This is a genomic window from Tardiphaga sp. 42S5, assembly GCF_034044155.1.
Classification (GTDB): Bacteria; Pseudomonadota; Alphaproteobacteria; order Rhizobiales; family Xanthobacteraceae; genus Tardiphaga; species Tardiphaga robiniae.
Genome location: NZ_CP139027.1, coordinates 573,937 through 630,833, shown reverse-complemented (window position 1 = coordinate 630,833; position 56,897 = coordinate 573,937). Strand labels below are relative to the sequence as shown.

The window sequence follows — 56,897 nt, the reverse complement described above, 5'->3', positions numbered from 1 at the left end:
TGCATCGCTGCAGCTGCCGTGATCGCCTTGGTCATGGAGGCGATCCAGAACACGCTGTCCGGTGTGATGGTGGTATCCTTGGATGCGTCGCGCTTGCCGAACGCCCCTTGGTAAATGATCTCGTTCCGCGTCGCAGCCATCGCCACGGCACCGGGAATCGCACCTGTTTCGCTGGCTTGCTGCAGAATCCGGTCAATCTCGACTTGAACTGACATCCGTTTCCTCTCTGGTTTTCTTTGATCTTACCGATTTCCGGCGTGGACATTCAACTTGGGCGCGAGGTCGTCGGTCTCGCGGATGTGATTACATTTGCGCTGGTTTTAGCATCTGAGGGGAACCATATCGGGCATGGGAGCGAGTTCGATCGCGCCTTGGAACGAAATTGGCGCAGCTGTGTTCAAAAAATGACGTGAACGTCAAAGCGCTTTCCGACACTAACCCGTAAGACCATGAGTAACACGTGCAGCGTGTCAGCTGCGGAGACCGACGATGATCGCGAACTGGACCGACTGGAAACATTATCCCCGCGCTTCCCGTGGCGAGAGCATCGAGGCCCCGATCGGTCCAGGAATTTTCGAAGTTCGCGTGGCGCAGACCGGCGCCCTGTTCGCTTTCGATGCGGCTGAAAATCTGGCGCAGGCGTTGGCGAAGATTTCGGCCCCGCCCAAATCGTTTATTTCCTGGTTCGGTCGCAGCGACGCCGCGATGCTGCCGGAGCTGGAATACCGCACCTTTTCCACGACCACCCGTGCCAACGCCCGCATCGCTTTGGAGCGAATGATCGATAGGCGCGAGACCTATATGCGCGGCGCGGCCTGATCGGGCTTGCGGCGTTCTGCGAATATTGAATTCGGGCGTTAAATACCCCTGCGGGCGATAGCTGCCATTCGCTGCCAAGGGGCGCTTTCGGGCCTATACTCCTCTACAAGTCCGCGGCTATACGTTCGCGACACTTCCGCAGGAGAGCCGCCCATGTCACCGACCGCCGCCGCACGTCAATCTTCCGCCCCTTCGCTGCGCGACCGCCTCAAGGACCCCTCGCTGCTGCGCGACAAGTGCTACATCGACGGCGCCTGGGTCGGCACCGGCGAGACGGTGGTCACCAACCCGGTCAATGACGTCGAACTTGCCAAGGTGCCGAATATGAGCACCAAGGAAGCGACGCAGGCTGTCGAGGCCGCCGAAAAGGCGTTTCCGGCCTGGGCCAAGTTCACCGCCAAGCAGCGCTCCAACATCCTGCGCAAGTGGTTCGAGCTGATCATCGCCAATCGCGAGGATCTCGCGCTGATCCTGACCACCGAGCAGGGCAAGCCACTGGCCGAAGCGCTGGGCGAGGTCGATATCGGCGCCGCCTATATCGAATTCTTCGCCGAGGAAGCCCGCCGCGTCTATGGCGAGACCATCCCGACCCAGCGTGCCGATGCCCGGCTCCTCGCCATCAAGCAGCCGATCGGTGTGTGCGGCGCCATCACCCCCTGGAATTTCCCGAACTCGATGATCACCCGCAAGGTGTCCCCGGCGCTGGCCGCCGGCTGCACCGTGGTGCTGAAACCCGCCAACGAGACGCCGCTGTCGGCGCTCGCACTGGCTGAACTCGCCGAGCGTGCCGGCGTGCCGAAGGGCGTGCTCAACATCATCACCGGCGACGCATCGGCGATCGGCCTCGTGTTGTGCGAGCATCCTGCCGTGCGCTTCGTCGGCTTCACCGGCTCCACCAATGTCGGCAAGATTCTCTACAAGCAGGCTTCGGTCGGTGTGAAGAAGCTCGGCCTCGAACTCGGTGGCAACGCACCCTTCGTTGTGTTCGACGATGCCGACATCGATGCCGCCGTGGAAGGCGCGATTGTCTCGAAGTATCGCAACATGGGCCAGACCTGTGTCTGCGCCAATCGCCTCTACGCTCAGGATGCCATCTACGATCAGTTTGTCGAGAAGCTGGCGAAGAAGGTTGCGGCCATGAAGGTCGGCGACGGCACCGAACAGGGCATCACCCAGGGCCCGCTGATCAACGAGAAGGCCGTCGAGAAAGTCGAGCGCCACATCGCGGACGCGGTGAAGGGCGGCGCCAAGATCGTCACCGGCGGCAAGCGCCATGCGCTCGGCGGCACGTTCTTCGAGCCGACGGTGCTCGCCAATGTGAAACCGGATGCACTGGTCTCGCAGGAAGAAACCTTCGGCCCGCTGGCGCCGGTGTTCCGCTTCAAGGACGAAGCCGATGTCATCGCCATGTGCAACGCCTCGCCGTTCGGTCTGGCATCGTACTTCTATTCGCGCGATCTCGGCCGCGTCTGGCGTGTTGCGGAAGCGCTGGAGTCCGGCATGGTCGGCGTCAATACCGGCCTGATCACCACCGAAGTCGCTCCGTTCGGCGGCGTGAAGGAATCGGGCCTCGGCCGCGAAGGCTCGCATCACGGCATGGAAGAATATGTCGAGATCAAATACATCATGATGTCGGGGATCTGAGACGTCACCTCCGACCCAATTAAAATTCATTATGCGTCATGCCCGGCCAGCGCGAAGCTAGCTTCGCTAGATGTGCCGGGCATTTGCATTTGGGCTGGCAGTGCCAATGGCTGAGCCAGCGTCGCTCAGTAGCAGCGACGGACGCGCACGCCATTGACCCAGACGGTGCGGCACGCGACCGCCACCGGGCGGCGCACCACGGCGGCGCCACGATAGCCAGCGCAGCCGGCGCGGTAGACACCGCGTGCGCAGACGACGGCGTTGGCATCCGTAGCTTCAAACGTCATTGTCGTACCGAATGTGAGAACGGCTGCAATCATCATCAAGAAAGTACGCATGGTAATCTCCCGGCTGTGTGTCGGCTTTCAAAGGACTTGATCAGAAAGGTTCGTTGGCTTCAGTGGTGACGTAAGCGGAAGACGAACAAAAGTTTCGGAAGCGGCGTCAACTACAAAGAGTAGTTCGCAAGAACACGCAAAAATATCGCGAGCGATCAGAAATCCTGCAGCAGCGTCTTGCGTCTTGATCCGGCAGTACATCTACTAAATCCTGCAAATACTTGCCGACTTGAAGCATGTAATGGGGTCATTTCGCCCGATGTTGAATCAGCAGGAGAAAGCATGTCGGATTTCAGGACCAGTTGGCTTGCTTTTCATAATCGTCATATCGAACCCGTCTCAAAGGAAGTATTCGGTCACGTCGAAAAGATGGTGATCGGCACTTTGATCATATCGGCCGGGGCACATGTATCGAGCAACGAGCCCTCTATCGTTCTGTTCGGGTACCTGCGCCACGGCCTCGTCGGTCGTGGTGTCGAACTGTTCGGGATCGTTCTGTTGCTACTGAATTTCATCGATGGCCTCTACAAGCTCGCAAAGCTGGAGTGGCATGTCGCGTTTCAGGTCGTCATGTCGTTCTGTTACATCATTCTATCTGCTCGGTTGGTACAGCTGATCCTTGCCTTTCGTGGAGAGTAACGGACGCGGTCGGCGAATCACTATCGCGCAGCCTCAGTTATCGTCGAGCGAACGGCGCCAGGACGCTGGTGCAAGCCGGTGAGAGCGAAGCGCTGTTGCTGGCCAGGCACTGCACGATGCGGCCGCCACCCGGCGCAATACCGCCGCAGAGCGATCTGATATCGCCGCCGCATGCCGATCTCATCACGAGCAATTCTTCGCGTGGCCGCATCGGCCGCAGCACGATGGCTGCAGGAGCCGCGGCGGCAGCGGGCGCAGCGGTTGTGGCTGCCGCCGCAGGCGGTGGGGCTGTGCTTTTCGCTGCCGCCTTTGGTGCGGCAGTGGCGGGCGCGGGCTTGGTAGCCGGTGGTGTTGCTTCTGTCTTGGGCGCTGCAGCAGGCGTTGGCGCGGTGGCCTTCGGTGCCGCAGTTGGCGCCTGAACTGCGCGCACCGCGCCCGCACATCCCGCAGAAAGACTAGCCATGTTCTTTTGCAGGCATTGCAGCGAGGCTTCTCCACCGGGAGGAACGCTCGAGCAATGCGCGATGTAATCCGAGCGACACCGCGTCTTGATCGCGTCACGCTGCGCCTGGCTCGGCGCTTGCGCAAAGGTGGGGCTCGCGATTGCGATTAGAATGATAGTAGCCATCGATACGCGATATCGCGCGGCCAAGCCGAACATGAAATTCATCGCTGAAATCCTCGTTGCTACCGCCCGGTTAGTCAGGGCAACTGCGTAAAATCTTCAAGAAGCGTGAGTTCTGAAAGGCATTCGCAAAACAACTTCGGTCCGACATCATTTTACGGTTTCGGTTTCACTACAACTGGATTGTTGCTATTGATGCGGGCGGCTGTCGTTTTTGGCCAAGGCTTTTTTTGAGAGTCTTTTGATTGAGGCAGGACAATGCGATTTGTGCGCACCTGTTCATCTGGACCGAAAGATCGCATTGAGCAGCTGCAGCATGTCACGGTCATGCGTGTTTCAAGCATCGCGCTGGCGAGTCTCTTTTTAAGTGCCTGCGAGCAAAACACTTTCGTGCAGCCACCGCCGCCGAAAGTTGAGGTGGCGGTCCCTGTGCAGCGCGGAATCACGCGCTTCCTCGAAGCGACAGGCAATACAGCACCGATCAAGAATGTCGATCTCGTGGCGCGCGTTCAGGGCGTTCTGCAGTCGATCAACTACCAGGACGGCTCCTTCGTCAAGCAGGGCACGACGCTGTTCACGATCGAGCCTGAGACATACCAGTTGAAGCTTGAACAGGCGCAGGCTGCGGAAGCCGGTGCGCAGGCGTCTGCAAAGCAGGCGGAATCGGATTTCAAGCGCCAGTCGGACCTCGTATCCCGGCAGGTTGTTGCGCAGTCAACGCTCGAGCAGTCGACGGCGACACGAGAAAATTCACAAGCCAATCTGCAGCAGGCGCAAGTCAACACTAAAATCGCGGCCGTCAATTACGGTTATACGAATGTCATTGCGCCATTTGACGGCATCGTCAGCGCACATCTGGTGTCGGTTGGCGAACTGGTTGGTGTCGCGTCGCCGACCCAGCTTGCGACGATCGTGCAGCTCGATCCGATTTATGTGAATTTCAACGTCAACGAACAGGACGTGCTGCGTATCCGGGATGAAGCCCGGCGGCGCGGGCTGACGGTCAGCGATCTCAGGCAGCTGCCGATCGAGATCGGATTGCAGACCGAGACTGGTTTTCCGCACAAAGGCCAGATCGATTACATCTCACCGACCATCAACCAGTCGACGGGTACGCTGCCGGTGCGAGGTGTTCTGCCAAATCCGGATCGCATCCTGTTGCCGGGTTTTTATGTTCGTGTTCGCGTTCCTATCGACAGGCAGGACAACGCCCTGCTGGTGCCGGATGTATCGCTCGGCAGCGATCAGGCCGGGCGTTATGTGCTGGTCGTGAATGGCGACAATGTCATCGAGCAGCGCAAGGTCGTCACCGGTCCGCTGGAAGCTGAGCTTCGCGTGATCGAAAGCGGTCTGAAGCCGGATGATCGCGTCGTCATTGCAGGCCTGCTGCGTGCCATTCCGGGGCAGAAAGTCGATCCGCAACTGAGAAAGATCGAAGCGCCGGCCCCGACCAAATAGGACAGGCCATGATTTCGAAGTTCTTCATCGAGCGGCCGGTCCTGTCCAACGTCATCGCACTGCTGATGATCCTGATCGGCGGCGTTTCGCTCTATGGCCTCGCTGTCGCACAATATCCCGATGTGGTGCCGCCGACCGTGCAGGTGACGACGCGCTATCCCGGCGCCAGCGCCAGGACCATCGTCGACACGGTGGCACTGCCGATCGAGCAGCAGGTCAATGGCGTCGAGGACATGCTCTATATGCAGTCCTACAGTGCTGCCGATGGCACCTATTCACTCACGGTCACGTTCAAGATCGGCACCGATCTGAATTTTGCGCAGGTGCTGGTGCAGAACCGCGTATCGAGCGCGCTGTCGTCGCTGCCGGCCGCCGTACAGAATCAGGGCGTTACCGTTCAGAAGAAATCGACGGCGATCCTGTTGTTCGTGACACTGACGTCGCCGAAGGCGACCTATGACAGCCTGTTTCTGAGCAATTACGCCACGATCAACATCCGGGACGAGCTGTCGCGTCTGTCGGGGGTCGGCAATGTGACGGTGTTCGGCGCCGGCCAGTATTCGATGCGGATATGGCTGGATCCGAGCAAGCTGCAAGTGCGCGGGCTGATGCCGCAGGATATCATCCAGTCCATCCAGCAGCAGAGCCAGCAGGTTTCTGCGGGGCAGATCGGCATGCCGCCGACGCCCGCGGGGCAGGCCTTCCAGTACACACTGAATATCAACGGGCGGCTGGATGATCCCAGCGAATTCGAGGATATCATCGTCAAGACCGGCGACAATGGCGATGTCACGCGGGTCCGTGACGTCGGACGCGTCGAATTGGGTGCGCAGACCTACAGCCAGATCTTTTCGCTCAACCAGAAGCCAGCCGTCGGCATCGGCGTATTCCAGTCGCCGGGCGCCAATGCGCTCGAGGTGGAGAAGGCTGTCGAGAAGAAGATGGCGGCGCTGGCCACGCAATTTCCCGACGACATCAAATACGACACGCCGTTCGACACCACGAAATTCGTCCAGGCATCGATCAACGAGGTCTACAAGACGCTCCTCGAAGCAGGTTTGCTAGTGCTGGTGGTCATCCTGATCTTCCTGCAGGACTGGCGCGCGATGCTGGTGCCGGCGACCACTGTGCCGGTGACGATCATCGGCGCCTTCGCGGCGATGGCGGCGCTCGGTTTCACCATCAATCTGTCGACCCTGTTTGCCATTGTGCTGGCGATCGGCATTGTCGTCGACGATGCCATCGTGGTTGTCGAAGGCGCGGCGTACAATATCGAGCAGGGCATGTCCGGTCACGACGCGGCGATCAGCGCGATGGACAAGCTGTTCGCCCCGATCATCGGCATCACGCTGGTGCTGATCTCTGTGTTCCTGCCGGCGGCATTCCTGCCCGGGCTGACGGGGCGCATGTATGCGCAATTTGCACTGGTTATCGCGGCCACGGCGCTGCTCAGCGCCGTCAATGCGGCCACGCTGAAGCCGACACAATGCGCATTGTGGCTGCGCCGCCCGGTGCCGCCGGAGAAGCGCAACTTCTTTTATCGTGGGTTCAACAGGGTCTACGACCGGCTCGAACGGGGCTATGCCGCCCTGATCGGCCGCATGGTCGCGCACAGCAATCTCTCGGTTGTCCTGGCATTGATCCTGATCGGCATCGGCGGTTACGGCCTGTCCCGGATTCCCACCGGCTTCATCCCGATCGAGGATCAAGGCTATCTGCTGGTCGCAGTGCAGTTGCCCGATGGCGCCGCGCTGGACCGGACGCAGCGTGTGCTCGATCGAGTCAGCGAATTGGCCGCGAAGACGCCAGCGGTGGAACAGGTGGTTACCATTGCCGGCATCTCCGCACTCGACAGCAGCTCCAGCCTCGCCAATGCCGGTGTTGCCTATCTGATATTGAAAGAATGGAGCGAGCGCGGACCGGGGCAGGATCTTCGTTCGTTGTTCGTTGGATTGAACGAGAGCCTGTCGGTGATTCCAGAGGCGCGCATTCTGGTGATCCCGCCGCCGCCCATTCAGGGCATCGGCAACGCGGCGGGCTTCGCCATGCAGATGGAACTGCGCGATGGCAATGCCGATTACAGCAAGCTGCAGGCGATCACCGGGGCGATTGTAGCTAATGCAGAGACGCAGAGTGCTTTGCAGCGCGTCAGTTCGCCGTTCCGCTCAATGGTGCCGCAATTCGATATCGAGATCGACCGTATCAAGACCCAGACCCTGCATGTCACGACGGATCAGGTGTTCTCAACCCTGTCGTCCTATCTGGGCTCGTCCTTCGTCAACCAGTTCAACAAGTTCGGCCGCACCTTTCAGGTCTACACACAAGCAGATGCCAAATTCCGGCTGACTGCCCGGGACATCGAGAACCTGATGGTGCGCAACCAGCAGGGCAACATGGTTCCGCTTGGCACCGTGGCGAAGATTACGCCTGCCGTGGGGCCGTCGCTGATCAGTCTCTACAATCTCTATCCGACGGCGACGGTGATCGGCCTGCCAGCACAGGGCTACAGCTCCGGGCAGTCCATGGCGTTGATGGAGCAGATTGCGGCGAAGACGCTGCCTCCGGGAACGGGCTTCGAGTGGACGGCGATGTCGTATCAGGAAAAGATCGTCGGCAACCAGCTCTATTATGTGTTCGGTCTTGCGTTGCTGCTCGTCTATCTGGTGCTCGCGGGGCAGTATGAAAGCTGGTACGCGCCGATTTCGGTGATCCTGGCCGTGCCGCTGTCACTGCTCGGCCCGATGGCGGTACTCACCGCGCTGCGAATCGAGAATAATCTCTACACCCAGATCGGCATTATTCTTTTGATCGCGCTGTCGGCGAAGAACGCGATCCTGATCGTTGAGGTGGCGATCGAACTGCACGTGCATGATCGCAAGCCACTACTGGAGTCGGCGGTCGCAGCCGCACGTGCGCGATTCAGGCCGATCCTGATGACGTCCTTCGCCTTCATTCTCGGCGTGCTGCCGCTGGTGCTCGCGACCGGCGCCGGCGCCAACGCCCGCAAGTCGATCGGCATCACCGTATTCTCGGGCATGCTCGCCTCGACCTGCCTTGCGGTCCTGTTCGTTCCGACCTTTTTTGTTGTCGTCCAAAGGTGGGAGAACTGGCGTGCTGGCCGCAAGACAACGAAGCCTGCCAATTCGACCGTCGGTGCCGGCGGTCCCAACTCGTAGACGATCGTGACATCCGTTTCAAATGCGCCGCGTGGACTATTCTTACCTTCGCAACACCGCAATCATCCGGCTCGCAAAAGCTAGCCGTTCCGCCATGACCGACACGAAATAAGTCAGCAGTTTCTGGCTCAATGCTGGATGGTTCTGCTTGATGTCCTCGAAGGCGTCGGCGCGCAGCAGATACAGCACGCTCGCGATCTCTGCCTGGATGGTGGCGCTGCGGGGAGCATAGGCGACGAGGCCCATTTCGCCCACCGTCGTGTAACGCCCGAGGCTGCGCACCCGCGTCAGCTTGCCATCGCCCGCCGGCACCATGATGCCGAGTCGGCCGTCCAGAATGAAGTGCATGGAATCGGCAGCGTCGCCGGCCTGAACGACGATCTCGCCGGCGCCGACCTCGACGCGCTGGCAGCGTCGCATCAGTTCTTCGGAATCGTCGGCGGTGCGCAGGATCTTGGTGAACCAGTCGCGCAAGTTGGCTTCTTCTTCGGCGAGTCCACGATGCCTGACGATCACCTCGTTCTCGCACCATTCCAGCGCGTGATCGAGTTCGCCCATGACCTTGACGGCGTCATCGATGAACAGGCTGGCGCGCAAATTGCGATTGGCTGAGGGATGAAGATTGGCGAGCACCAGCGTGGTGCCGTGGCCTTCGGCGATGCGCTTGATCTGGGCGAAGCTGTGGGCGGCCGACGAATCGATGCCCGTCACCAGCTTGAAGTCGAAGACGAGATAGCGGCACTCGGGATGACGGCGCAGCAGCGCCTTGACATGCAGATAGAGCCGGTTGGCCGAGCCGAAGAACAAATAGCTCTGCAGGTTAAGGCCCTGGATTTCGCAGCCATGCGCCGCCAGCGTGCGCTGATCCTCAAGCGACCGATCGAGCGAACTGCGATATTCCGAGCCATCGAAACCGTATTTGATTGAGGATACCCGCGATACGCTGAGCGCAAAGGTGGCGCAGCCGATCACGATGCCGATCAGCACGCCGGCCACGAAACCCCATGTGAGGATGATGACGATGATTGCCAGCAGGGACAGGTAGTCGAGCAGCGAGAGCCGCTTGCGGGAGTCGATGATCCAGCGATGGAGCTGCTCGAGGCCGAGATACAGCAGCAGGCCACCGAGCACGAAGCGCGGCATATAGGCAAGTAGCGCGGGGTCGACGACGAGCATCAGCGCGGCCACCGCGGCGACGGTGAGTCCCGAAAGCCGTCCTGTGCCACCGCTGTTGCGATTCAGGAGCGAGCGGCTGATCGAGATGCAGCCGGCATAGCCTCCGAGTGCTCCGGCCAGGATATTGGCCGCCCCGGTCGCATTGAGCTCGCGTTCGATATCGGCTTCCCGATGTGCGGCGACTTCGAGGCCCGTCGTATTGAACAGGGTGCTCACGGCCGTCACGAAGATCACGGCGATGAAATTGCCGATCAGTCCGGGCAGCGCCTGCCACGGGTAGCCGTCGCTGAAGAATGCCCAAGGCAAGGTCAGGCTGGCTTTCGGTGGCGATGCGAAAGTCCAGCCCATTGCTTGGGCCTCGATCACGGACACGCCTGCGATCCGGAAGACGAGATGCGCCGCTATGACGCTCCCGAGGAGAATCATCGGCAGGCCTAGTGGGTTACGGGACCGATGCCAGGTCGTATAGATGGTCAGTGCCACGGCTGCCGCGGCCAGCAACTCGTAGAGCGTCATCGGATTGGCGAGTTTTGTCAGGTTCGCCCATTGCAGCTTGTAGCCGGTGATCACCTGAATGGCGCCGGCGACGATCAGGCAGGCGGTGGCGCCCAAAAATCCGCCGATGACCGGATAGGGCACATAGCGGATGGCGCGTCCCATGCGGGTAACACCGAAGCCGCACAGCACGATGCCGGTGATGATCGTGGCCGAGGACAGGGTGATAAGTACCGGGCCGAGCAAGGCAGACGGCGCATCGGCTGTAACGATGTGTTCGACCAAGGCTGCAGCCAGGATGGCGGTGACGGCTGCAGTAGAGCTCTCGGGGCCGGCGACCGCGAAGGGGAACGAACTGCCAAGGGCGATCACGGCGGCTATGACGCTTGCAGAGATGAAGGTCGCGGCGATGCCGTAGGGCAGCAGCGAGGCCAGCGGCCCGGTGAAGATCAGCACCGAATAGGACAGACCGAAGCTGATGGTGAGGACGCTGGCGATCAGGCCGCCGAACACGTCGTTGCGCCAGGCGCGCAACGCGTCCGGGCTGACAAGGGTGTCAGTCATGGGCGGCTACCTTCGCAATGACGGCGATGAGGGGGGCGGGCCGGAAGTATGTCACGCGCGAACCTGTAGGAGCGCTGCGCGACAGGCGCAACCGCCGCCGTCTCTGGTAGACGACGGTGAGATGTACGGACAAGACTATTTTTATGACAGTCCGCGGGAAAGACGGTCAGTTTGTTAGTTGATGACCAGCTCCGTGCCGGTCAGGCGGCGATAGGCCTCCAAATAGCGCTTGCTGGTGGCGTCGATCACCTCAGGGGGCAGCGGCGGCGGCGGGGCTTCACCGTTCCAGCGGCCGGCGCGGCGCTCGATGTCGAGATAGTCGCGCAGCGGCTGCTTGTCGAAGCTCGGCTGCGGCTGGCCCGGTCTATAGACGTCGGCGGCCCAGAAGCGGGAGCTGTCGGGGGTCATCACCTCGTCGATCAGGATGATGCGGCCATTGCCTTCCCTGCCGAATTCGAACTTGGTGTCGCCGATGATGATGCCTGCCTCGCGGGCGATCTCTTCACCCTGGGTGTAGACGGCGCGGGTCATGCTCTCGAGCGTGAAGGCATCCTCCTTGCCAATGATCTCGCGCATCCGGGCGATGGTGATGTTCTCGTCATGGCCGGTCTCGGCCTTGGTGGCCGGGCTGAACACCGGCTCGGCGAATTTCTGGCTTTCGAGCAGTCCAGCGTCGAGCTTCTCGCCGGCCAGCGTGCCTGACGCGGCATATTCCTTCCAGGCCGAACCCGAAATGTAACCGCGAATCACGCACTCGATCGGAAACACGGTGGTGCGGCGGCACAGCATGGCGCGACCGGCCAGCGCGGCGCGGTGGCCTGCGAGCGCCGGCACCTGCCCGATGATCTCGTCGGCATCGGCCGAGATCATGTGATGCGGGACCACGCCGCCAAGCTGGTTGAACCACCAGGCGCTGATCTGGGTCAGCACCGCGCCCTTCATCGGGATGGTCTCGTTCATGACTACGTCGAAGGCACTGATGCGGTCGGTGGTCAGCAGCAGCACACGGTCGTCGCCGACGGAATAGATATCGCGCACCTTGCCGCGACCGATCTTGGGGAGGGGCAGGTCGCTGGTGGCCATCGTGGTCATGTCAGGGTCTTTCGAAAGTAGAGTCGTCCGGCGTCTGGCCGGCGGCGGCGTGATGAAGAAGTGAGCCTATTCCGGCAGCGGGATGAATTCGTGTTCGTTGGGCACATGGGCGAAGCGGCCGGTCTTCCAGTCCTCTTTCGCCTGCTCGATGCGCTCTTTGCTGGAGGACACGAAATTCCACCACAGATGCCTCGGCCCCTCCAGCGCATCGCCGCCGAGGAACATCATGCGGGTATTGCGCGTCGCCTTGATGGTGATGGCATCGCCGGGCCGGAAGATCAGCAATTGCGGTCCCTCATGGCGGTCGCCGGCGATCTCGACCTCGCCATCGACCACATAGACTGCACGTTCCTCATGGTCGGGATCGAGCGGTACGCTGGTGCCGGCCTCGACGGCCACTTCGGCATAGAACCATGGCGACACCATCGACACCGGCGAAGCTTTGCCAAACGCCTTGCCGGCGATCACCCGCGCGGTGAAGCCGGTGTCGGTGATGGTCGGCAGGCTGTCTGCGGCATAATGCTGGAACGACGGCGCGATTTCCTCGGAGCCCTTGGGCAGCGCGATCCAGCTCTGCAGGCCCAGCATCTTCTGGCCGTCGCGGCGCTGCACGTCCGGAGTGCGCTCGGAATGGGCGATGCCCTTTCCGGCAGTCATCAGATTCATGGCGCCCGGCTGGATCTCGCGGACATTGCCTTCGCTGTCGCGATGCATGATCGCGCCATCGAACAGATACGTGACGGTGGCCAGGCCGATATGCGGATGCGGCCGCACGTCCATGCCCTTGCCGGAGATGAACTGCATCGGGCCGAAATGGTCGAAGAAAATGAACGGGCCGACCATCTGGCGCTTGCCATGGGGGAGGGCGCGGCGGACGAGGAAGCCGTCGCCGAGATCGCGGGTGCGCGGCACGATCACGAGCTCCAGCGCGTCGCAGGTCTGTGCGTCGCCGAGGATCGGATCTTCTGATGGTTGCCAGCTCATGAGGGCTCCGTGGGGTTGGGGCCATCATAGCAGTATTTGGCAGGGCGGGTAAAAGGGGCTCAATCCGGTTGGATCGCTCCCTCCGGACTGAGGAATGGCTGTGCTTACAGCGGCTTGATCTGGACCTTGCGGAATTTCACCACGCCGGAGCCGTATTGCAGGGCGATCGGGCCAGCGGCGTGCTTGGTGTCCTCGACGTCGACGGTCTTTTCGCCGTTCAGGATCACCGTGAGCTTCGGGCCCTTCGCCGTGATCTCATAGGTGTTCCACTTGTCCGCCGCCTTGGGCATCGGATTGACCTTGGCCACATCGACGATGGCGCCGGTGCCGTAGGACGGGTCGGGCCGCTTGTCGAAGATGTTGACCTCGTAGCAGGTCTTGCCGTCGATCACCTTCGGGTTATCGCAGCGGATGAAGATGCCGCTATTGGCTTCGGCATCGGTCCAGAACTCGGCCTTGATCTGGAAATCCTTGTAGGGCGTCTTGCTGACGAGATAAGCGAGATCCTTGCCGGAGAGCAGCTTGTCGGCGGCGAGTGCCCCGTCCTTCATCTCCCAGTTGGCGTCGCCAACCTTGTCCCAGTCGCCCATCTTGGTGCTGTCGACCAGCGTGACCCAGCCGTCAGACTGGCTCATGGCAGGCTGGATTGTCGTAAGAGCCGCAACGCCGATAACGAATCCGGCTGCAATCGCTGTAACGCGCAACATAAAGGTCTCCTCCTGTTTGCTTTTTATTGGCGTGACGTTAGCCACGGGAGAATGCGGTTGTAAATCTACTTCACATTGTGCGGTGCGTTAACGCTTGATGCCTTGCGCTTAGCTGCAGGGCCGCGGGTCGTTCGTTCGTTCAGCAGCACCTGTTGCATTGCCTGGACGTTCGGCGAAGCCGCGCCCTTGCGCCAGATCAGCACCGTCTCGGCGTGATTCTCGCCGCGCGGCAGGCGATGCACGGTGAGCCGCTTGCCCTCCGGGAATGTCGACAGCACGCTTTCCGGCAGCAGCGCGATGCCCATACCCGCGACTACGCAACCGAGCATGGCGTGATAGGAGCCGAGTTCGATGGTGCGCTCGGGCATCTCGCCGCGCTTTGCATACCAGTCTTCCAGCCGCTTGCGATGCGGGCAGCCGTTCTCGAACACCAGTACCGAGCGCGGCGCGCTGTCCTTGCGCCCGATCGGCGGATGGCGTGGCGACGACACGATCACCGGCTCCTCGTCGAACGCATGCATGCGGTCGAACGGCGCCGCGGCAATCGGCTCGGCCACGAAGGCGGCGTCGAGATCGCCGGCGAGGATGCCTTTCGCGAGGGTCTCCGGATTGCCGATGCGCATTTCGAGTTGCACGTCGGGATAGCGGCGGTGAAATTCATTGAGCGGTCCGGGCAAGCGCACCGCCGCGGTGCTCTCCATGGCGCCAAGGCGGAAGACGCCGCGCGGCCGTGGGTCCTGCACCGCGTCGCGGGCCTCGTCGGCGAGCGCCAGCAGCCGGTCGGCATAGCCGAGCAGCGTTTGACCTGCGGGCGTCAGATGCAACCGCTTGCCCTCGCGCACGAACAGCGCCGTGCCGAGATCGTCTTCGAGCTGACGCACTCGCGTCGTCACGTTGGACTGCACGCGGTGCAACCGTTCCGCGGCGCGTGTCACGCCGCCTTCGCGCACTACGGCGCGGAAGATGCGCAGCTCGGACAGATCCATACATCTCTCCATGAGATCGAAATGATCTTGATTATTCATTTTATGGGATGAAAAGCGCCGGGTAAACCCGTCATGGCCAACGGCACCCATCAGCGGAAAGGGGTGGACATGATTGACAACGAACGCGAACCGCACGCGTACGACGCGCGCCACCTGACGCCGCTGCAATGGACCGCGCTGAGGCGATCCATCATCCGGCGCGCCCATGTCGAGCGTGGCCGGATGTTGCGTGCGATCGCGATCGCCGCCGTCGCAGCCCTGCGCCACGGCTGGCGTCGCCTGCGCGAGCGGCAGCAGGCGCGAGACCAACTACGCTCCATGAGCGATTACGAATTGCGCGATATCGGCGTGACCCGCGCCGGCATTGATGCCGTGATCCGCCACGGCAATGACGATGCGACACAGGACGCGCCACAACGATCACATCAAAACTGGAGAGCCATGATGTCGAAAGCCTACTGGATTGTCCGCGTCTCGGTGCGCGACGAGAGCCGTTATCCGGAATATCTCGCCGCGGCCAAGCCGGCGTTCGACAAGTTCGGCGCACGGTTCATCGTGCGCGGCGGCGCCTTCGAAACCATGGAAGGCGACGCCCGCGATCGCAATGTGGTGGTGGAATTCGCCGACCGCGCGACCGCAACCGCCTGCTACCGTAGCCCGGAATACGAAACCGCCAGATCCATCCGGCAAAAATACGCCGAGGCCGATTTCATCATCATCGACGGCGCCTGATGTCCGTTACCGTCCCAGCGCCGTCGCCGTTGCCACGCGGTCAAAACTCTCAAGCGAGAGGATCGCATCCGCGAATTTCTCGGCGCGATTGTTCAGCACAGGACGGGCAAGCTGCAGGAATTTCTGCTGCATGGCGGCGGCATCGGGAAACGATGTCGGCTCGCCCGACGGATCGGCATAGATGCGCTCATGCACGCCATCCTCGGTGGTGATGCTGACCCGTGCGCCGAACGGATGACGCTTGCCTTCCAGGCGTTCGTCCTGAACTACGTCGAAACGGTCGGCCAGCGTGTTGATCGCGCTATCGCCGAGGCGCTTGTAGTCGTCCCAGCCGAATGAGCCCTGATCGAGCGCCAGCGCGCCGGTGAAGAACATCGAGAACTGGCCGCCAACGATGGAGGTCGGATGGCGCTTGGTGGCGGCGTCGCCGGTCAGCGTGATGCCGTTGCGATGCAGGCCGATCTCGACACGTTTGACCTGCTCGGGCGTCAGATTGTGCTCGCGCCGCATCGCGACCAATGCGTCGATGGCGGCATGCGTATAGCGACAGCTCGGATAGGGCTTGATGCCGATCTTCATGGTCTCATAGACCGAGCCGAGATCGGCCACGGCCTTTTCAGGATGCGCGTTGTCGCTGTAGCCGACCAGGAGGCCATGCTTGCCCTCGACGGATTCGGTCGCGCCGATGAATTCGTTGCGCGCCAAGGTCGCGGCGATCACGCCGTTCATGGCGGCCGCGCCGACCTGATAGCGCTTGTTCCAGGCGCCGTTGACGAGGAATTGCAGCGAACCCGCCGCCTGGCTGCCCGACACGCCGAAGGCCGAGATGAGCTGATCCTTCGATAGCCCGAACAACTTGCCGGCCGCAGCTGCAGCGCCATAGGTGCCGGCTGTGGCGGTTGGGTGAAAACCCTTGGCGTAATGCGAGGTCGGATCGAGGGCGTTGCCGAGCCGGCAGCAGACTTCATAGCCGGCGACGATAGCCGTCAGCACCTGCTTGCCGGAGGCGCCGACCATTTCGCCGACGGCGAAGGCGGCGGGAACGACCGGGGCGCTCGGATGCAGTGAGGAATCGGCATGGGTGTCGTCGAAATCGAGCGAGTGGCCGAGCGCGCCGTTGAGCAGCGCGGCCACGGCCGGCGTCCAGGTCTTGCTGTCGCCGAACACGGTGGATTCGCCCTTGCCGTTCAGCGACAGGGTTTCCAGCATCTTGAGCAAAGAGGGGGTGGATTCGGCCTCGCTGCGGGCACGGATGGTGCTGCCGAGATAATCGAGGGTGAGGACCTTGGCGCGCTCCAGCACGTCCTGCGGAATGTCGTCGAATTTCAGGTCTGCGACATAGGCGGCAAGCGTTGCAGTCTCATTGGCCATTGTGTTTCCTCACTCTTGTTGAAATAGCCTTAGGCGGACCAAATCGGCGTTTCAAGCGGCCATGGCGACGCGTGGATCAGCTATGTTTAAACAGGCCCGTCTAAATCGTCTTTGCCGAAACGGGGCGACCAAAATCCGTTTTCAAGGATCATTTTTGGATATGTCCGCATCGAAGCGAATTCTTGGCTTCCTGAAACGGGTGGTTGCCTTCTTCCGGGCGCGAAAGGTCGAACTCGGCCTCGGCGTCCGGGTGACCACAGCGGCGCTTGCTGCGCTGATCATAGCCCTGGCCGTCGGGCTGAAACTGCCGCTGTGGGCTGTGCTGACGGCGATCATTGTCACCCAGATGAGTGTCGGGCGGTCGCTGAAGGCAACACGTGATTATCTGGTCGGCACGATCGGCGGCGCCATCTATGGCGGCGCGGTTGCGATCCTGATCCCGCATTCCAATGAAGGTGCGCTGCTCGCGGTGCTTGTGCTCTCCGTGGCGCCACTGGCCTTCATCGCGGCGATCAATCCGAGCCTCAATGTCGCGACCGTGACGGCCATCATCGTGCTGCTGCTGCCGATGATGAACCACAACACGCCGCTGGAATCCGCCATCGACCGTGTGCTCGAAGTCACGGTCGGTGCCGTCACAGGTCTTCTGGTGTCGTTCCTGGTGCTGCCGTCGCGGGCGCATAGCCAAGTCCGGGCCAGTTCGGCGGAAGCGCTCGATCTGATCGCAACGGCACTGACCGAACTGCTGGCGTCATTGACGCGCGGGCGCGACAATGAGGCACTGCACCGGTTGCAGGACGGCATCGGCCATGCGCTCACCAATCTGAATGCGATCGGAGCCGAAGCCGAGCGGGAGCGTGCGGCGCATTTGTCCCGCGGACCCGATACAGGTCCCTTGCTGCGTACGACGCTGCGGCTGCGGCATGACCTGGTCATGATCGGGCGGTCCACGGTGGTGCCGTTGCCATCCGCGTTGCAGGTCAGGCTGGCGGGTCCGCTGTCGCGGGTCAGCGATGCGATGACGACGTTTCTGCATTCGACCGCCATAGCACTGCGCAGCGGCACCGGCGCGCCGGCGATCTGGCCGGTGCAGACCGCACTACAGGCTTATGCAGGAGAGGTCGGTGCGCTTCGGCAAGAGGGGCTAACGCGCGGATTATCCGGCGATGTGGCTGAGCGCTTCTTTGCGATCGGCTTTTCGCTGGAACAGATGCGACAGAATTTGAGGGATCTCGAACGTTGCGTCGCCGAATGGGCCGAGACGGATCCGGTGAGCAAGGAGCCTACTGACGCGACTTGAGCAATGCCAAGGCGTGGAGCTGCAGCTTTTCCGGGTCGCGCTCCCCGCGCGATGCTTCATCGAGAATACTGCTCGAGAGCAACTGCACGGCGTCCGATGAAATCCGCAGCGGCAATTCATCGAGGCAGCGATCCAGCGCTGTGGACATCGAGCGACCGTCTCCGGGCCGAACGACTGGTTTCGTTGGTCGTCAGCTTGGGGCGCCAGATCGGGAGATGCGACGTCACGAATGCGGGCGGAAAGCCGCGCCGCCTCGGCGAGTACGCGGAGGTAAATCAATCCGGCCTCGCTGAGCGCCTTTTCATCGATCTGTCCTGACCGCGCCACGGCGACAATCCGCGCGGCAAGGCGGCGGCGGTTCTCGGGCGTGTCCGCGGACTCGCCTTCATGCGTCACAAAGGGCTGCCAAGCGGCGTCAAACGCGTGCGCCAGCGTGACTTTCAGCTCCTCGTTCTGCGGATCAATCTCTGTAAATGGCATATGGGCTAACGGGCTGCGATGACCCAGGTTCCCCACGGCCGCCACCGCAAATTCAGCGCGTGACCTGCCGCAACATGGAACGGACCACCATCCGGTGAAATGGCTTGATGACCGACAGGTAGATGCGTCCGAGCCAGTTATGCATCAGCACGACAGTCGTTGCCGTAACGCGCTGGCCGGTACCGTCTGCTGCGACATCGACCACGACGCGAAAATCGAGATGATTGTCATTGAATCCTGCGATCAGGCGCTGCGGCGTCTCGCTGAGCACAGGGAAAAAGCCGACCTTGTCGACATTGGCGTGACGCGCAGAGTGCGCCGTCTTCAGCCCGAAGGGCGCAACGATCAGATCCCGCAGCCGCATCAGGGCGTCCACCCAGGGCGGAGAGTGGCTGAGCATGCGGGTGGCGGCGTCGCGGGCGGTCAGGTCCGTCGTCTCGGTCGTGATACTGAAGGCGTCGGCGAATTGTGCGCCGGTCAGCAGGCTCTTGGTGTCGATCGTTGGGTGAACCATGGAGATGGTCATAGGACCTCCGTAGACGTCAAGGAACGGCGCCGCACGCCGTCGGTTACGCCGCTCTGCAGCATAACATGTCTTTGCATCCGGCGCCGGATACTCCCTAAGATCACGGAAAAATCAGGCAAAGATCTACTTAGACAAGACCTGGTCAGGGAGGATTTGGGATGGCTTGGTTCAGGCTTGCTCCGCTCTGTCTGGTGCTGATCGCGCCGCTGTGTGCATCCGCGCAGGATTATCCCACCCGTCCCATCACGCTCGTTGTGCCATTCGCTGCCGGCGGCAGTTCCGATGTCAATGCACGGCTGATTGCCGAACAGATGAGCCGGCATCTCGGTCAGCCCATCGTGATCGAAAATATCGGCGGTGCGGGCGGGGCCGTGGCGCTGGCTCGCGTCGCGCAGGCCCCGCCTGACGGCTACACCATCGTGCAGGGCAATAGCGGCACCAATACTGCGGTCTACCTGTTCACGCCCGATGTGAAATTCGCGCCGTCGGATTTTGCAGGCATCGGCATGTTCAACAAGAGTTCGGCTATGGTTGCCATCCGGCGCAATTTTCCGGCCGACAATCTCGCGCAATTCATCGCGCATGCGAAACAGAATCCCGGCCGTCTCAATATCGGCCACTCCGGCGTGGGCTCACAGAACTATCTATTCTGGAAGGCTTTCGTTCAGGCTGCGGGCATCGATGTCACGCTGGTCGGCTATCGCGGCGGCGGTCCGGCCCTGAATGATCTGATCGGTGGGCAGATCGATGGTATCTGCGATTCCTCGGCGTCGGTGACGCCGGCCATCCAGAGCGGTCTCATTCGCGCGATTGCGCTGGCATCCAGAACGCGGCTGCCGCATCTGCCTGACGTTCCGACCGCCAGCGAGGCCGGGTTGCCGCAATTTGAAATATCTGGCTGGTATGCGCTGTTCGCGCCGAAGGGCACGCCTGCGCCGATCATCGCGAAGCTCAATGCCGCGATGCGCGCTGCCGTTGCCAATCCCGATTATCAGAAACGCCTCGATGATCTCGGCTCGATGCCCGCCGACGACGCTGAAATGGCGCCGGCCTATCTCACGGCCTTCGTGCCGCAGGAGATCCAGCGGTTTCGAAAGATGCTTGCTGACAGCAAGTGATTCAAAGTCGGGTGACCTATGCAGCGGTATAGTATAGCCGTCATCGCTTTGATGTTATAAGGCTTACAGTGCGGCTGCCGGTGGGGGGAATGCGTTGGCTTACGATCGTTCGACCGTTGAAGCGGTTATCCAACATTATTTCGATGGCCTCTACGAGGCTGATGCCGAGAAGCTTGGCGCGATCTTTCATCCGAGTGCAGATCTGCGCTGGGTCGAGAATGGTGAGCTGAAAGTGCTGGCCATGCCTGACTGGATGGCTATGGTCCGCAAGCGCAATTCGGGCAAGGTCGATGGCAAGGCGCGCGAGGACTTCATTGTCACGGTCGATCGCTCTGATGAGAAGACAGCCTTCATCAAGGTGCGCTGCCAGCTGCCGCCGCGTTACTTCACCGATTACCTGATCGTGATGAAGCTGGCCGATGGCTGGCAGATCGTCTCGAAATCCTATCGCTACGACGTGAAGGACTAACAGGCGCAGGCGTCCTGTCTGCGCCTGTAGAAGAGACGCGCCAGGCTCGGTTGCGCGATATTGGTTGTAAGTATCAAAAATTGCGATTGATCCCGGTCGGAATCCGTTCGCGGGCTTGACCTAAGTCAATCGCTGTGGCGGCGGAGTGAACTAGTCGTGATGGTGTGAGGATGCTCTGTGCCGATCGGGCGCTGCGCGTCCTGCCTGACGAGCCGCCGCGAGACAAGCAGGGGATGACCGGATGATCGCGCAATTGACCAAATCGGAGCGGCAGCTCGCGCTCATCATCCTGCTGGCTCTCATGATTTGCGGCCTCGCGATGGCGATCGCCGGCCGCCAGGACCCGCTCGGCGTCCATGGTGCGATTGTCATGCTGGCGGGGATCGCCGGCATCTTCGGCGTCATCTATGTCTATTACGAACCGGAGCCAGACGAGGCCCGGCTGGCGCTGTATTACGACGACCCCACCAAACTTGCGATTATCCTGGCGATGATCTGGGCTGTGATCGGCATGTTCATCGGCGACTGGGTTGCCTGGCAGTTGGTGTTTCCCAATCTGACGTTCGATGCCGGCTGGTCGAGCTTCGGCCGCATCCGCCCCGCGCATACCAGTGCAGTGATCTTCGGCTTCGGCGGCAATGGACTGATTGGCACCTCGCTCTATGTGCTGCAGCGGACCTCGCGCGCGCGGTTGCCCGATCAGATCAGCCCGTGGTTCGTGTTGCTCGGCTACAATCTGTTCTGCCTGCTCGCCGCCACCGGCTACTTCATGGGCGTCACCCAGTCGAAGGAATATGCCGAGCCGGAATGGTATGCCGACCTCCTGCTGGAAATCGTCTGGATCGTCTATTTCGTCATCTATATGCGGACGCTGGCGCGGCGGAAGGAGCCGCATATCTACGTCGCCAACTGGTACTACATGGCCTTCATCCTGGTGGTGGCGATCCTGCATACCGTCAATAATCTGGCGGTGCCGGTCTCGTTCGGTCACGCCAAGAGCTATTCGGCCTTTTCCGGCGTGCAGGATGCGATGACCCAATGGTGGTACGGCCACAACGCCGTCGCCTTCTTTCTCACCTCCGGCTTCCTCGGCATGATGTATTACTATCTACCGGTGCGGGCGGGGCGGCCGATCTATTCCTACCGGATGTCGATCATCTCGTTCTGGGGCATCACCTTCATGTATATGTGGGTGGGCTCCCATCACCTGCATTACACAGCGCTGCCGCAATGGGTGCAGACGCTCGGCATGACTTTCTCGCTGATGCTGCTGATTCCGTCCTGGGGCTCCGCCGGCAATGCCCTGCTGACGCTGAACGGCGCTTGGTACAAGGTGCGCGACGATGCGACGTTGCGTTTCATGATGGTGGCTGCGGTGTTCTACGGTCTCACCACTTTCGAGGGATCGTTCATGGCGATCCGTTCGGTCAATTCGCTGTCGCATTACACCGACTGGACCGTCGGTCATGTCCATGCCGGCGCGCTCGGCTGGGTGGCCATGATCACCTTCGGCTCGATCTACGCGTCGGTGCCGTGGCTTTGGAAGCGCGAGCGGATGTATTCGCCGGCGCTCGTCGAATGGCACTTCTGGCTCGCTGTCGCAGGCCTCTTCACATACGTCTTCGCGATGTGGAATTCAGGTATCATCCAGGGCTTGATGTGGCGCACCTATAACAGTAGCGGCACGCTGTCCTATTCCTTCATCGAGACGGTGATCGCGATGAAGCCTTACTACGTTGCGCGCGCGGTCGGCGGGTTCTTCTTCCTCGCTGGTGCGGTGATCGGTCTCTACAACATCGTCATGACCATCCGCACTGCTGATCAGCCGGCCGATGAACGCGCCGCAGATCGTCCGGTGGCACAGCCCGCGGGCGTGCTCGCGCTGCAGCCGGGAGAATAACGATGGGTCTGTTCGGCCTGCACTACAAGCTCGAGCGCAAGACGATGAGCCTCGCCATCGGCATCATCATTGCCGCTAGTATCGGCGGCCTCATCGAGATCGTGCCACTGTTCACGATCCATCAGACGGTGGAAGATGCGCCGGATATGCGCGTCTATACGCCGCTCGAAATCGCCGGCCGCAACATCTACATCCGCGAGGGCTGCTACGCCTGTCATTCGCAGATGATCCGCACATTGCGCGACGAAGTGGAGCGTTATGGGCCATATTCGCTCGCGGTCGAATCCAAATACGACCATCCGATGCTGTGGGGCTCGAAGCGTACCGGACCGGATATCGCGCGTCTCGGCGGCAAATATTCCGACGAATGGCATGTCAAGCATCTGATCAACCCACGCGACGTGGTGCCGGAATCCGTGATGCCGCCTTATGCCTATCTCACGCGCGCCAAGGCGCGGATCGACGATCTCGGCCTGCATCTAGCCGCGCTGCGCAAGGTCGGCGTGCCTTATACGGATGAGATGATCGCCAACGCATCCAACGATGCCTATGGCCAGACCTCGCCCGATACGCCCTTCGCCGAAGGCGTCACCAAGCGCTATGGCGAGGCCACCAATGTGCGCGCCTTCGATGGCCAAGCGGGCGAGCCGACGGAGATGGATGCGCTGGTCGCCTATTTGCAGATCTTGGGCAAGCTGACCGACGCGGCCCACAAGGCCAAAACGGCGGCGGCAGGAGAGTGACGATGGAGCACGAGGCCACTGTCTGGTTCGCGAAATCCTTCGGACTGTTCTACCTGATCGCCATGTCTGTTGGCGTGGTGGTCTATGCCTATTGGCCGAAGAACAAAAAGTCGTTCGACTCTGCGGCGCAGTCGATCCTCGATCCTTCCGTTGAGGACAAGCCATACAAGGCGAAGCGATGGCAGTAGAGGAACGCGATCCCGTCTCCGGCTATCTCACCACCGGCCACGAGTGGAACGGCATCAAGGAATTGAACACGCCGGTGCCGCGTGCGGTGATCTTCTTTCTGTGGGCCACGTTTCTGTATTCGGTTGTGTACTGGATCCTGATGCCAGCATGGCCGCTGGGCGTGACCTATACCAAGGGTCTGTTAGGGATCGACCAGCGCAACATCGTGGCCGAGCAGATCAAGGACGCGGCCTCGGACCGCGCCAGGTGGAGCAAGCTGATCGAGACCGAAAGCTTCGAGGCTATCCAGGCCGATCCGAAGTTGATGAAGATCGTGCGGCAGACCGGCGCGACTTCATTCGGCGACAATTGCGCGGCCTGTCATGGCCGCACCGCCGAGGGTGGCAACGGCTTTCCAACGCTGGTGTCGCAGGCCTTTCTCTGGGGCGGCACGCCCGATGCGATCGCCGAGACGATCCGCGTTGGCATCAATTCGCCGCACAAGGACTCGCGGACCTCGCAGATGCCGGCCTTCGGCCGTGACGGGATGCTGAAGCGCGAGCAGATCGACGATGTCGTCGACTATGTCCGCAGCCTGTCGAATCCCGCGGCGGCCAAGGCGATCGCGCCCGCGAAGCTCGCCAGCGGCAAGGCGGTGTTCACCGACAATTGCGTCGCCTGCCACGGCGAGAACGCGACCGGCAATATCGAACTCGGTGCGCCGAACCTGCGTGACAATTTCTGGATCTATAGCGGCGACGCCCAGTCGGTCTTCACGACTGTCTGGGGTGGCCGGCAAGGTCATATGCCGAGCTGGGATTCGCGACTGTCGGCGCTCGATCGCAAGATCCTCGCGCTCTATCTCGTCAACCTCAGGGCTGCCGGGCCATGAATGTAGCAGCGATGAAGCACGTCAACGCGAAGGTCTGGGTCTGGATGGCGATTGCTGCCGGTCTGCTACTGGTGCTGATGGCCAATGCGCACATGGTCTATGTGGCGTTCTCGTCGCAGCCCGACTGTATCGATCACGTCAAGCGCGGCGCCAGTGTCGCGGAAGCCGGCAAATTCAGTGCGGCGTCCTCGTCATGCACGCCGCGTCATTGAGATTGCGAGGTCGAAGATGACTCTTCCAGCCGTTGCCCCTCCGCTGCCGCCCTCGGTGTCGTGGAATCGCCATGTCGCGCCATCCGTCGCCTTTGACTGGCTCAAAGCCGGCTGGCGCGATCTGACAATTATCCCGTCGGTGAGCCTCAGCTATGGCGTGCTCGTTTTCGCGGTCTCGGTCGTCCTGGTCGGCGGGTTGTTCGCCTTTGGCTGGGACTACATCCTGTTTCCGGCCTTTGCCGGCTTCATGGTGGTCGGGCCGGTACTCGCCATCGGACTCTATGAGAAGAGTCGCCGGATCGCCGCCCATGAGCGTGTCTCGCTGTTGCAGATGATTCTCGTCCGGCCGAAGTCGGGCGGGCAGTTGCTATTCGCGGGCCTCTTGTTGTGCTCGCTGATGTTGGTCTGGATCCGCGCCGCGGTGATCATCTACGCGCTGTTTTTCGGCATGAACCCGTTTCCCGGCCTCGATGGCGTCGCTTCCATGCTGTTCACCACACCCATCGGGTGGGCGATGCTGATCGCCGGCACCGCGGTCGGCGGCATCTTCGCGGCATTCTCGTTTGCGATCAGCGTGTTCGCCATTCCCATGCTGCTCAACGAGCGCGTCGATGCGCTCACCGCCATGGGCACGAGCATGGGGATGGTCTGGGCCAATCTGCCGGTCATGCTGACCTGGGCGGGAATCGCGCTGGCTTTGTTCTTGATCAATGTCATGACCGGCCTGCTCGGTATGATCGTCGTATTTCCCGTGCTCGGCCACGGGACATGGCACGCCTATGTGGCGATGAAGCCGGGTGTCGAGGTGACTGGCTAGAGCATGATCCGGAAAAGTGGGAACCGGTTTTCCGAAAGGATCATGCGCAAAGTGAGAAACGAGGTCTCCGATGAGTTGCTGTGGCTCAGGAGCAGAATTGGCCATACTGGCGGCGCCGGATCCGCGCGAAGTCCTGCTGGTCAGCCGTACCATCGCCGGCGGTTTGAGGCAGACCGATCTCTCGGTGCCGGACGTTCACTGCGGCGCCTGTATCCGCACGGTCGAACAAGCGCTTGGTGCGCTTGACGGCGTAACATGGGCGCGGGTGAATCTCTCGACCAAGCGCGTCACCATCAAATGGCGCGCCGATGCCGCACCGCCGCCTTTCATCGAAACGCTGCGCAAAGTCGGCTATGAAGCGCATCTGTTCGAGGTCGACGGCGATGCCACGGATACGACGCTGTCGGAACTGATCCGTGCGCTCGCGGTATCGGGCTTTGCGGCCAGCAACATCATGTTGCTATCGGTCTCGGTGTGGTCCGGTGCCGAGCCCGCGACGCGCGATCTGTTCCACGGTATCTCTGCGCTGATCGCGCTGCCGACGCTGATCTATTCCGGCCGGGTATTCTTTCGCTCGGCCTGGCAGGCACTGCGTCACGGTCGCACCAATATGGATGTGCCAATCTCGCTCGGCGTGTTGCTGGCCTTCGGCATGAGCCTGTACGAGACTGCGATCCATGGTTCGCATGCCTATTTCGATGCGTCGGTGTCGCTACTGTTCTTCCTGCTGATCGGCCGCACCCTCGATCACATGATGCGCGAGCGCGCGCGTGTCGCGGTGAAGGGGCTCGCACGCCTGGCGGCGCGCGGTGCGCTGGTTCTGCAGAGTGACGGTGCGCAGATCTATCTGCCGGTCGGTGAAATCACTGTGGGTATGACCATCATGCTTGCTGCCGGCGAGCGCGTGCCGGTCGATTCGCAGGTGACCAAGGGTCTGTCGGAACTCGATGTCTCGCTGGTGTCAGGCGAAAGCGTGCCGCAGCCGGCACTGCCGGGGTCGGTGCTGCGCGCGGGCACATTGAATCTGACGGGGCCGCTGACGATTACCGCGACGGCCTCTGCCAACGAGTCGTTCCTCGCCGAGATGCTGCGGATGATGGAAGCCGCGGAGCAGGGCCGTTCGGTCTATCGCCGCATCGCCGATCGTGCAGCTGGGCTCTATGCGCCGGTCGTACATCTCACCGCGGCCATCACACTCGTCGGCTGGCTCATTGTGTCCGGCGATGTGCATCGCGCGATCACCATTGCAGTGGCGGTGCTGATCATCACTTGTCCTTGTGCGCTTGGCTTAGCTGTGCCGATGGTGCAGGTGGTTGCTGCGCGGCGGCTGTTTGAGAGCGGCATCATGATCAAGGATGGCGGGGCGCTTGAGCGTCTCGCCGAGATCGATACGGTGGTGTTCGACAAGACGGGCACACTGACGCTTGGCAATGCCCGCGTCGTCAATTCGGACAACGTCGATCCTGCGACCCTGGCACTGGCCGGCGCGATCGCCGCGCATTCACGTCATCCCTATTCGCGCGCGCTCGCTGCGGCCGTTCCGACGGTGCAGGCCCCGATTGCGCTCGATGATGTCTCCGAACATCCGGGCTGCGGCATGGAAGCACGTCTCGGCGGCAGCGTGCTGCGCCTCGGGCGGCCGGAATGGGCCCTCACCGATACCAGCGGTATGGATCTCGATGGCTCTTCCGTCGTGTTGTCGCGCGATGGACAATGCGTGGCAGATTTCCGCTTCGAGGATCGGTTGCGTGCGGGCGCGGCTGAAACGGTCGGCGACCTGAAGCGCGACGGACTGGCTGTCGAGGTTGTCTCGGGCGATCGCGAGGCGCCGGTGCGGACACTCGCTGCAGGCATGGGCGTGCCATATTTCGCCGGCGTGCTGCCGGGCGGCAAGGCGGCGCATGTGGCCGAGCTGGCATCCACCGGCAAGAAGGTGCTGATGGTTGGCGACGGTCTCAATGACACGCCGGCGCTGATGGCCGCGCATGCGTCGATGGCTCCGGCATCGGCTGCCGATGTCGGGCGCAACGCCGCAGATCTCGTCTTCTTGCGCGAGGATCTGTCGGCCGTGTCTCAGGCAGTCGCGGTCTCGCGCGAGGCAGGGCATCTCGTGCGGCAGAATCTCGCGCTGGCAGTCGGCTACAATCTCATTGCGGTGCCGATCGCGATCATGGGCCATGTCACGCCGCTGGTTGCGGCGATCGCGATGTCCGGTTCGTCCATCGTGGTTGTCGCCAATGCGCTGCGGCTGCGTGGCCGCGGCAAGTCCGACAAGTCTCAGGACGCGAGCGCATCAACGCCGCGAATGGCGGTCAGAATGGAGCCGGCGGAATGACAGACTATTTCTATCTGATTCCGATCGCCATCGGGCTTGGCCTGTGCGGCCTCGCGGCGTTCCTGTGGTCGCTGAAATCAGGCCAGTATGACGATCTGCAGGGCGCCGCCGAACGCATCCTGCATCAGGATGATGTGCCGCTGTCGCATTAGCGAAGTAGATGCCGGTTCGCGTCAGGGAAACGAGCCAGAACAAAAAGAAAGAACCCCGGTTCTGATAAGAACCGGGGTTCTTTCTTAGCGGCAATGTTGCTTACGGCTGGATCGCCGAGGCGTCGCGGCTGGCGAACTGCCGGTTGATCGAGATCGCAAGCAGGGTCACGACCGCGCCCGACAGCAGATATACGCCCGACGAGGACAGGCCGAAGCGGCTCGACATCACCAGCGCCACGAATGGCGCGAAGCCGGCGCCGAACAGCCAGGCAAGGTCGGTGGTGAGCGCCGAACCCGTATAGCGGAAGCGCTTCGAGAAGCTCGATGCGACCGAGCCCGACGACTGACCGAGCGACAGGCCGAGCAGGATGAAGCCGGTCACCATGAAGGCGAGTTCGCCGACAATGCCGCCGTCCAGCATCTGCGGTGCGAAGCCGCTGAACACGGCGATGGCAATCGCCGAACCGGTCAGCAGCGTGCGGCGGCCGACCTTGTCGGCGACATAGCCTGACACGACCATGGCGATGATGCCGAACACGGCGCCGATACATTCGACGATCAGGAAGCGGCCGGGTGCTTCGCGGGTGAACAGGAACACCCAAGAGAGCGGGAACACTGTGACCATGTGGAACAGTGCGAAGCTCGCCAGCGGTGCGAAGGCGCCAATCACCACGGTGCGGCCCTGCTGGGCAATCGTCTCGGTGATCGAGGACGGCTCGAGTTCACGGGCTTCGAACAGTTCGGTGTAGCCGGGCGTCACCACCATGCGCAGGCGCGCGAACAGGGCGACGACGTTGATGGCGAAAGCAACGAAGAACGGATAGCGCCAACCCCAGTCGAGGAAGTCGTCAGCGGACAGCGTGTCGACGAAGAAGGCGAACAGCGCGCTCGCCACCAGCAAACCGATCGGGGCGCCGAGCTGCGGAATCATGGCGTACCAGCCCTTCTTGCCCTCCGGCGCATTCAGCGCCAGCAGCGAAGCAAGACCGTCCCAGGTGCCGCCCCAGGAAATGCCCTGGCCAATACGTGCAGCAGCCAGCAGCCAGGCCGATGCGACGCCGATGGATTCGTGACCGGGCAGGAAGGCGATGGCGACGGTGGCAACGCCGAGCAGGAACAGCGCGATGGTCAATTTGGCGCCTTTGCCCTGGCTGCGATCGATGGCCGTGAAGATCATCGTGCCGATCGGGCGGGCGATGAATGCCAGCGAAAAGATCGCAAAGGAATAGAGAGTGCCGGTCAGAGGATCGAGATAGGGGAAGACGAGCTTCGGAAATACCAGCACCGAAGCGATCGCATAGACGAAGAAGTCAAAGAACTCGGAGGTCCGGCCGATGATGACGCCAATGGCGATCTCGCCCGGATTCACGGCTCCGTGGCCATCCGCGTGCAGAAGGCGTGCGTCCCGTTCGATCGTCGATGACGTCTGCGCCATTTTTTCTATCCGTCGGTGGTGTGTTGAAGGCCATGCAATCGACGCCCAAAGGGCGACGCGAGGTTGACGATTTGTCGTGAACGGCGTCTCCGGACCATTGGACAAATTGTCCAATGTTGCCCTGCAGCAAATGCGCCTAACCGTGCGCGCGAACGAACATTATCGAATGGGTAACACCTTGAGCCTCCTACGGATACTCCTTTTGCTGCCCTTGGTTGCCTTGCTGGGCGGATGCAATTTCGTCGTCATGAATCCTGCGGGTGACATCGCAGTGCAGCAACGCGATCTCGTGGTCATTTCCACGGTGTTGATGCTGCTGATCATCGTGCCGGTGATGGCCCTGATCGTGTTCTTCGCCTGGAAGTACCGGCAGTCGAATGCTGACGCGAAATACGAACCGGACTGGGATCACTCGACCCATCTCGAGCTGGTCATCTGGTCGATGCCCCTCCTCATCATCATCTGTCTCGGCGCCGTGACCTGGTCCAGCACGCATCTGCTCGACCCGTATCGTCGGCTCGACCGGATTGCACCCGGGAACGCTGCGAGCCTTCTTGAACCGCTGCAGGTCGAAGTCGTCGCGCTCGACTGGAAGTGGCTGTTCTTCTACCCGGAATACGGCATTGCTACGGTCAATGAGCTGGCTGCGCCTGTGGATCGTCCAGTGCGCTTCAAGATCACTGCCTCGTCGGTGATGAACTCCTTCTATATCCCCGCGCTCGCCGGCCAGATCTATGCGATGCCCGGCATGGAAACCAAGCTGCACGCGGTCATCAACAAGGCCGGCGTTTATGACGGCTTCTCGGCGAACTATAGCGGCGCCGGCTTCTCCGGCATGCGCTTCAAGTTCCATGGCGTCGACCAGGCCGGCTTCGATGCCTGGATCGCCAAGGTTAAGGCGAGCAGCGAGACGCTGAGCCGCGAGGCCTATCTGGATCTCGAAAAGCCCAGCGAGAATGTGCCGGTTCGTCTCTATAAGGAAGTCGCGCCTGACCTCTACAAGGCGATCCTCAACATGTGCGCCCAGCCCGGCAAGATGTGCATGAGCGAGATGATGGCGATGGATGCGAAGGGTGGCCTGGGCCTCGCCAGCGCCCGCAACATTCTGCCGCTGAAATACAATATCTCGATGCTCGACGGCACAAGCTCGACGAAGAACTACGTCGCCAGCGTCTGTACCCTTGCCGAGGCCGCACGCGAAGCAGCCGATCACCGCTCGACGACGACTCCACTCGACCCGACACCGGTTACCGGTGCTGGTCTCGCGCGCCCGGGTGCCGCCCCCGCGCCGTTCAATTTCACGCCTGCGCCGCCGCCTGCCGAGCGGCGCGCTTCCAACACCTGATCGGGTCGATCTAAATGTCTGATACAGCCGCACTGGCAAATACCGGGCTTGCGAAGTTCATCTTCGGCCGCCTGACGCTTGAGTCGTTTCCATATCATGAGCCGATTCTGGTCGCGACTTTTGCGATGGTCGCGCTCGGCGGCATCGCGCTGCTCGGCGCGCTGACCTATTTCAAGCTGTGGGGCTATCTCTGGAAGGAGTGGTTCACCAGCGTCGACCACAAGAAGATCGGCATCATGTATATGGTGCTGGGCATTGTCATGCTGCTGCGTGGTTTCGCCGACGCCATCATGATGCGCGCCCAGCAGGCCATGGCTTTCAACGGCTCCGACGGCTTTCTGCCGGCCCATCACTACGATCAGGTGTTCACGGCGCATGGCGTGATCATGATCTTCTTCGTCGCGATGCCGCTGGTCACCGGCCTGATGAACTACATCGTGCCGCTGCAGATCGGTGCGCGCGACGTGTCGTTCCCGTTCCTGAACAATTTCAGCTTCTGGATGACCACCGGTGGCGCCATCCTTGTCATGATGTCGCTGTTCGTCGGTGAATTCGCCAAGACCGGTTGGCTGGCTTATCCGCCGTTGTCGAATCTCGGTTACAGCCCGGATGTCGGCGTCGACTATTATATCTGGGCGCTACAGGTCGCCGGTGTCGGCACGACGCTATCGGGCATCAATCTAATCGCGACCATCGTGAAGATGCGTGCGCCCGGTATGACCATGATGAAGATGCCGATCTTCACCTGGACCTCGCTCTGCACCAACGTCCTGATCGTCGCGTCCTTCCCGATCCTGACCGCCGTACTCGCGCTGTTGTCGCTGGATCGCTATGTCGGCACCAACTTCTTCACGAACGATCTCGGCGGCAACCCGATGATGTATGTGAACCTGATCTGGATCTGGGGCCATCCGGAGGTTTACATCCTGATCCTGCCCCTGTTCGGCGTATTTTCGGAAGTGACCTCGACCTTCTCGGGCAAGAAGCTGTTCGGCTACACCTCGATGGTCTACGCCACGCTGGTCATCACGATCCTGTCCTATCTCGTCTGGCTGCATCACTTCTTCACCATGGGCTCGGGCGCCAGCGTAAATTCCTTCTTCGGCATCACCACGATGATTATCTCGATCCCGACGGGCGCGAAGATATTCAACTGGCTGTTCACAATGTATCGCGGCCGCATCCGATTCGAACTGCCGATGATGTGGACGATCGCCTTCATGCTGACCTTCGTGATCGGCGGCATGACCGGCGTTCTGCTCGCAGTACCGCCGGCCGACTTCGTGCTGCATAACAGCCTGTTTCTGATCGCCCACTTCCACAACGTGATCATCGGCGGCGTGGTGTTCGGCATCTTCGCGGCCATCAACTTCTGGTTCCCAAAGGCCTTCGGCTTCAAGCTCGATCAGTTCTGGGGCAAGGTCTCGTTCTGGGGCTGGGTCCTCGGCTTTTACTTCGCCTTCATGCCGCTCTATGTGCTTGGTCTGATGGGCGTCACCCGCCGCCTGCGCACCTTCGACGATCCGTCGCTGCAGATCTGGTTCGTCATCGCCGCCTTCGGTGCGGTTCTGATCGCCATTGGCATCGGTGCTTTCCTCGTCCAGATCGCCGTCAGCATCTGGAATCGCGAGAAGCTGCGCGATACCACGGGCGATCCCTGGAACGGGCGCACGCTGGAATGGGCAACGTCGTCGCCGCCGCCGGATTACAACTTCGCTTTCACCCCGGTCATTCACGACAATGACTCGTGGTGGGACATGAAGCGCCGCGGTTATACGCGTCCGCTGGAGGGCTTCAGGCCGATCCATATGCCGAAGAACACCGGCACCGGCGTGATCCTCTCGATCTTGGCCACGGCGATGGGCTTCGCCCTGATCTGGTACATGTGGTGGCTCGCGGCCCTGAGCTTCGTTGCCATCGTCGGCGTCGCGATCTTCCATACCTTCAACTACAACCGTGACTTCCACATTCCGTTGGAGGACGTCATCCGTACCGAAGGCGAGCGTACGAAACTTCTCGCAGTGCAGGCCGCGTCATGAACGTACCGACCCAAACGATAAACGGCACTGAAGTGCCGGTCTTCTACGTCGTCGATGAACACGATCATCCGGCCGGTTCCAGCACCATGCTGGGCTTCTGGCTCTACCTGATGAGCGATTGCCTCATCTTCGCGATGCTGTTCGCCACCTTCGGCGTACTCGGCGGCAGCTATGCTGCGGGCCCCGGGCCGAAGGATTTGTTCGACCTCAAGCTCGTCGCGCTTAACACCGCGATGCTGCTGTTCTCGTCGATCACCTACGGCTTCGCGATGCTGGAAATGATGATGGGCAGAGTGAAGTCGACCCAAATGTGGCTCGGCATCACCGGTCTGTTCGGCCTCGCGTTCCTCTGCATCGAACTCTATGAGTTCCATCACATGATCCACGAAGGTGCTGGCCCCTGGCGGAGCGCCTTCCTGTCGTCCTTCTTCACGCTGGTAGGCACCCACGGCCTGCACGTCACCTTCGGCATCATCTGGCTGGTGACGCTGATGGTGCAGGTCGCCCGTTTCGGCCTGATCGAGGCGAACCAGCGGCGGCTGATGTGCCTGAGCATGTTCTGGCATTTCCTCGACGTCGTCTGGATCGGCGTCTTCACCTTTGTTTATCTGCTGGGAGTGCTGCGATGAGCGCCGATGCACATGCCGCGCACGGACATGGTCACGATGACCACGGCCACGATGACGGCCGCGACCATGGTTCGTTCAAGTCGTATATGACTGGCTTCGTCCTCTCGGTCATCCTTACCGCCATTCCATTCTGGCTGGTGATGACGGGCGCGATCGAGAACAAGAACTGGACCATCGCGATCGTCGTTGCGTTCGCTGTGGTGCAGATCGTGGTTCACATGGTCTACTTCCTGCACATGAACACGACGTCGGATGCCGGCTGGACCATGATGGCGCTGATCTTCACGATCATCATCGTCGTGATTGCGCTGAGCGGTTCGCTCTGGGTGATGTACCACCTCAACGTCAACATGATGCCGGTTCACGACATGAGGAATATGCCCTGATGGCCACGGCGCGCGCCAACGACGGGATCGTCGTAGGCCGCCCGGCCAGACAGGAGTCGTCTGAATCGAAAATGGAATCCGGGCGGTCGCCACGTAGCGCGACAACCCTCACGGTGCTGGGCCTGCTGGCACTGCTCGGTATCGCGGGATTGACCGCGCTGGGCATCTGGCAGGTCGAACGCCGCGCCTGGAAACTGGATCTGATCGCACGTGTCGATCAGCGCAGCCACGCCGCGCCCGAAGCTGCACCCGGGCCTGCGGCGTGGCCTGCGATCAATCGCAATGACGATGAATATCGTCGCGTCAGCGTCACCGGGCGGTTTGTGCCGGGCGCCGATACTCTGGTGCAGGCTGTCTCGGATCTCGGCGCCGGCTTCTGGGTGCTGACGCCGCTGCGCGCCGAGGCCGGCTACACCGTGCTGGTGAACCGGGGTTTCGTCAGCCCGGATGAGCGCAAAGCCGGCGCATTCGCGGCGCCCGCGACGCAGGTGTCGGTAACCGGGCTGCTGCGCGTCACCGAACCGAAGGGTGGGTTCCTGCGCTCAAATGATCCCGCTACCCAGCGCTGGTATTCCCGCGATGTCGAGGCGATTGCCGCCAGCCAGACGCTCGGCGCTGTCGCGCCCTATTTCATCGATGCCAATGCCGCGCTGGACGCGCCAGGGCAGCCCCATGGCGGCCTGACCGTGATCGCCTTCCCGAACAACCACGTGGTCTATGCCATCACCTGGTTCGGCCTCGCTTTGATGCTGGCGGGCGCTGCCCTGTTCGTCGCCCGTGACGAGTGGCGGATTCGGAAAAAATCACTACCTCGCGTATGACGTCATGGATGGCGCGCCGGCTCGATTGAGGCCGGCCGGTCGAGCTGACGGGGCGCGATGCCGGGTTTTGGAGCAGAGAGCAACGTGGGGACACCAGACGACACTGGCGTCAGTGTGGTTGCCGCGTCACCGGTCGACGCGACGGGTGTCACCACACCCGTTGCAGTCACGGCTCTGCCGCTCGACGAGACCACCAATATCAAGAACATCAATCTGCTGATCCAGTTGCGCTGGATCGCAGTGGTCGGGCAGGTTCTGACCATCGGCTTCGTGCACCTGGTGATGGGCATTTCGCTACCGCTGATGGCCATGATCATGGTGCTGTGTGGCTCAGTATTCCTGAACGTCATCAGCCAGGAGTGGCTACGCCAGCAGACCGACGCGCGTGACCGCGAACTGCTCCTGCTTTTGCTGCTCGACGTCGCGGCGCTGACCGCCCAGCTTTATCTGAGCGGCGGCGCCACAAATCCATTCATATCGCTCTATCTCCTGCAGGTTACGCTCGGGGCGATGCTACTGAACGGCCGCTCGACCTGGGTCGTTGTTGTTGTTGCCTGTCTGTGCTTCGCCGGGCTGATTGTATTTCATCGTCCGCTGGCGCTACCGGACGCGCTGCGCGACGATCTGTTCCAGTTGCACATTATCGGCATGTTGATCTGCTTCGTGCTGGACGCGGCGCTGATCGTTGTTTTCATGACGCGCATCGCACAAAACCTGCGCGAGCGTGACGAGGGTCTGGCAGCGCTGCGTCAACAGGCTGCAGAGGAAGATCATATCGTGCGCATGGGCCTGCTCGCCTCCGGCGCTGCGCATGAACTCGGTACGCCGCTGGCGTCGCTGTCGGTGATCCTGAGCGACTGGCGCCGGATGCCGGAACTGGCAGGCAATCCGGAGCTAATGGAGGAGATCAGCGAGATGCAGGCCGATGTGCAGCGCTGCAAGTCGATCGTCACTGGAATTCTCATGTCAGCGGGCGACATGCGCGGCGAGGCGCCGGTTGTGACGACCGTCAATGGTTTCTTCGGCGAACTGGTCGAGGACTGGCGAGGCGCGCGCTCGATCAACACGCTAGTCTATGAGAATCGGTTCGGCGAGGACATGCCGATCGTGTCGGACTCGGCGTTGAAGCAGATGATCTTCAACGTGCTCGATAACGCCAACGAGGTATCGCCGCTCTGGGTTCGCCTCGCTATCGAGCGCGATGGCGATTCGCTGGTGCTGAAGGTCAGCGACATGGGACCGGGTTTCGCCAAGGAGATGCTGGCGAATTTCGGAAAGCCCTATAATTCAAGCAAGGGCCAGTCCGGGCGCGGGCTCGGTCTGTTCCTGGTGGTCAATGCCGTCCGCAAACTGGGCGGCGCAGTGGTGGCGGAGAACCGGCCCGTGGGCGGTGCCCTCGTGACGTTGTCGCTGCCACTATCCGCCCTCGCGATTGGAGCGCGCAAACATGTCGGATGAACGTCTGCTGATCATTGTCGAGGATGACGAAGGCTTCGCGCGCACGCTGAAGCGATCGTTCGAGCGGCGCGGTTACACCGTGCTACATTCCGAGGGCTTCGAGACCTTGACCGAGGTGCTCGGCGACAAGGTGCCAGGCTATGCGGTGGTCGATCTCAAGCTTGCGGGTGCCTCCGGCCTTGCTTGTGTCGAGGCGCTGCATGCGCTGAGCCCCGAGATGCTGATCGTGGTGCTCACCGGCTATGCCAGCATCGCCACGGCGGTGGAGGCGATCAAGCTCGGCGCGTGTCATTACCTCGCCAAGCCCTCGAACACCGACGATATCGAGGAAGCGTTCCAGAAAGCGACCGGCGATGTGCAAGTGGCGCTCACGGAGCGCCCGACCTCGATCAAGACGCTTGAATGGGAGCGCATCCACCAGACCCTCGTGGAAAGCGATTTCAACATTTCGGAGACGGCGCGCCGCCTCGGCATGCATCGCCGCACGCTGGCACGAAAGCTGGAAAAACGTCAGGTGAACTGAAGCCGCTGAAGGTTTGGTGAGCTAGCAGCGCCCCCGCTGCTAGCAACACCCCTGTTGCCGGAACCAGTGCGACACGGCGTTTTCGAACGGTGCCCAGGCGCGTTCGAACGCCTTGAACTGGGGCACGCTCTTGCGATAGAGCCCGCGCAACTCGGTCTCCATGGCCTCCAGGTCGACGCCGGTCGGCTTGCCATCGCGGCTGATGGTACGCCCGTCGACCACGACATCGCGAATGCAGCTGCTGTTGCCGCGGGCAAACAGCATGTCGATGGGATCGACCGGCATGATGGCATCGCGGTCGAGCTGGCCGATATCGAGAACAATGAAATCAGCGGCTTCTCCGGCGGCGAGCATGCCCGAGCCCGGTGCGCCGATCGACTTCCGGCCGTTGCGGACGGCGAGCGTGAGAAACTCCGCACGGCTCCATGTGCGGTCGAAGCCGAGGCCGTCATGCGCCATCTGCACGAGGCGCATTTCGCGGATCGCGTCGTCGTCTTCGTCGAGCGCGACGCCATCGATGCCCACGGCAATGGGGCAGCCGCGGCGATGCGCATCGGCAATCGGAGCGAGGCCTGAATGCAGATGAAGATTGGAGCTGAAATTCGTCACGATGGTCGCGCCGGACTCGGCGATCATATCGAGTTCGTCCGGCCGGGCATGGATGCAATGGGCCAGTGTCAGGCGGTTGGACAGCAGGCCGATATCTTTCAGGTAGCGCACAATGCCGCTCGGAAAAGCGCGGTCGGCCCATTGCCGCTGATAGATGGTCTCGAGCAGATGCATGTGCACGCGCCGGCCGGTCGTCGCGGAGCGCTGAGCAATGGCTTCGAGCAGTACAGGCGAGCACCACTGGACGCCGGCCGGACCGTGTTGCACATCGATCATCGGACCGGCGATGGCCGCATGAATGGCTTCGACGCGGTCGAGATATTCCGATGGTGTCGGGCTCGGACGAATGAACATGTCCTGGATCGCGCTGCGATCGCCCTCGGGCAATGCGGCAAGCACGTCTGCACTGTCGCCATAGACGATTGGATTCTGGTCGCGCACGGCCAGCGCGAAGGCCAGCCGGATGCCGACATCGCTGGCGGCTTTCGCAATCGCAATCGACTCGTCAAGGATCGGCATCTTGCCGCTTGGACGGGTGTAATGAATCATAGCGCCGCCGCAGCCTGCGCGCGCCGAGCGGGCGAGCGAGACAGCGGCGGCGAGATAGGGATCGGGCGGGGTACCGAAGGCCGAACGCGCGATCCACGATTCCAGTGGCATGTTCGATGCGCCGAAGGACGTCATGGATGGTCGCGCGTGGTCGTGGGCATTGACCAGCGCGGGAATGATCAGGTGGTTCGTCTGCGGCGAAATGCTTGCACCGGTTGAGACACTCGTGATCAGGCCATCCGCATGATGGATGCTGGCCTGAGGGACGAGGCCCCGATCTGTGCCGGTGAAGATATGAGCCGCAGACAGAACCTCAGTCATGGACGTAATCAGTTCTTCGTATAGATGAGCTCGCGCTCGGCGCGCGGCGGCAGGAATTCGCGGGAGAAGATTTCCTGTGGGGTCGGCGTGCGGCTGAGGCCGTAGCCCTCCACAACCATGCCGATGGCGCGGGCCATGCGATCGTCCTTGATGTCGCCGGTGCCGATTTCCTTCATCTCCGGCGTGACGATCAGCTTCTCGAAGGCATATTGCAGGCGGCGCTTTTCGACAGGGACGTCGATGAGGTTATCAAAGGTGGCGATCGCCTTGAGGGCTTCGTTTTGGTCCTTGGCGACCGCGAGATGCCCCTTGTTGATGGCGCGCACGAGGCCGGCAACGGCCTTCGGATTCTCCTTCAGCAGCTTCTTCGACACCATCACGCCATTGGAATACAGGTCGAGGCCGTAGTCACCGAAGGTGAACCACTTGAAGTCCTTCTCCGGATCCTGACGGTTCAGCACCAGGTTGAAGTAGCTGGTGATATTGAAGACGAGGGCGGCGTCGATGTCGCCCTTGATCAGCATCGGCTCCTGCAGATTGGGCGCCATGTTCGATACCTTGATCTTGTCGCCAGCGAGGCCGTTCTTCTGGATGAAGACCGGCAGCAGGCGGGTCGTCGGCGTGCCCTGCGCGCCGCCCAGCGTGCGGCCTTCGAAATCCTTGATGGTCTTGATGCCGCTGGTGTTCTTGGTCACGATGGCGAAGGGTGGCTGGTTCCACATCTGATACACCATCACCGGCGAATCCTGCGGACGCGTCGAGGCGTTCTGGATAATGGCATTGACGTCGCCGAAGCCGGCATCCCAGGCGCCGGACATAATGCGCGTCACCGTCGCACCGGAGCCTTCGCCCTGGTCGATCACCACGTTGAGGCCCTCTTCCTTGAAGAAGCCCTTCTCCTTCGCATAGAGGAAGGCGGCGTCGGCGCCCTGGGTCTTCCAGCCCAGCGTGAACTTGATGGTCGTCTCCTGAGCGAAGGCGGAGCCTGCGAGCAGGACGCTGCCGACGGCGAGGGCGGTCAATCTTTTCAACATGACGTTCTCCTGGTTGGTGTGAGGTGATTAGGTCGCAACGAGATCGTTCTTGCGTGTGGCCCAGCCGGTCACACGCGCCTCGATCAGAGAGAAAATGACGTAAAGCGTGACGCCGAGGATCGCGAGAATGAACAGGCAGGCGAACACCAGCGGGACGTTGAAGTTCGACGACGCGCTCATCATCACATTGCCGATGCCGCGATTGGACGCGACGGTCTCGGCCAGCACGGCACCAACGAAGGCGTAGCTCACCGCGACCTTCAGCGACGCGAAGAAGAACGGCATCGTGCGCGGCAGGCCGACATTCCAGAGAATGTCCATCTTGCTGGCGCCGAGTGCCTTCAGCACGTCCTCCAGTTCTGGCTCGGTGGTGGCGAGACCGGTTGCGATATTGACGACGATGGGAAAGAAGCAGATCGACAGTGCGGTCAGGACCGCAGGCACGGAGCCCGAACCGAACCACAGCACGAAGATCGGCACGACGGCGACTTTCGGAATCGACGAGAAGCCGACCAGCAGCGGATAGGCGGTGTCATAGGCGACTTTCGAGACGCCGATGACCGCGCCCAGCACCACGCCGAGGCCGACGCCAAGCACGAAGCCGGCCATGGTCGTGCCGAGGGTCTGCAGAATATGCGGCCACAGGATCGGGAAGCGCGCGATCAGCGTCGCAATGATTTCCGTCGGACGTGGAAGAACCAGATCCGACACGCCCGACATGGCGCAAAATAATTGCCATCCGACGAAGAAGATGACGATCAGTCCGAACGACCAGAGTTTTTGACGCAGGCCTACACTCATGACCTATGCCTCCTGCGCTTCGGGAGCGCTGCTCCGGGCGTTGACGATGAGTTCACGCAGGCGCTGATTGAGTGCAACGAAATCAGGCTCGAAAGTCATGGGGATGGTGCGCGGCCGTGGGAAATCCACCGGCCTGTCGTCGAGGATGCGGCCCGGTCGTGCGCTCATCACGCAGATGCGGCTGGCCAGGAAGCCGGCTTCGCGGAGGTCATGCGTGACCAGCAGCACCGTCGGTTTGTGTTGCAGCCAGAGGCTCTGCAGGATCGACCAGAGTTCTTCCTTGGTGAACTGGTCGAGCGCGCCGAACGGCTCGTCGAGCAGCAACATGCGCGGCTCATGGATCAGCGCGCGGCACAGATTGGCCCGCTGCAGCATGCCGCCGGAGAGCTGCCACGGATACTTGTTGCCGAAATCCTTGAGGCCGACCTGGGCCAGCAATGCATGCGCCTTGTCGCGAAATTCGCCTTTGCGCTTCTGTCGATACTCCGACCGGAACGGCTCCACGATCTTGAGCGGCAACATGATGTTCCGCTCGATGGTCAACCAGGGCAGCATGGTCGGGTTCTGGAACGCCATGCCGATTCGCAGCGCCTTGGCAGCGACCTCACGCCCGCCGACGATGACGACGCCGGTGGTGGGGCGGAGCAGATTGCTGACGAGCTTGAGGATCGTCGACTTGCCGCAGCCGGAGGGGCCGACAAGGGCGAGGAATTCGCCGTCGGGGATGATAAGGTTGGTCTCGGCAAGCGCCGGCGTGGCGGTCGGGCCGCGGCCGAACGTTACTGAGGTAGCGGACAGCTCAACGGCGACCGGTCTGCGCTGGCCCTCGGTGGGTCCATTTTCTTGCATACTTGTCATGGTGATAAGTGCATGCAATTGGGGTGCCACTTGAGTCCGGAGCGAAACGTTGTCATTTTACGTTCGCTCGCCATTCCCTGAGGAATTATTGGGCAGTCACTCTCCTCGATTGCATGCACTTCGTGCACGGCCCGGAATGCCCAAATCGCGACAGGTTCGATCTGAATGCCAGAAGCGCCGAATTCAAAAGACAAGGTTGGGGTGATCTGCCGCGCGCTGCGGCGGGCGATCATCGAGCAGGCTCTGGAACCCGGCGCCAAGCTTCCCGAGGACTCCTTGGGTGAGCGCTTCGGCGTCAGCCGCACCATTGCGCGCTATGCACTCGGGCAACTGGCGTCCGAGGGGCTTGTGGAGCTTCGCCGGAATCGCATCGCGGTGGTCGTGACGCCGAGCTGGCAGGACGCGCGCGACATCTTCGACATCCGGATGGATCTCGAGCGGCTGATCGTCCGCAAGATCGCCGGCAAGCTCAGCAGCAGCCAGATCGCGCGCCTCAAGGCGCATGTCGAGGCGGAGCGCGAGGCGCATGACGGGCCGAACGCCGTGTCCATTCGCCTAGCGACTGAATTTCACATCATGCTGGCGTCGATGACCAACAGTCCGGTGCTGGTCCGCTATGTCAGCGAGATCGCCTATCGCTGCTGTCTGACACTGTCGCTGTTCAGTCGCCCACATTCGTCGGAATGCGGCATCACCGAGCACATAGCGATCATCGAAGCGCTGCAGGAGGGCGATGCCAACAAGGCGATGTCGCTGATGCATTCGCATCTGGACTCGGTCGCTAACCGCGCGCTGGTGGAGCCGACCCCGGCGCGGGGCCGGGATCTGCTCGACGTACTGGCCCCCTATACCGAGGAAGCGACCTGAAGGCGTCGTGGCATCTATTGCAGCCGGCGCAGCAGAAATTCGTAGAATTTTGGATTGTCCGCCCGCGACACGTTGATCCTGATCGCTCGCGCCAGCGGACTGTTCTTGTCGAGGCAGAACAGGCTTCCCGGCGCGATGAAGATGCTGTCCTTCGCGCCTTCGCGCGCCAGCGCCATGTCGTCGATTCCGTCGGGCAGCAGCAGATACAGGTAATAGCCCGTGCGTGCATCGGTATAGAGCTGATGTCCGCCGCGCACGAGATTGGCGCGCACCTGGCCCATGGCGGCTTCACTCCGCTGTCCCAGCCGCTTCAGGTGCCGTTCATAGTGACCGTCCGCGAGCAGCCGGTGCAGCAGTCGCTCCACATGTCCTGAACTGTTGACGGTGGTAAGCATCTTCAATTCGGCCAGCGTCGCGATGCGGTCGCTGCGGGCCGCGATGAAGCCCGATCGCAGGCTTGCCGACAGCGTCTTCGAAAAGGTCCCGATCGAGATCACATTGTTCAACTGATCGAGCGTCGCCAGCCGGCTGTTCACCGCCATCGGCAGATCGGCAAACGGGTCGTCCTCGACGATCACGAGGTTCGATCGCATCGCCGTCTGAAGCACTGCATGCGCTACGGGCAGCGTGATCGATCCTCCGGTCGGATTGTGGCCAAGCGACTGCGTGAAAAACAGCTTCGGCCGCTCCGACTGGATCTTTGCGGCGAGGTCGTGGACATCCGGCCCATCCGCCAGGCGGCGAACGCCGACGATGCGAACCTGCGCCAGCGTGAGCTTTGCGAACAGAGGATAATAGCCGGGCTCGTCTACCAGCACTGTATCGCCAGGCGACAGCATCGCGCGGATGATCAGGTCGAGCGCGTGATTGGCTCCGAATGTGAGCAGAAGCCCGTCTTCCTTCACCGCGATTTGCCGGGCTTGCAGCCGCAATGCGATCTGTTGTCGGAGCGGCAGGAATCCGAGCGCGGAGCCATAGGCGTCAGCGGCGGCCGGCAGGATCCGTTCGGTCCCGCTCAGATGGCGCTTGATCTCCGATTGCTCCGTCCACGAAGCCGGCGGCCGTCCGTCGCCGACGCGGATCTCGAAATTCTGCGAGAGCTGGGCACTTAGCAGCGATGCGATGTCGACGGCTTCGCTCACGTGTTTCGGTCGCCCGCCATCATCGCCGCGATAGATGACCACGAAACCGGAGCCTGCCTTTGCCGCGACGAGATTGCCAAGCACCAGTCGGTCATAGGCTTCGACCACGGTGTTCTTCGACACGCCAAATTCCCCGGCGGCTTTTCTGATCGAGGGCAGGCGGTTGCCTTCCGGCAATGCGCCGGAGAGGATTTGCACACGCAACCGGCCGGCCAAAGTCTCGGCCAGCGTTGTGCTGCGGTCGGACGGCTCACGAGAAGCGGTCAAGCAATGCCTCCAGGTGCAGTGCTGGACGGTCCATCGGAACCGTACCTTCCTCCAAGAGCGACAAGATTGAATTCAATCGTCCAGTCTCATGTCTTCGCGCAGATGGACCTGGTCTGCACTCCATTTGCACGGAAGAATGCTGCATCCGCGAATAGAGAGCTCATATCGCCATGGGTACAGTCTAGGACAATATTTCAGAACTGTCTCTTTCGAACGTCATCCGCAGATGCCTAACGTGCCGCCAGCAGAAGACCCTGTATGGGAGGCGCCGCAATGGCCGGTTCAAAGTCGGGCGAACAGCCCGGAAAGATCAATTCGCGTTTGGAAAATCTGCGCAATCTCGCGCCTGCCGAAAGGCTGGGCCGTGTGATCGACGCGACCTCACTCGGTGACACCGAGCGCGCGGCCTTTGGCCCCGGTGCGCTGCCGCTCGAACTCGCCAATGGCATGATCGAGAATGTCATCGGCACGTTCGAACTGCCGGTCGGTATCGCCACCAATTTCACCGTGAACGGCCGTGACTATCTGATTCCGATGGCGGTCGAGGAGCCGTCGGTGGTGGCTGCAGCATCCTATATGGCACGCATCGTTCGCAAATGCGGCGGTTTCCAGACCTCAAGCTCAGCGCCGATCATGCGTGCGCAGGTGCAGGTGCTGGGTGTCACCGATGTGCATGGCGCCCGCGCCCGCGTATTGCGTGAGCGCGATGCCATCATCGAGGCGGCCAATGCCAAGGACAAGGTGTTGATCTCGCTCGGCGGCGGCTGCCGCGACGTCGAGGTGCATGTGTTCGAAGACACACCGGTGGGGCCGATGATGGCCGTGCATCTCATCGTCGACGTGCGCGATGCCATGGGCGCCAACACCGTCAACACGATGGCGGAGACGGTCGCGCCGCTGATCGAGAAGATCACCGGCGGAACCGTGCGTCTGCGCATCCTGTCGAACTATGCCGATCTGCGCATCGCCCGCGCAATGGTGTCAGTGACGCCGGAGGCGTTGAAGACCGAGGAATATGATGGCGAGCGGATCGCCCGCGGCATCGTCGAGGCCTGCGCGTTTGCGATCGTCGATCCCTACCGCGCTGCGACCCACAACAAGGGCATCATGAACGGTATCGATCCCGTGGTGGTCGCCACCGGCAATGACTGGCGCGCCATCGAGGCCGGCGCCCATGTCTGGGCTTCGCGCTCCGGCCGCTACACCTCGCTCACCAATTGGGAAATCGATGGCAGGGGCAATCTCGTCGGCACCATTGAGATGCCGATGGCGCTCGGCCTCGTCGGCGGTGCCACCAAGACCCATCCCGCCGCGCGAGCGGCCCTGAAGATACTTGGCGTGCAGAGTGCGCAGGAACTGGCGGAAGTCGCCGTTGCCGTCGGTCTGGCGCAGAACATGGGTGCGCTTCGTGCGCTGGCCACCGAAGGCATCCAGAAGGGGCACATGGCTCTGCATGCGCGCAACATTGCCATCGTCGCCGGTGCCACCGGCGACGAGATCGAGAAGGTCGCCGCTGCGCTCGCCGCCAATCACGACGTGCGTGTTGATCGCGCCAAGGAAGTTCTCGAGAAGCTGCGTTCGTAAAAAGTGGAGGCGTTCTAACGCCACTTTGTGCAACGTAACTTCGTGCAGGCGTCACACCTGCACGGCCGGCGGGTATGAAAATGTATCTTCGATACTCATGCTCTTGTACGAAAACCACGCGTGCCGATGTTGTCGGCGGATATTCGTATGGACTGGGAGGATGATGTGAACACTGCAGAAAAGATAGATGGGCTTAAGGAGCGCAACGGTCCTCTCAAGGGCGTGACGGTGCTTGACATCACGCGTGTTGTCGCAGGTCCATTCTGCTCGATGTTGTTCGCAGACCTGGGTGCCACTGTGATCAAGGTGGAGCATCCCGGAGAGCCGGATTATGCGCGGACCTTTCCACCCTTCGTCGGCAACGACGATGAGCAACTCAGCGCCTTCTTCACACAGTTCAACCGCAACAAGAGGGGCATCACGCTCAATCTCAAATCCGATGACGGCAAGACGCTGCTGAAGAAGCTAGTCGCAAAGGCCGATATCCTCGTCGAGAATTTCCGGCCGGGCACCATGGACAAGCTTGGCCTCAGCTACGAGGTGCTGCGCGAGATCAATCCCAGGCTCGTCTACACCGCTATCAGTGGCTTCGGTCGCACAGGTCCAAATTCATCCAAGCCGGCCTATGACAATACGGGGCAGGCGGCCGGCGGGCTGTGGTCGATGAATGGCTATGCCGATATGCCGCCCGTTCGCGTCGGCACGATCATCGGCGACCTCGCCGCTTCCCTCTATGCGGCTATCGGAACGCTCGCAGCATTGCGAGAGGCGGAGAAGACCGGCGTCGGTCAGGTGGTCGATGTATCTCAGCAAGACTCCGTGCTGACACTGACCGAGAACGCCGTGGTCCGTTACACCGCGCAGAAAGAGGTCGCCTCGCCATTGGGCAACGATCATCCGTTCGTTCGGCCCTATGGCCAGTTTCCCTGCAAGGACGGCTACGTTTTCTTCGGCGGCTACACCGACAAGTTCTGGGCGATTACCTGCGCGCTGTTCGGCGAGCCGGAACAGGCCAAAGATCCTGCCATCGATACGATGGAGAAGCGGTTCGATCACGCGGTGGCGGAGACCAGGGTCAAGCCGCTGCTGGAACGCTGGTTCGCGAACTACACCAAGGCCGAACTCGAGGAGATGGCGGGCGACAAGATCCCGCTCAGCGCCATCAAGACCATCGCCGAAGTGGTGGAAGACCCGCACATCGCTGCGCGTAACATGATCGTCGACGTTCCGATCGCCGGAAAGCTGATCGGCATGTTCGGCCTGCCGATCAAGCTATCCGGTGCGGGACGGATGTCGTTCGAAAAAGCGCCGCTGCCTGGCGAGGACAATGCAGAGGTTCTCTCCCGGTTGGCGGATGTCACGGCGGTCGAACTGGCGCGTCTCAAGGCGTCGGGAGCGATCTGATGTCGATTGATTTTATCAAGGACGGCCATGTCGCGACGGTCCGGATCAACCGGCCTGACAAAATGAATGCGCTGACCCTCGCCATGTATGACGATCTCGGTCGCGCATTCCACGAAATCAAGGCTGATGATGAGGTGCGGGCCGTCGTGCTGACCGGTGCGGGTGACCGCGCATTCTGCGTCGGTGCGGATCTTCGGGAGTCGATTCCGGCACTTGCGGCGGACACGATCGACATCTCTGCCTGGGATCCGGCCCACATCAAGTTTCCCGGATTCTATAAGCCGGTCATCAGCGCCATTCGCGGCATGTGCATGGGCGGCGGGTTCGAGATCATGCTGGCGACGGACATCCGGATCGCGGCGCGCGACGCTGTCTTTCAACTGCCCGAACCGAAGCACGGTTTCGTGCCGGCGGGAGGCACGCTCGTGCGCCTGGTCCGGCAGATCGGCTACGCGCATGCCATGGAGATCATGCTGACGGCAGAGCGTTTTTCCGCGGATGACATGCTTGCCAAAGGCGTCGTCAACCGGGTTGTCGATTCCGATCAAGTCGAACCGCTGGCCTATGAGATGGCAGCCAAGATCGCGGCACTGAGTCCGATCGCCATCCAGACCATCAAGGAAGCGGCGCTGACGCTTCAGGACCTGCCGCTCGCAGAAGCATTTCGCGTGGAGGCCGCGCTCGGTCAGCGCACCTTCACGAGTGCGGATGCCAAGCGTGGCCTGGCTGCGTTTGCGAACAGAGGAAACGAGAAGTGACGATGCGATAGGTCTCTGGAGAGATCGCGCGTCGCAGGCGTATTGAAAAATCAAAAACGTAAAAGGGGTGGAGGATATGAGACGATCTGAACTGGGTGCGTGCTTTACGACAGCGATTGCCAGCGTTTTTCTTTGCACCGCTTCTGCTTCGGCGCAGAACGCACAGGTCTCGGATGGCGTCGTCCGTATCGGCGTCATCGAGGATATGTCGGGCGTCTATGCCGACATTACCGGCAAGGGTGCCGTGACTGCGGCGCAGATGGCGGTGGAGGATTTCGGCGGCAAGGTCCTCGGCATGCCGATCGAGGTTGTATTCGCAGATCACCAGAACAAGCCCGATATTGCCGCCAACGCTGCACGCAAATGGTTCGATACCGACAAGGTCGATGCCATTCTCGACGTTGCGTCGTCCTCGCCTGCTTTGGCCGTCCTTGAAATCGCCAAGGAGAAGAAGAAGATCATCACGCTGAGCTCGCCGGGATCGACCCGGATCACGAACGAGGTGTGTGGACCCTATGTGGTTCATTGGGCCTATGACACATTCGCTATCGCGAACAGCACGGGCAAGGCGCTTGTCAGCCAGGGTTTCGATACCTGGTATTTCGTGACGGCGGACTATGCGTTCGGACAAGGCCTCGAGAAGGACACCGGCGATGTCGTCAAGGCATCGGGCGGCAAGGTCGCCGGCGCGACGAGACATCCGGTCGGGACCGCAGACTTCGCCTCCGTCCTGCTGCAGGCGCAGTCGTCCAAGGCCAAGGTGGTGGCTCTCGCCAATGCCGGCGGCGACACCATTAATTCGATCAAGCAGGCGGCAGAGTTCGGCTTGACGGCAGGCGGCCAGAAGCTCTCGGCGCTGGCCGGATTTATCAACGACGTTCACGGTCTCGGATTGAAGGAGGCCCAGGGGCTGACGATCACCGAGGCGTCGTATTGGGACATGAACGACGAGACGCGGAAGTGGTCGAAGCGCTTCTACGGGAAGGTTAACGCCATGCCGAACATGCTTCAGACCGGCACATATTCATCGGTACTGCATTATCTGAAGGCCGTTCAGGCCGCCGGCACCGACAGCACCGAAGAGGTGATGAAGAAGATGCGTGAACTGGCCGTCGATGACGTGTTCTACAAGAACGGCAAGATCCGCGAAGACGGTCGTATGGTCCACGACATGTATCTGTTCGAGGTGAAGAAGCCGAATGAATCCAAGGCACCATGGGATTATTACAAACTGCTCGCCACGGTACCCGCCGATCAGGCGTTTCAGCCGTTGGCGCAGTCGCGCTGCCCGCTGGCGAAGAAGTAGGATAAACGCAAAAAGGCCCGCCAGAATGGCGGGCCTTTTCAGTTTTATCTCTAGGGTGCGATACGCTTACACGTCCACATTCGCGCTGAGCGAATTATCCTGGATGAATTCGCGGCGCGGTTCGACTACATCGCCCATCAGTTTGGTGAAGATGTCGTCGGCCTCATCGACTTCCTTGACCCGGACTTGCAGCAGCGAACGCTCATTGGTGTCGAGCGTGGTTTCCCAGAGCTGGCCGGGGTTCATCTCGCCCAGACCTTTGTAGCGCTGCAGGGCCACGCCCTTGCGGCCGGCGTCGGTGACGGCCTCGAACAGCGAGACGGGGCCGTGAATCGGGAATTCGATGTCCTTGCGGCGCAGGACACCGGATTTCGGATAGGCCTCCTGCAGGCTGCCGGCATATTCGTCGAGCTTGCGCGCATCGGCGGAGCCGAGCAGGGCGTCATCGATGAAGGAGACGTCCTTCACACCGCGAATCGTGCGTTCAAAAAAGAAGCCCTGGCCTTCGCGGAATTCACCGATCCAGCCGCGCTCGACTTCGTCGGCCAGCGCATCCAGCCGCTTGGCGATGTAGTCGGCGGCGGCATTGGCGGTGGCGAGATCAGCGGTGACCCTCGGATTGAGCACGCCAGCGATTGCAGCTTGCTCGACGACCTTGCGATTATAGCGCGAGTGCAGGTTGTTCAGCGTCGAGCGGATGACGCGGGCGTCTTCCACCAGCGCCAGCAGATCTCGGCCCGTGCGATCCTCGCCCGAGGCGAGCTTGAAGATGCAATCGTCGAGACCCGTCTCGATCAGGTAGTCTTCCAGCGCCCGTTCGTCCTTGAGGTACTGCTCGGACTTGCCGCGCGTCACTTTGTAGAGCGGCGGCTGCGCGATGTAGAGATAGCCGCCTTCGATCAGCGTCGGCATCTGGCGGAAGAAGAACGTCAGCAGCAGCGTGCGGATATGCGCGCCATCGACGTCGGCGTCCGTCATCAGGATAATCTTGTGATAACGCAGTTTCGACAGGTCGAAGTCGTCGCGGCCGATGCCGGTGCCGAGCGCCGTGATCAGCGTGCCGATCTGTTCGGAGCCGAGCATCTTGTCGAAGCGCGCGCGCTCGACATTAAGGATCTTGCCGCGCAGCGGCAGCACGGCCTGGAATTCGCGGTTGCGGCCCTGTTTAGCGGAGCCGCCTGCCGAGTCACCCTCGACGATGAACAGTTCGGACTTGGCGGGATCGCGCTCCTGGCAGTCAGCTAGCTTGCCGGGCAGGGAGGCGATATCCAGCGCGCCCTTGCGCCGGGTCAGTTCGCGGGCCTTGCGGGCGGCTTCGCGGGCAGCGCCAGCTTCGATCACCTTGCTGACGATGATCTTGGCTTCGGTCGGATGTTCCTCGAACCACGAGGCGAGGGCTTCGTTGAGAACGTTCTCGACCACTGGACGCACCTCCGAGGACACCAGCTTGTCCTTGGTCTGCGATGAAAATTTCGGATCGGGCACTTTCACCGACAGCACGGCAGTGAGACCTTCGCGGCAATCGTCGCCGGTCAGGGCGATCTTTTCCTTCTTGGCGACAACTTCGGCATAGCCGTTGACCTGACGCGTCAGCGCGCCACGGAAACCGGCCAGATGGGTACCACCGTCGCGCTGCGGGATGTTGTTGGTAAAACACAGCACGTTCTCGTGGTAGCTGTCGTTCCACCACATCGCGACTTCGACACTGATGCCGCTCTGTTCAGCGCGCATTACGATTGGCGTCGGCACCATCGCCTTCTTGTTGCGGTCGAGATATTTGACGAATTCCTCGACGCCGCCCTCATACATCATGTTCTCGGTCTTCTCGACCGGATGACGCAGATCCGACAATCTGATGTTGACGCCGGAATTCAGGAAGGCGAGCTCGCGCAGACGATGTTCGAGTGTCGCGAAATCATATTCGAGTGTCGTGAATGTTTCCGCCGAGGCATAGAACGTCACTTCGGTGCCGCGCCTGCCATTGGCATCGCCGACGACCGAGAGCGGCGCCACCGCGTCGCCATGGGCGAATTCGATGCGGTGCTCTTTGTCGTTGCGCCAGACGCGAAGGATCAGCTTGCTCGACAGCGCGTTGACGACGGACACGCCGACGCCATGCAGACCGCCGGATACTTTGTAGGAGTTCTGGTCGAATTTTCCGCCGGCATGGAGCTGGGTCATGATGACCTCGGCTGCCGAAATGCCTTCGCCCTTGTGAATGTCCACGGGAATGCCGCGACCGTCGTCGCGCACCGTCACCGAGCCATCGGCATTCAGAATAACTTCGACGGCGCTGGCGTGACCCGCAAGCGCTTCGTCGATCGCGTTATCGACGACTTCATAGACCATGTGATGCAGGCCGGAACCGTCGTCCGTATCGCCGATATACATGCCCGGGCGCTTGCGGACGGCGTCGAGTCCCTTCAGGACCCGGATCGATTCCGCACCGTATTCGATGGGAATGGCATGCTCAGTGTCGGCGATGGGTTGCCGGGCTGGTTCAGTCATGTAGGGGCCTTCGAAGGTGTGCCGAATCAGCGCGGAAAACGGCGCTTGAATCGCTCTATTTGTGCCATGAAAGGCGCATTGCGCCTAGCGCAAAGTAACGCGCAGCAAGCTATTGAATAAATAGGTTTTTTTGGCGTCATTTCAAGCCGATTTGAGGTCGTTTTCATAGCCTGATTTCGCGCCTGTTCCGGGCGTCGAAATGCCCGGCTTGCGTGCATCCGAGAGGCTATTTGTCGGCCAGTCCCATAGCTGGTTTGGCGGCGTTTGCCTTGAGGCCGCGCCGGGCGATCAAATGCGCGGCCAGCACGACCGGCTCCAGCAACACCATCCCGAACAGAATGCCAAACAGGCGGTCATAACCGGGCTCCAGGGCGGCATTGGCGTAGTTGTCAGGCACCAGCACCACGAGGAAGGCCAAAGTGAATTGTAGGCCCGCATAACTCATGGAGGGCGGGCCATTTTCGATGTGACGGCCGATCATGACGCCGAGCGCGAGTCCGATGGTCATCACGACGGGCGAATGGCGGCTGACCAGCAGGATCGCGCTGGCGAGCAGGCCGCCCGCGAGACAGCCGACCAGCCGGTTCATCATGCGCGAGGAAACCGGGCTGAGCATGCCGTCCGCCAGCGATGCCGCCGGCACCAGCATGACCGCGAAGATCGTGATGCTGGACTGGCTGAGCGAGGGGATGCCGAGCCACTGCCAAGCCCACGGGATCAGCGCCAATGCAATGCCGCCGACCGAGGCGTGACGCGCTACCGTGGCGTGCCATTGCCGCGTCGGCTGGTCGACCGGCTTGGCGCGCAGATTGTTGTCCGGATTCGGTAGCGCGCGCCGCACTGTCCAGGTCGAGATCGCACTGACGATGACGCAGGCGGTGGTACCGGCCAGCACTTCGAGCACGCGCGTCGAGGCAAAACGCAGGATCGGCTCCCGCGCATGTTCCATGCCTTCGATGAGTACCATCAGGAAGGTGAGGCCGGTGAACAGCCAGGCATAGGCGCGGCGACCGACGATGGCGAAATAGAGCGTGACGCCGCCGCCGATCAGAAGACCGAGACTCAGCAGCACCGGCTGGCGCAGCAGCAAAGGCGCAGCGACAAGCGCGATTCCTGCGCCAGCAAGCGTCCCAATCACGCGAAGGATGCCGCGCGTAAAACTTTCGGCGACATGCGAGCGCATTACCATGTATCCGGAGAACGCGGCCCAGCCGACATTCTCCGCGCCGATGGCGTGCGACAAGACGATTGCCAGCAGCACCGAACAGATGCATTCGGCCTCATCGATCATGCGCGGTCCGGGAATCGGAAGCGAACGCATTTCGGTTCCGAACGCGCGTGCGATCCGCGACAGATGAATGGCCAAAAATACCAGCATGACCAGATATTTATGCTGTCGAACGCGGTCTACAACAGACGATTTCTCATGGCCCAATGCAGTGGCGGACGCGCGCTGGCGCGCTTGCACGCTTTGTCATCAGTAGAGCTGCAGCGGGAGGATATCCCGACCGTCAGGGCCAACCATCAGGCCCCAGCTGTCGTTGGCCGCCACCTTGATCGTACTGTCATGCGCGGGCTTGCCCGCGGCCTTGATCGTGACCTTGTAGGCGCCGGGCGGCAGTTCCATCGTCGGCCCGTTCGGATTTTGCGGTCCGCCCACGCCGGGCGCGACCTTGATCGTTTTGTTATTGACGCTGACCGACACTTCCGCGTCGCCCATATTGCCGAACAACAGCCGAACCTTGCCTGGCGTGGGCAGGATGCCCGCCTTCGTCGCTTCTGCGGGATGGCGCACCACCAGACTGACCGTAGTCTCGTCGTTGCGACGTTCCAGCTTCAGCATGGCGGGACCATCGGGGGCCTTGAAGGCCAACGTGGCGCTGTCGGGTTTGATGACCGCGCGCTTCGTGTCTTCCTGCCACTGTCGCTGCGTGAGTTCGCGCCGGTAGAACGCCAGAACCGAGTCCAATCCGGAAGGTATAGAGGCGCTCAATTCGTGCCTGAACGGTGTGCCGCCGGGCAGCCCTGACGTGCCGAGCGACCGCAATGTCCGCTGCTTCGGCGTGGGATAGTCAGTATCGCCGTCGGATTCGAGAACCTGTTCGACACTCTTGGCGTTGCCCGTCGTGGTCGTGTTGCTGGCAACGGCTGCGATAGGCGCGCCCTTCAGGCCCGAGCCTGTCGCCGTGACATTGACCTTCGGGCCCATCTGCATCGCCGTCATTGAGATGCTCTGCTTGGCCTTGCTGAAATTCAACACCACCATATTGGGATTGTTGATGACTGACGGCGTGCTCTTCCAGCCGAGCGTCTTCATTCCGCTGCGGTAAAAATCCGCCAGGGCGCTGACGCTTGATGAGCTGGTGAATGCGAGCCTGCCATCGGCGCCGTCGAAGTCGATCTCGCTGGCGGTGTCGGGGACGGGAATCGGTGTGCTCGAACCGTCCATCGCGCGCAACGCAGTTTCCGGCCCACGCGCGGCTTGTGCCGCTGCGCGCTTCGCATCCGCTTCGGCAATAGCCGCTTGCCCGAACGCGAGTGCATCCTTGATAAAGCGGTCGTCTGCTTCCTTCTTGGCCTTGGCGCGCGCAGTGATCACCGATGGCAGAACCTGTACGTTGATCTGCACGGTGGTCAGATCGTATTTGCGACCGATCTGCATCGTTGCCGTCTCTTCCGGCGATGTGAATGCGAGCGAGGCGCGATCGGCGGTGACGACGGTGTCCTTGCTCTGTTCGACCCAGCCCTTCTTGCCGAGTTCGCGGCGATAGAAGGCCAGCACCGGGCCAAGTTCAGCCGGGATCAGCGCATGCGCTTCACGCTTGATGGAATCCGCGCTGCCCGTGGTTCCTGCGGATTTAATGCGTTCCGGTCGCGGCAGGCCTGCGGATTCAGGGCCCGCAGCGAGATCTTGCGGAAGCGCGAAGGGCGCGACGCGAATTTCGACGCTGGTCTTGTTATCGGCGCCCCGCTGCAAGGTCAGCATCACCGGCAATTGCCGCGTGTTGCCGTCACGAGAAAAATAGACGCGCACGCCATTCGCGATCGTCTCGTCGATGTTCGCATCCGGCCAACGCGCCTCGGCTGCGCCCGCGGACAGCGGCGACCAACCCAATGTAGCGAGTTCTTTCTGAAAGAAGGCGAGCGTCGCATCAACGGTTTCAGCCGTCGTGCATCCAAGATACGGCCGCCGTTCGTCATAGACGATATCGGTCGCGCGATCGGGGAAAGGCAGGTTCACTTCCAGGCGCTGCGAGCTGTAGCTGACGCCCGACCGATCGGTTCTACTGCCGTCGCTCATAGAAGAGGCCGACACACCCTGCGCACCCTTCTTGTACCAGCGACTGCGATCTGATCCCTCGAGTGGCGGCGTGTAGGCGATCCAGCCATCGGCTGCGAGTAATTTTCCGGTGTTGGCAATGGTGTCCGCGACGTTGCCTGCGCCGAAATAGCTGGCGCTGAGATTGGGGTATTTGGTGGCTTCAGGCCGGGCCATCGCGCCTTCGATATGCGGCAGCGTTCTCACATCCACCAGGCCGTCTTCGGCGCGGCTGGCCAGCGAGCCGCCAGCGATGGCGGTGCTGACGAGCAGGGCCAACAGATAGCGTCTGGCCCGTACCTGCGTCCCGTGCTTGCTTGAAAACATCACAGAAAGTCTCCGGCGTTTGCTGGCGCGCATGCAAAAAGGTACGCCACAAGGGCCGCGACATCATTGGCGCGGGGCACTCAGAGTGAGTTGTAGGAGGTGTTGCTTTGGTTCAACCGGCCGGCTGGCGCCGCGCGATACGCCCATTGGCGACGTCGAAAATCTCGCCGGATGGGCCGATTTCTGCGAAAGCAACAGGATCGGCGCCGGTCATCCAGACCTGGGCGCCCAATTTCGAGAGTTCGCCGAACAGCGACTTGCGCCGATCAGGGTCGAGATGGGCGACGACTTCGTCAAGTAACAAGAGCGGCGTGATGCCGGTCATCTCGGCGACCAGCGTGGCGTGGGCGAGGATGAGCCCGATCAACAGGGCCTTCTGTTCGCCAGTGGAGGCATCGCGCGCCGGCATGTTTTTCGGCGCATAGATCACCTGCAGATCGGTAAGATGCGGGCCGTCGAGCGTGCGGCCGGCGGCGGCATCACGCGGGCGACCATCGCGCAAGATCTGGCGATAGCGATCTTCGACCGCTGTGGCCGGTTCATTGACCAGCGCATTCTCCATCCAGCCGTCGAGCATGATGAGTGCAGATGGAAAGGCCGATGCTTCGCCACGCACGCGCAGCATCTCTGCGAGCCGCATTGCAGTCTGGCCGCGTGTCGCGGCAACGGCGACCGCGAGTTCAGCGGTCTCGCGCTCGATGGCATCGAGCCAGTGGGCGTCGCTGTTCCGGTCTTCGAGCAAGCGGTTACGCGAACGCAGGCTACGCTCGAGTGCAGAGACGCGACCGGAGTGATCCTTGTCGATGGCCAGTACGAGGCGGTCGAAGAAGCGCCGGCGTTCGGAGGCGGCGCCCATGAACAGCTGGTCCATGGCTGGCGTCAGCCACACCATGCGCAGGTGATCGCCGAATGCGGTGGCCGAGCCTACCGGCTCACGGTCGATACGACAGCGACGGCTGGTGGACGCACCTTCTGCCGCGGGGGCATCGATGCCGGTGCCGAGTGTGGCGAGACCAACCTCACCCTCGACAGTCGCCGACACGGCCCAGGAACCGTCGCCTTCGTTATTCGCAACGTCTTCGAGTGTCGCGCGGCGCAGGCCGCGGCCTGGCGACAGAAACGAGATCGCTTCGATGCAATTGGTCTTGCCGGCGCCGTTCGGGCCGACGAGGGCGACCATATCCGCCGACGTCTCCAGCGATGCCGCGCGGTAGCTGCGGAAATTGGTGAGCGACAGGCGATGGATGCGGGAGGCGGTCATTCGTGAATATGGGACTCAGCTAAAGTCGTCGCAACGCGCCGCGCCAATCTCCGTTGTCATCCCCGCCTAGTGCGCCGAAGACGCATGCGGGGCGGGGATCCATAACCACGGCCGGCACAATTAAAACGGCAGAGTCGTGGCTACCTAGCTGCAACTAATTCTTCGGAGGCTATGGCTCCCCGCTTTCGTGGGGACGACACCTGAAGGAACTCACACCCGCATAGGCATCAGCACATAGAGGGCGCCCTTGGCGTCCTTGTCCTGTACCAGCGTCGGCGAACCGGGATCGGCGAGGCGCAGCACGGCGACTTCGCCTTCGATCTGGGCAGCGATGTCGAGCAGATAGCGCGAGTTGAAACCGATATCGAGCGCGTCGGAGGCGTATTCGACCTCGAGCTCTTCCGTCGCGCTGCCGGAATCCGGATTTGTCACCGACAGCACGAGCTTGCCCGCCGACAGCGCGAGTTTCACGGCGCGGCCGCGCTCGCTGGAGATCGTCGAGACGCGGTCGACTGCGTTCTCGAAGTCTTTCTTGTCGATCACCAGTTCCTTGTCGTTGTTCTGCGGGATTACGCGGCCATAGTCGGGGAATGTGCCGTCGATCAGTTTCGAGGTCAGAACCACATTGCCAAGCGTGAAGCGGATCTTGCCCTGGGACAGTTCGATGGTGATCTCGGCTTCCAGATCCTCGATCAGGCGCTGCACTTCACCGACCGTCTTGCGCGGCACGATGACGCCCGGCATGCCGTCGGCGCCCTTGGGCAGCTTGAGGTCGATCTGTGCCAGACGATGACCGTCGGTGGCGACGGCACGCAGGGTCGCCGCGGTCGCGGTGCCGGCGGCGTGGAGATAGATGCCGTTGAGATAATAGCGGGTCTCTTCGGTGGAGATCGCAAACTGCGTGCGGTCGATCAGGCGCTTGACGTCGGAGGCGGGCAGCGCAAACGAGTGCGTCATTTCGCCGGCGGCGAGATCCGGGAAATCGTTCTCCGGCAGCGTCTGCAGCGTGAAGCGCGAACGTCCAGCGCGGATCGCCATCACCGAGCGGTCGCCATCGGCTTCGAGCACGATCTGGGAGCCGTCCGGCAGTTTGCGGACGATGTCGTAAAACATATGCGCGGGCACGGTGGTGGAACCGGCGGTGCCCACTTCGGCGGCCAGGGTTTCCGTGACTTCAAGGTCGAGGTCGGTGGCCTTTAGCGACAGCCGGGCATTTTCGGCGCGGATCAGCACATTTCCCAGGATCGGAATCGTGTTGCGGCGCTCGACCACGCGATGTACGTGGCTCAGCGACTTCAGGAGTTGCGCGCGTTCGACGGTGACCTTCATAACAAAACCCGCCCGATTCAATCCGGTGTCGTGTGGAAATGCCTGGCGGCCCGAATGGGCGCCGCGGCGATGACACCCGCAAGCTCGATCAAGTGGATT

The 56,897-nt window shown here is 61.6% G+C and carries 51 protein-coding genes and 1 pseudogene (1 of these 52 running past the window's edge); 31 read left to right on the top strand and 21 right to left on the bottom strand.

What is annotated here, in order from left to right; all coding sequences use genetic code 11:
* Window positions 1-215: the start of a serine hydrolase domain-containing protein gene (locus SFY93_RS02915; RefSeq protein ID WP_320446004.1), read on the bottom strand. It extends 970 nt beyond the left edge of the window; the window shows 215 of its 1,185 coding nt (coding positions 1-215); it begins with the start codon at window positions 213-215; the stop codon falls past the left edge of the window.
* A 274-nt stretch (window positions 216-489) separates the two neighbouring features.
* Between SFY93_RS02915 and SFY93_RS02910 the strand changes: the two genes are divergently transcribed.
* Window positions 490-819 (top strand): hypothetical protein, encoded by a 330-nt coding sequence (locus tag SFY93_RS02910; RefSeq protein WP_320446003.1) that lies wholly within the window; start codon window positions 490-492, stop codon window positions 817-819.
* A gap of 153 nt (window positions 820-972) precedes the next feature.
* Complete coding sequence (locus SFY93_RS02905; protein WP_320446002.1) at window positions 973-2,463, top strand: NAD-dependent succinate-semialdehyde dehydrogenase; 1,491 nt, start codon at window positions 973-975, stop codon at window positions 2,461-2,463.
* 125 nt (window positions 2,464-2,588) lie between these two features.
* Here the strand turns inward: SFY93_RS02905 and SFY93_RS02900 are convergent, their stop codons facing one another.
* The gene (locus tag SFY93_RS02900) at window positions 2,589-2,801 is read right to left on the bottom strand and encodes a hypothetical protein (RefSeq protein ID WP_320446001.1); all 213 of its coding nucleotides are present in this window, start codon (window positions 2,799-2,801) and stop codon (window positions 2,589-2,591) included.
* Between the two features lie 282 nt (window positions 2,802-3,083).
* Here SFY93_RS02900 and SFY93_RS02895 point away from each other — a divergent pair, with 282 nt between their 5' ends.
* The 4 genes from SFY93_RS02895 to SFY93_RS02880 all read left to right on the top strand — a co-directional run bounded on the left by SFY93_RS02895 (window position 3,084) and on the right by SFY93_RS02880 (window position 8,699).
* The gene (locus SFY93_RS02895) at window positions 3,084-3,440 is read left to right on the top strand and encodes a hypothetical protein (RefSeq protein WP_320446000.1); all 357 of its coding nucleotides are present in this window, start codon (window positions 3,084-3,086) and stop codon (window positions 3,438-3,440) included.
* 68 nt (window positions 3,441-3,508) lie between these two features.
* Window positions 3,509-3,859, top strand: a complete 351-nt coding sequence (locus SFY93_RS29645) for a hypothetical protein (protein WP_414717045.1) — start codon at window positions 3,509-3,511, stop codon at window positions 3,857-3,859.
* A gap of 533 nt (window positions 3,860-4,392) precedes the next feature.
* Window positions 4,393-5,523, top strand: coding sequence for an efflux RND transporter periplasmic adaptor subunit (locus SFY93_RS02885; RefSeq protein WP_320445999.1), 1,131 nt, complete (start codon window positions 4,393-4,395; stop codon window positions 5,521-5,523).
* 8 nt (window positions 5,524-5,531) lie between these two features.
* The gene (locus SFY93_RS02880) at window positions 5,532-8,699 is read left to right on the top strand and encodes an efflux RND transporter permease subunit (protein ID WP_320445998.1); all 3,168 of its coding nucleotides are present in this window, start codon (window positions 5,532-5,534) and stop codon (window positions 8,697-8,699) included.
* 42 nt (window positions 8,700-8,741) lie between these two features.
* On the opposite strand, the gene SFY93_RS02875 is transcribed toward SFY93_RS02880, so the two are convergent.
* From SFY93_RS02875 to SFY93_RS02855, 5 genes are all read right to left on the bottom strand, one after another.
* Window positions 8,742-10,934, bottom strand: coding sequence for an SLC26A/SulP transporter family protein (locus SFY93_RS02875; protein WP_320445997.1), 2,193 nt, complete (start codon window positions 10,932-10,934; stop codon window positions 8,742-8,744).
* 174 nt (window positions 10,935-11,108) lie between these two features.
* Entirely contained in the window at window positions 11,109-12,026 is a 918-nt protein-coding gene (locus SFY93_RS02870) for a phosphoribosylaminoimidazolesuccinocarboxamide synthase (RefSeq protein ID WP_320445996.1), read from the bottom strand.
* Between the two features lie 66 nt (window positions 12,027-12,092).
* Window positions 12,093-13,010: a pirin family protein gene (locus SFY93_RS02865; RefSeq protein WP_315839816.1), complete on the bottom strand. Its 918-nt coding sequence runs from the start codon at window positions 13,008-13,010 to the stop codon at window positions 12,093-12,095.
* Between the two features lie 104 nt (window positions 13,011-13,114).
* A complete protein-coding gene (locus tag SFY93_RS02860; protein ID WP_089263360.1) occupies window positions 13,115-13,717 on the bottom strand; it encodes a 3-keto-disaccharide hydrolase in 603 nt (200 codons plus the stop codon).
* A 65-nt stretch (window positions 13,718-13,782) separates the two neighbouring features.
* Window positions 13,783-14,703: a LysR family transcriptional regulator gene (locus SFY93_RS02855; protein WP_231078719.1), complete on the bottom strand. Its 921-nt coding sequence runs from the start codon at window positions 14,701-14,703 to the stop codon at window positions 13,783-13,785.
* A gap of 72 nt (window positions 14,704-14,775) precedes the next feature.
* On the opposite strand from SFY93_RS02855, the pseudogene SFY93_RS02850 reads away from it, so the two are divergent.
* Together SFY93_RS02850 and SFY93_RS02845 are read left to right on the top strand one after the other, a co-directional pair.
* Window positions 14,776-15,051, top strand: a pseudogene (locus SFY93_RS02850) (DUF1127 domain-containing protein); the annotation flags it as partial.
* A 96-nt stretch (window positions 15,052-15,147) separates the two neighbouring features.
* On the top strand, window positions 15,148-15,435 hold the full coding sequence (locus tag SFY93_RS02845; protein WP_320447677.1) for a DUF1330 domain-containing protein: 288 nt from the start codon (window positions 15,148-15,150) through the stop codon (window positions 15,433-15,435).
* 6 nt (window positions 15,436-15,441) lie between these two features.
* Here the strand turns inward: SFY93_RS02845 and SFY93_RS02840 are convergent, their stop codons facing one another.
* On the bottom strand, window positions 15,442-16,806 hold the full coding sequence (locus SFY93_RS02840; protein ID WP_320445995.1) for an MmgE/PrpD family protein: 1,365 nt from the start codon (window positions 16,804-16,806) through the stop codon (window positions 15,442-15,444).
* 160 nt (window positions 16,807-16,966) lie between these two features.
* Here SFY93_RS02840 and SFY93_RS02835 point away from each other — a divergent pair, with 160 nt between their 5' ends.
* Window positions 16,967-18,106, top strand: coding sequence for an FUSC family protein (locus SFY93_RS02835; RefSeq protein WP_320445994.1), 1,140 nt, complete (start codon window positions 16,967-16,969; stop codon window positions 18,104-18,106).
* On the opposite strand, the gene SFY93_RS02830 is transcribed toward SFY93_RS02835, so the two are convergent.
* Complete coding sequence (locus tag SFY93_RS02830; RefSeq protein WP_320445993.1) at window positions 18,090-18,254, bottom strand: hypothetical protein; 165 nt, start codon at window positions 18,252-18,254, stop codon at window positions 18,090-18,092. The two genes, SFY93_RS02835 and SFY93_RS02830, sit on opposite strands and share 17 nt — an antisense overlap.
* Before the next feature lie 384 nt (window positions 18,255-18,638).
* Entirely contained in the window at window positions 18,639-19,112 is a 474-nt protein-coding gene (locus SFY93_RS02825; RefSeq protein ID WP_184512419.1) for a DUF2867 domain-containing protein, read from the bottom strand.
* A gap of 158 nt (window positions 19,113-19,270) precedes the next feature.
* Here SFY93_RS02825 and SFY93_RS02820 point away from each other — a divergent pair, with 158 nt between their 5' ends.
* The 10 genes from SFY93_RS02820 to ccoS all read left to right on the top strand — a co-directional run bounded on the left by SFY93_RS02820 (window position 19,271) and on the right by ccoS (window position 27,918).
* Window positions 19,271-20,230 carry a tripartite tricarboxylate transporter substrate-binding protein gene (locus SFY93_RS02820; protein ID WP_320445992.1) on the top strand — a complete coding sequence of 320 codons (960 nt, stop codon included), beginning with the start codon at window positions 19,271-19,273 and terminating at the stop codon, window positions 20,228-20,230.
* A gap of 94 nt (window positions 20,231-20,324) precedes the next feature.
* A complete protein-coding gene (locus SFY93_RS02815; RefSeq protein ID WP_320445991.1) occupies window positions 20,325-20,699 on the top strand; it encodes a nuclear transport factor 2 family protein in 375 nt (124 codons plus the stop codon).
* Window positions 20,700-20,940: 241 nt separating this feature from the next.
* Complete coding sequence (gene ccoN / locus SFY93_RS02810) at window positions 20,941-22,599, top strand: cytochrome-c oxidase, cbb3-type subunit I (RefSeq protein WP_320445990.1); 1,659 nt, start codon at window positions 20,941-20,943, stop codon at window positions 22,597-22,599.
* A gap of 2 nt (window positions 22,600-22,601) precedes the next feature.
* Window positions 22,602-23,342 (top strand): cytochrome-c oxidase, cbb3-type subunit II, encoded by a 741-nt coding sequence (ccoO, locus tag SFY93_RS02805; RefSeq protein WP_320445989.1) that lies wholly within the window; start codon window positions 22,602-22,604, stop codon window positions 23,340-23,342.
* A gap of 2 nt (window positions 23,343-23,344) precedes the next feature.
* Window positions 23,345-23,530, top strand: a complete 186-nt coding sequence (locus SFY93_RS02800) for a cbb3-type cytochrome oxidase subunit 3 (protein ID WP_414717044.1) — start codon at window positions 23,345-23,347, stop codon at window positions 23,528-23,530.
* Entirely contained in the window at window positions 23,521-24,402 is an 882-nt protein-coding gene (ccoP, locus tag SFY93_RS02795; protein ID WP_320445987.1) for a cytochrome-c oxidase, cbb3-type subunit III, read from the top strand. Before SFY93_RS02800 ends, ccoP begins: the two co-directional genes overlap by 10 nt.
* Window positions 24,399-24,614, top strand: a complete 216-nt coding sequence (locus SFY93_RS02790; RefSeq protein WP_320445986.1) for a hypothetical protein — start codon at window positions 24,399-24,401, stop codon at window positions 24,612-24,614. The genes ccoP and SFY93_RS02790 overlap by 4 nt, the downstream gene beginning before the upstream one ends.
* Before the next feature lie 16 nt (window positions 24,615-24,630).
* Complete coding sequence (locus tag SFY93_RS02785; RefSeq protein ID WP_089263377.1) at window positions 24,631-25,431, top strand: DUF2189 domain-containing protein; 801 nt, start codon at window positions 24,631-24,633, stop codon at window positions 25,429-25,431.
* Window positions 25,432-25,501: 70 nt separating this feature from the next.
* Window positions 25,502-27,766, top strand: a complete 2,265-nt coding sequence (locus SFY93_RS02780) for a cation-translocating P-type ATPase (protein WP_320445985.1) — start codon at window positions 25,502-25,504, stop codon at window positions 27,764-27,766.
* On the top strand, window positions 27,763-27,918 hold the full coding sequence (gene ccoS, locus SFY93_RS02775; protein ID WP_089263381.1) for a cbb3-type cytochrome oxidase assembly protein CcoS: 156 nt from the start codon (window positions 27,763-27,765) through the stop codon (window positions 27,916-27,918). The genes SFY93_RS02780 and ccoS overlap by 4 nt, the downstream gene beginning before the upstream one ends.
* Before the next feature lie 100 nt (window positions 27,919-28,018).
* On the opposite strand, the gene SFY93_RS02770 is transcribed toward ccoS, so the two are convergent.
* Window positions 28,019-29,353 (bottom strand): MFS transporter, encoded by a 1,335-nt coding sequence (locus SFY93_RS02770; RefSeq protein WP_320445984.1) that lies wholly within the window; start codon window positions 29,351-29,353, stop codon window positions 28,019-28,021.
* Between the two features lie 178 nt (window positions 29,354-29,531).
* Here SFY93_RS02770 and cyoA point away from each other — a divergent pair, with 178 nt between their 5' ends.
* The 7 genes from cyoA (at window position 29,532) to SFY93_RS02735 (ending at window position 36,554) form a co-directional block, all read left to right on the top strand.
* The gene (gene cyoA / locus SFY93_RS02765; RefSeq protein WP_320445983.1) at window positions 29,532-30,698 is read left to right on the top strand and encodes a ubiquinol oxidase subunit II; all 1,167 of its coding nucleotides are present in this window, start codon (window positions 29,532-29,534) and stop codon (window positions 30,696-30,698) included.
* A gap of 14 nt (window positions 30,699-30,712) precedes the next feature.
* Entirely contained in the window at window positions 30,713-32,737 is a 2,025-nt protein-coding gene (gene cyoB, locus SFY93_RS02760) for a cytochrome o ubiquinol oxidase subunit I (RefSeq protein WP_320445982.1), read from the top strand.
* A complete protein-coding gene (gene cyoC, locus SFY93_RS02755; protein WP_320445981.1) occupies window positions 32,734-33,366 on the top strand; it encodes a cytochrome o ubiquinol oxidase subunit III in 633 nt (210 codons plus the stop codon). Before cyoB ends, cyoC begins: the two co-directional genes overlap by 4 nt.
* Window positions 33,363-33,752, top strand: coding sequence for a cytochrome o ubiquinol oxidase subunit IV (gene cyoD, locus SFY93_RS02750; protein ID WP_093757703.1), 390 nt, complete (start codon window positions 33,363-33,365; stop codon window positions 33,750-33,752). The genes cyoC and cyoD overlap by 4 nt, the downstream gene beginning before the upstream one ends.
* 71 nt (window positions 33,753-33,823) lie before the next feature.
* Window positions 33,824-34,573 carry an SURF1 family protein gene (locus SFY93_RS02745; RefSeq protein ID WP_320447676.1) on the top strand — a complete coding sequence of 250 codons (750 nt, stop codon included), beginning with the start codon at window positions 33,824-33,826 and terminating at the stop codon, window positions 34,571-34,573.
* Window positions 34,574-34,630: 57 nt separating this feature from the next.
* Window positions 34,631-36,031 (top strand): ATP-binding protein, encoded by a 1,401-nt coding sequence (locus SFY93_RS02740; protein ID WP_414717042.1) that lies wholly within the window; start codon window positions 34,631-34,633, stop codon window positions 36,029-36,031.
* A complete protein-coding gene (locus SFY93_RS02735; protein ID WP_184512409.1) occupies window positions 36,021-36,554 on the top strand; it encodes a response regulator transcription factor in 534 nt (177 codons plus the stop codon). Before SFY93_RS02740 ends, SFY93_RS02735 begins: the two co-directional genes overlap by 11 nt.
* A gap of 39 nt (window positions 36,555-36,593) precedes the next feature.
* On the opposite strand, the gene SFY93_RS02730 is transcribed toward SFY93_RS02735, so the two are convergent.
* The 4 genes from SFY93_RS02730 to SFY93_RS02715 are packed head-to-tail and all read right to left on the bottom strand — an operon-like array spanning window position 36,594 to window position 40,726.
* Window positions 36,594-38,033: an amidohydrolase family protein gene (locus SFY93_RS02730; RefSeq protein ID WP_320445980.1), complete on the bottom strand. Its 1,440-nt coding sequence runs from the start codon at window positions 38,031-38,033 to the stop codon at window positions 36,594-36,596.
* A gap of 8 nt (window positions 38,034-38,041) precedes the next feature.
* Entirely contained in the window at window positions 38,042-39,067 is a 1,026-nt protein-coding gene (locus tag SFY93_RS02725) for an ABC transporter substrate-binding protein (protein WP_320445979.1), read from the bottom strand.
* A 27-nt stretch (window positions 39,068-39,094) separates the two neighbouring features.
* A complete protein-coding gene (locus SFY93_RS02720) occupies window positions 39,095-39,868 on the bottom strand; it encodes an ABC transporter permease (RefSeq protein WP_320445978.1) in 774 nt (257 codons plus the stop codon).
* Between the two features lie 3 nt (window positions 39,869-39,871).
* Window positions 39,872-40,726 (bottom strand): ABC transporter ATP-binding protein, encoded by an 855-nt coding sequence (locus SFY93_RS02715; RefSeq protein WP_320445977.1) that lies wholly within the window; start codon window positions 40,724-40,726, stop codon window positions 39,872-39,874.
* A 165-nt stretch (window positions 40,727-40,891) separates the two neighbouring features.
* Here SFY93_RS02715 and SFY93_RS02710 point away from each other — a divergent pair, with 165 nt between their 5' ends.
* On the top strand, window positions 40,892-41,593 hold the full coding sequence (locus SFY93_RS02710; RefSeq protein ID WP_320445976.1) for a GntR family transcriptional regulator: 702 nt from the start codon (window positions 40,892-40,894) through the stop codon (window positions 41,591-41,593).
* Window positions 41,594-41,607: 14 nt separating this feature from the next.
* On the opposite strand, the gene SFY93_RS02705 is transcribed toward SFY93_RS02710, so the two are convergent.
* A complete protein-coding gene (locus tag SFY93_RS02705; RefSeq protein WP_320445975.1) occupies window positions 41,608-43,002 on the bottom strand; it encodes an aminotransferase-like domain-containing protein in 1,395 nt (464 codons plus the stop codon).
* Window positions 43,003-43,275: 273 nt separating this feature from the next.
* On the opposite strand from SFY93_RS02705, the gene SFY93_RS02700 reads away from it, so the two are divergent.
* The 4 genes from SFY93_RS02700 (at window position 43,276) to SFY93_RS02685 (ending at window position 48,054) form a co-directional block, all read left to right on the top strand.
* Window positions 43,276-44,586, top strand: coding sequence for a hydroxymethylglutaryl-CoA reductase, degradative (locus tag SFY93_RS02700; RefSeq protein WP_320445974.1), 1,311 nt, complete (start codon window positions 43,276-43,278; stop codon window positions 44,584-44,586).
* A gap of 165 nt (window positions 44,587-44,751) precedes the next feature.
* Window positions 44,752-45,990 (top strand): CaiB/BaiF CoA transferase family protein, encoded by a 1,239-nt coding sequence (locus tag SFY93_RS02695; RefSeq protein WP_320445973.1) that lies wholly within the window; start codon window positions 44,752-44,754, stop codon window positions 45,988-45,990.
* Entirely contained in the window at window positions 45,990-46,748 is a 759-nt protein-coding gene (locus tag SFY93_RS02690; RefSeq protein WP_320445972.1) for an enoyl-CoA hydratase/isomerase family protein, read from the top strand. The genes SFY93_RS02695 and SFY93_RS02690 overlap by 1 nt, the downstream gene beginning before the upstream one ends.
* 76 nt (window positions 46,749-46,824) lie before the next feature.
* A complete protein-coding gene (locus SFY93_RS02685; protein WP_320445971.1) occupies window positions 46,825-48,054 on the top strand; it encodes an ABC transporter substrate-binding protein in 1,230 nt (409 codons plus the stop codon).
* 66 nt (window positions 48,055-48,120) lie between these two features.
* Here the strand turns inward: SFY93_RS02685 and gyrB are convergent, their stop codons facing one another.
* The 5 genes from gyrB to dnaN form a co-directional block, all read right to left on the bottom strand.
* On the bottom strand, window positions 48,121-50,562 hold the full coding sequence (gyrB, locus tag SFY93_RS02680; protein WP_231078742.1) for a DNA topoisomerase (ATP-hydrolyzing) subunit B: 2,442 nt from the start codon (window positions 50,560-50,562) through the stop codon (window positions 48,121-48,123).
* Window positions 50,563-50,788: 226 nt separating this feature from the next.
* A complete protein-coding gene (locus tag SFY93_RS02675) occupies window positions 50,789-51,883 on the bottom strand; it encodes an FUSC family protein (RefSeq protein WP_320445970.1) in 1,095 nt (364 codons plus the stop codon).
* A 156-nt stretch (window positions 51,884-52,039) separates the two neighbouring features.
* Window positions 52,040-54,208, bottom strand: coding sequence for a hypothetical protein (locus SFY93_RS02670; protein WP_320445969.1), 2,169 nt, complete (start codon window positions 54,206-54,208; stop codon window positions 52,040-52,042).
* A 112-nt stretch (window positions 54,209-54,320) separates the two neighbouring features.
* Window positions 54,321-55,469: a DNA replication/repair protein RecF gene (gene recF, locus SFY93_RS02665; protein WP_320445968.1), complete on the bottom strand. Its 1,149-nt coding sequence runs from the start codon at window positions 55,467-55,469 to the stop codon at window positions 54,321-54,323.
* A gap of 210 nt (window positions 55,470-55,679) precedes the next feature.
* Window positions 55,680-56,798: a DNA polymerase III subunit beta gene (dnaN, locus tag SFY93_RS02660; protein WP_089263411.1), complete on the bottom strand. Its 1,119-nt coding sequence runs from the start codon at window positions 56,796-56,798 to the stop codon at window positions 55,680-55,682.
* Window positions 56,799-56,897 lie beyond the last annotated feature (99 nt).

What these genes read in the sequence shown, in the direction of transcription:
- SFY93_RS02870 (WP_320445996.1), bottom strand. Translation starts at nt 12,026, where the DNA reads ATGACCACGATGGCCACCAGCGACCTGCCCCTCCCCAAGATCGGTCGC.
- SFY93_RS02710 (WP_320445976.1), top strand. Translation starts at nt 40,892, where the DNA reads ATGCCAGAAGCGCCGAATTCAAAAGACAAGGTTGGGGTGATCTGCCGC.
- SFY93_RS02840 (WP_320445995.1), bottom strand. Translation starts at nt 16,806, where the DNA reads ATGGCCAATGAGACTGCAACGCTTGCCGCCTATGTCGCAGACCTGAAA.
- dnaN (WP_089263411.1), bottom strand. Translation starts at nt 56,798, where the DNA reads ATGAAGGTCACCGTCGAACGCGCGCAACTCCTGAAGTCGCTGAGCCAC.
- SFY93_RS02735 (WP_184512409.1), top strand. Translation starts at nt 36,021, where the DNA reads ATGTCGGATGAACGTCTGCTGATCATTGTCGAGGATGACGAAGGCTTC.
- SFY93_RS02770 (WP_320445984.1), bottom strand. Translation starts at nt 29,353, where the DNA reads ATGGCGCAGACGTCATCGACGATCGAACGGGACGCACGCCTTCTGCAC.
- SFY93_RS02905 (WP_320446002.1), top strand. Translation starts at nt 973, where the DNA reads ATGTCACCGACCGCCGCCGCACGTCAATCTTCCGCCCCTTCGCTGCGC.
- SFY93_RS02825 (WP_184512419.1), bottom strand. Translation starts at nt 19,112, where the DNA reads ATGACCATCTCCATGGTTCACCCAACGATCGACACCAAGAGCCTGCTG.
- SFY93_RS02785 (WP_089263377.1), top strand. Translation starts at nt 24,631, where the DNA reads ATGACTCTTCCAGCCGTTGCCCCTCCGCTGCCGCCCTCGGTGTCGTGG.
- SFY93_RS02790 (WP_320445986.1), top strand. Translation starts at nt 24,399, where the DNA reads ATGAATGTAGCAGCGATGAAGCACGTCAACGCGAAGGTCTGGGTCTGG.
- SFY93_RS02740 (WP_414717042.1), top strand. Translation starts at nt 34,631, where the DNA reads ATGCCGGGTTTTGGAGCAGAGAGCAACGTGGGGACACCAGACGACACT.
- SFY93_RS02865 (WP_315839816.1), bottom strand. Translation starts at nt 13,010, where the DNA reads ATGAGCTGGCAACCATCAGAAGATCCGATCCTCGGCGACGCACAGACC.
- SFY93_RS02715 (WP_320445977.1), bottom strand. Translation starts at nt 40,726, where the DNA reads ATGACAAGTATGCAAGAAAATGGACCCACCGAGGGCCAGCGCAGACCG.
- SFY93_RS02895 (WP_320446000.1), top strand. Translation starts at nt 3,084, where the DNA reads ATGTCGGATTTCAGGACCAGTTGGCTTGCTTTTCATAATCGTCATATC.
- SFY93_RS02820 (WP_320445992.1), top strand. Translation starts at nt 19,271, where the DNA reads ATGGCTTGGTTCAGGCTTGCTCCGCTCTGTCTGGTGCTGATCGCGCCG.
- recF (WP_320445968.1), bottom strand. Translation starts at nt 55,469, where the DNA reads ATGACCGCCTCCCGCATCCATCGCCTGTCGCTCACCAATTTCCGCAGC.
- cyoB (WP_320445982.1), top strand. Translation starts at nt 30,713, where the DNA reads ATGTCTGATACAGCCGCACTGGCAAATACCGGGCTTGCGAAGTTCATC.
- SFY93_RS02730 (WP_320445980.1), bottom strand. Translation starts at nt 38,033, where the DNA reads ATGACTGAGGTTCTGTCTGCGGCTCATATCTTCACCGGCACAGATCGG.
- SFY93_RS02800 (WP_414717044.1), top strand. Translation starts at nt 23,345, where the DNA reads ATGGAGCACGAGGCCACTGTCTGGTTCGCGAAATCCTTCGGACTGTTC.
- cyoC (WP_320445981.1), top strand. Translation starts at nt 32,734, where the DNA reads ATGAACGTACCGACCCAAACGATAAACGGCACTGAAGTGCCGGTCTTC.
- SFY93_RS02835 (WP_320445994.1), top strand. Translation starts at nt 16,967, where the DNA reads ATGTCCGCATCGAAGCGAATTCTTGGCTTCCTGAAACGGGTGGTTGCC.
- SFY93_RS02875 (WP_320445997.1), bottom strand. Translation starts at nt 10,934, where the DNA reads ATGACTGACACCCTTGTCAGCCCGGACGCGTTGCGCGCCTGGCGCAAC.
- SFY93_RS02855 (WP_231078719.1), bottom strand. Translation starts at nt 14,703, where the DNA reads ATGGATCTGTCCGAGCTGCGCATCTTCCGCGCCGTAGTGCGCGAAGGC.
- ccoS (WP_089263381.1), top strand. Translation starts at nt 27,763, where the DNA reads ATGACAGACTATTTCTATCTGATTCCGATCGCCATCGGGCTTGGCCTG.
- SFY93_RS02885 (WP_320445999.1), top strand. Translation starts at nt 4,393, where the DNA reads ATGCGTGTTTCAAGCATCGCGCTGGCGAGTCTCTTTTTAAGTGCCTGC.
- SFY93_RS02720 (WP_320445978.1), bottom strand. Translation starts at nt 39,868, where the DNA reads ATGAGTGTAGGCCTGCGTCAAAAACTCTGGTCGTTCGGACTGATCGTC.
- ccoO (WP_320445989.1), top strand. Translation starts at nt 22,602, where the DNA reads ATGGGTCTGTTCGGCCTGCACTACAAGCTCGAGCGCAAGACGATGAGC.
- SFY93_RS02845 (WP_320447677.1), top strand. Translation starts at nt 15,148, where the DNA reads ATGTCGAAAGCCTACTGGATTGTCCGCGTCTCGGTGCGCGACGAGAGC.
- SFY93_RS02900 (WP_320446001.1), bottom strand. Translation starts at nt 2,801, where the DNA reads ATGCGTACTTTCTTGATGATGATTGCAGCCGTTCTCACATTCGGTACG.
- SFY93_RS02830 (WP_320445993.1), bottom strand. Translation starts at nt 18,254, where the DNA reads ATGTCCACAGCGCTGGATCGCTGCCTCGATGAATTGCCGCTGCGGATT.
- SFY93_RS02690 (WP_320445972.1), top strand. Translation starts at nt 45,990, where the DNA reads ATGTCGATTGATTTTATCAAGGACGGCCATGTCGCGACGGTCCGGATC.
- SFY93_RS02880 (WP_320445998.1), top strand. Translation starts at nt 5,532, where the DNA reads ATGATTTCGAAGTTCTTCATCGAGCGGCCGGTCCTGTCCAACGTCATC.
- SFY93_RS02910 (WP_320446003.1), top strand. Translation starts at nt 490, where the DNA reads ATGATCGCGAACTGGACCGACTGGAAACATTATCCCCGCGCTTCCCGT.
- SFY93_RS02700 (WP_320445974.1), top strand. Translation starts at nt 43,276, where the DNA reads ATGGCCGGTTCAAAGTCGGGCGAACAGCCCGGAAAGATCAATTCGCGT.
- SFY93_RS02860 (WP_089263360.1), bottom strand. Translation starts at nt 13,717, where the DNA reads ATGTTGCGCGTTACAGCGATTGCAGCCGGATTCGTTATCGGCGTTGCG.
- SFY93_RS02725 (WP_320445979.1), bottom strand. Translation starts at nt 39,067, where the DNA reads ATGTTGAAAAGATTGACCGCCCTCGCCGTCGGCAGCGTCCTGCTCGCA.
- SFY93_RS02670 (WP_320445969.1), bottom strand. Translation starts at nt 54,208, where the DNA reads ATGTTTTCAAGCAAGCACGGGACGCAGGTACGGGCCAGACGCTATCTG.
- gyrB (WP_231078742.1), bottom strand. Translation starts at nt 50,562, where the DNA reads ATGACTGAACCAGCCCGGCAACCCATCGCCGACACTGAGCATGCCATT.
- ccoP (WP_320445987.1), top strand. Translation starts at nt 23,521, where the DNA reads ATGGCAGTAGAGGAACGCGATCCCGTCTCCGGCTATCTCACCACCGGC.
- SFY93_RS02745 (WP_320447676.1), top strand. Translation starts at nt 33,824, where the DNA reads ATGGAATCCGGGCGGTCGCCACGTAGCGCGACAACCCTCACGGTGCTG.
- cyoD (WP_093757703.1), top strand. Translation starts at nt 33,363, where the DNA reads ATGAGCGCCGATGCACATGCCGCGCACGGACATGGTCACGATGACCAC.
- SFY93_RS02675 (WP_320445970.1), bottom strand. Translation starts at nt 51,883, where the DNA reads ATGCGTTCGCTTCCGATTCCCGGACCGCGCATGATCGATGAGGCCGAA.
- SFY93_RS02685 (WP_320445971.1), top strand. Translation starts at nt 46,825, where the DNA reads ATGAGACGATCTGAACTGGGTGCGTGCTTTACGACAGCGATTGCCAGC.
- ccoN (WP_320445990.1), top strand. Translation starts at nt 20,941, where the DNA reads ATGATCGCGCAATTGACCAAATCGGAGCGGCAGCTCGCGCTCATCATC.
- SFY93_RS02780 (WP_320445985.1), top strand. Translation starts at nt 25,502, where the DNA reads ATGAGTTGCTGTGGCTCAGGAGCAGAATTGGCCATACTGGCGGCGCCG.